The sequence below is a fragment of the Pseudanabaena sp. lw0831 genome (genome assembly GCF_016584665.1).
Classification (GTDB): domain Bacteria; phylum Cyanobacteriota; class Cyanobacteriia; order Pseudanabaenales; family Pseudanabaenaceae; genus Pseudanabaena.
In genome coordinates, this window is the sequence record NZ_BBJB01000029.1 from 1 (window position 1) to 57171 (window position 57171).

Here is a 57171-nt window from a genome sequence, read left to right on the forward strand (position 1 = left end):
CCATTCTTCCTCAATATTTTGCAGCACTCGCTTGAGTTGTTTCGATGATTGATTCACCCATTGTTTTATTTGTTCTTGCTGCTCAAGGGTAAACGTGGATTTACGACCTCGCCCTGCTCGGTCACATAATCCCACCAACTTGAGCCTTTCCCAAGCCACAAACCAGTTATGAATCGTTTTGCGACTCACCCCAAAAATTTGCATCAGTTGCGCTATCCTTATCCCTTGAGCGCTCAAAAGAATACAGTGTGCTCGTTGACGGATTGCAAAGCGGTGACTTTGACGATAGATTCTCCACAGTAGCTTTGTCGTTTCAGGGGAAAGTGGAGCAATTAATCTCACAGTAATTAGATCACAATTAAGTAATCCTTAGAATCTTCCCATTACTATGAATATGTGTAAATAATTCTGCATATCTACTTATAGTGTTTTTCAAGCAATCAAGCTGTATTAAAACATGATAGAAAACACTCGTGAATTTCTTGCGCAAATCAATAATGCACTGCCTCTTGAAAACAAGTTAAAAACTAGCGATCGCGCCCTATTTATTCTCTACGATCAACTAAATCTCGATGTATTTCCCAAGGAACTAATTGACCAAAAGCCATTATTAATCTTTGTTGAATCTTTAAAATATGCGACAGTAATTCCACACCATAAGCAAAAATTGGTCTATATCCTGAGTGCTCAGCGCCACTTTGCGATCGCCTGCCATAACCAAGGCTTTCCTGTATTGAATTTATTTACTCAAGGCTTTCACGCTGACGCGATCGCGGAGTTTTTGGAGCAATATCCCCAGATTAATCTTACCTACATGCAGCCATCGGAATGGGATACGCGATCGCAGATGGCGGCTTTAGCAGATAAATTGGGCGATCGCATTACTTTAATTCTCAACAATTTTTTTATTGCGGATGCGGAGAAATTCAAATCAAAAATTAAAAAAGGTTATCGCCTAGAAAATTTCTATCGGGAACTTCGTAAGCAAACTGGCTACTTGATGGCAGATGGGAAGCCCGTGGGAGGTACATGGAATTATGATAAAGAAAATCGTAAGTCTCTGCCAAAAAATGTCTCTATCCCTAAGATTCCAGTAATAGAACCAGATGTAATTACGCAAGAAGTAATCAAGTTAGTCAAAGACTACTTACCTAATAACTTTGGAAGACTAGCCCAATTTGGCTATGCTGTAACGCGCGATCGCGCCTTAGGACTGGCTCAAGCATTCATCGAAACTCGCCTACCAAATTTTGGAGCCTATGAAGATGCAATCAAAGTTGGTGAGCCATTTTTATTCCATTCTGTACTTTCGCCCTATCTTAATAATGGTTTATTATTGCCACAGGAGATTTGTGAAATGGCGATCGCAGCTTATGAACAGAAATTAGCGCCGCTAAATTCCGTTGAGGGTTTTGTTCGTCAGATTTTAGGATGGCGTGAATACATTCGTGTTTATTACGAAGTACAGATGCCACAAGTTAGAGAAAGCAACTATTTTGAGTTTACTAACGATTTACCGCAACTCTATTGGAATGCAGATACAGATTTACTCTGTCTCAAGGATGCTGTTACTCATGTCTTAAATCATGGCTATTCCCATCATATTCAAAGATTGATGGTTTTGAGTAATTTTAGCAATCTCACAAATACAGATCCTCGTCAGCTAAATCATTGGTTTTGGGTTGCATATGTTGATGCTTACGAATGGGTCGAACTTCCTAATGTTTTGGGCATGTCTACCTTTGCTGATGGTGGCATACTTGCATCGAAGCCCTATGTTTCTGGGGGTAGTTACATCAATAAAATGAGTAACTGCTGCTCACAATGCAAGTATGATGTGAAGCAAAAGACAGGTCGTTCTGCTTGTCCATTTAATTATTTATATTGGAATTTTGTTGATCGGCATCGTGATAGCTTTGCTGAGAATGGAAGGGTGTCACTAATGACTAATGTTTATGAAAAGAAAACTGAAGATGAAAAGCTAGCTATTCGCGAATCATCAATTCATTTCATAATGAATCTAAAACTCGGCTATTTTGAATAGTCATGATTTGAATTGGTGGTTATTCTCTACGTTTCAAAGACAATCCGTTTGAGGTTCTGGTCTATCCTTATATCTTATCTGCTTAATTTTGCTAATTCCTTCTTCGTAAATTCCTTTAGCTTTTCATCGCGATCGCTGTTAGAGATCGTCTTCAATAATTCCAATGTTTGAGGTTTGTCGCTGTAATATTTGAGAACTGCTTCCAGTGCAGTTTGGCGGGGATTAGTTTCCCATTCTTCCTTTCTTACAAAGGGATCGTGGATAGCGCGATCGCATAAAAAATCAAATGTTTGTGGGTCATCTTTCCAGTCTTGAGCGATTGCCTGTACTGCATCACTTCGCACATAACTATTTTCATCATAAACAGCACGATCTTTAAGAAAAGTAAGAGTGTTAGAGTCATCTTTCCAATATTGGGCAATCTCTGTTACCGCAGTCCTGCGGACAATCATACCCTCATCATAAACAGCACGATCTTTGAGAAGAGCAAGGGTGTCAGAGTCATCTCTCCAGTATTTTGCTATCTCATGTATCGCATTACTGCGAACACTATCAATTTCATCATTAAGAGCACGATATTTGACTAATGAAAATGTATCTGGATTACCTTTCCAGCCTTTAGCGATTGAGCTTAAAGCAGAACTTCGTACTCTATCACTTTCATCATTAATTGCATAGTTTATGAGGAGAGAATGAGTGTTAGGCTCATCTTTCCAGCCTTGGGCTAGTAATGTTACTGAAATTGCTCGTACACAATTATCCTCATCATTAATTGCACAGTTTTTTACCAACGTAAGAGTATCAGGGGCATCTCTCCAGCCAAGAGCTATCTCAACTAATGCAACGGTGCGTACTTGGGAAAGTTCATGAGTAATAACGTAGTCTCTAAGTAGAGGAAGAGTCTCAGGATCGTCTTTCCAACCATGAGCGATCTCTTGTATTGTAATCAATAGTATATCGTAATCATCATCATTAACAATGAAGTCTTTGAGTAGGGGAAGAGTTTCAGGATCGTCTTTCCAGCCTTGAGCAATCTTTTCTATTGCCACCATTCTTAATGCCCAACACCCATCATTGGCTGCGCGGTCTTTTAATAAAGAAATGGTTTCAGGCTCATCTTTCCAATTTTCTACAATTTCTATTAATGCATCTATTCGTGCATCATCGCTTTGATCATTGATAATTCGCTCTTTAAGCTGTAGAAATACGTCAGTCTGATCCTTCGAGGTTTGAATTGTCATATATGTTGCCCTGTCTGCTTCTGTAAATTCAATTTTATTTTGATGTTTGGAACTATCCTTAAGTTTGTCCATTCAATTTTGCTAATTTCTCCTTTGCAAATTCCTTTGATTTTTCATCGCGATCGCAGTTAGCGATCGCATTCAACAACTCCAATGTTTGGTGTTTATCATAGAATTGTAGGGGCATAGCATTCCCACAGAAATCTATAAATTTTCAGGTCGCCTTAATTTGGGAATGCTATGCCCAAATCCTCACAACGCGGGGACAAGCGATCGGTGAAGGCATAGAGGGCAAAGCATTTGCAGATCGAAATTGTTGCGAGTTTTAAAAATTGTGGCGCAAATGCTATGCCCCTACGGGATTCTCACTCAATTTTGCTAATTCCTTCTTCGCAAATTCCTTTAATCTTTCATCAGGATCGTTGTTAGAGACTGTCTTCAATAACTCCAATGTTTGAGGTTTATCGCTGTAATGTTTGAGGATTGCTTCTAGTGCTGTTTGACGGGGATTAACAAAAGCAAGAGCCACTAGACTTTCTCCCCGAACAAAAGAATCATTGATAGCGCGATCGCATAAAAAATCAAATGTTTGTAGGTCATCTTTCCAGCCTTTGGCAATCTCTTGTACCGCCGCCATTCGCACATATTCATTCTGATCATTAAGAGCGCGGTCTTTTAGCAAAGGAAGGGTATCAGGGTCATCTTTCCAGCTTTTAGCGATCATATATACTATTGCCCTTCGCACATATTCATTCTGATCATTAAGAGCGCGGTCTTTTAGCAAAGGAAGGGTATCAGGGTCGTCTTTCCAGCCTTTGTCTATCTCTTGTACCGCCGCACTTCGCACATATACATTCTGATCGTAAAGAGCGCGGTCTTTTAGCCAAGTAAGGGTATCAGTGTTATATTTCCAGCCTTTGGCAATCTCTTGTACCGCAGATTCAGAGATAAACGATCTTATCAAAAATCCGAAAATTCCTTGGGTAGAAGAGTCTGGGATGGACTTGAGACATTTTTTTAACCAAACTAACGTCTCAGAGCTATCTTGCCAAATGATTGCAATGTTATTTATGAGTCTTATTGCTAATTCAGAAGTGAATTTGTAAGGATGCTCTTGTTCAGCTTCATCTTGTAGTGTTTTTAGCAACTTACGAGAAGTCCTTGCAATCAAATTTTTATTCCTTACCTCAACAAAACAATCTACTGCTAATAAGAGATTAGATAACCCTTCTTTTTTTAGCCTTTTAAATAATGGAAACGATCCATCAAAAAATGTACTCTTATCAATTTCCTGCTCCAAAAGAAAATCAATAATTTCTGCAACAAATCTGGGTTCGATCATTCCCGAAATTAACCGTAAAACCTCATGCCATGACTCATCCTGCCAATGGTTCCCAAACACATCATGAATTAACTGTTCAATCGTAAGCGTTTGCGACTCCTTAAACTGCCAAACAAACTCCCACGCACAAAAATACTCCAAAAAAGTACGATGCACAAAACCATAGGAATCTCCACCCAGATCGCAGAGGATGAAATTGCGCGTATGAAGCTGCTTGATTATCAATCTTGCAACCAATCTAGGTTCTCCCTTTTCAAGAACCGTTCTTAAATGCTCAGTCAGAATATTTTCTAAATCAATAGCAGCAATTAAATTGCCAGATAAGCCCTTCTTACTTGATTGCATATAGTAAGCAACTTTTCACAACATTGCTTGTTTATCTTTAAGATCAATCGTAATCTTCCAATCTTTCAGCTTGGGATCTTCTAGCAATTTATTTTCTAAGTCCCATTGATGCAACAATACCCGTGAAGCTTGGTTATACAGTTCTGGACGATCCCTCGGTAACTCCTGATTACGATTTAGAATCGCCATCATCGTCAATAACAAAGGATTTCCCGCCAACTCCTTAATCGATCGCGACTCCCTGATCGCCTTCTGCAACCGCTCCCGCTTGCGATCCTTATCCGCACCCGACTCAAAATTCAGATCGTGCCAAAGCTGCACAAACTCCTGCATTTGCTCGTTATTCAACTCTTGCAGCATAAAGTGCTGAAACCCCGCATCCCTTAACCGTTGTGCCTTATAACCCAACCACCGCGAAGTCGCAACTGATCTCACTTTAGGATACTCATTCGTAAAGCGATGGATATCCGTCACCACCTCATCACGCAACGCAGGATCAAACACCTCATCAATCCCATCAAACAGGGCAATGACATCCCCATTCTTCAACTTTTCATGCAAATCCTGCTGATTCAGCCGACAAGTAATATTCCCACCATGAATAAACGAAACAATATCCTTACATTTCCCTGCTTGCTTATCACGGGCATAGGTTCGCAACTCCAACAAAAGCGGCAACGGATGCAAAGGCAAATCTCGCACAGGTCGCTCCGCCCAAATCAGCGCCAGATATTGCAACAGCGTCGATTTTCCCGATCCAGGGTCGCCCAAGATTACCGCATATTTCGCAACGACCTCCTTCGCCAACTCATTCGGATTACCCAAAACCTCAAACACCCCCCGAATCGGCTGCTCGACATAGCGCTTGCGATGATTCTCTAACTCCGCTTCGGCAAGTTCCAACACATCCAACTGTCCACTCTCCTGCAACAGCCGAGATCGATCCTTCGGCAACTCATACACCTGCGGAATAAACTCCTGACATTCCCGTAAATTCTGCGGAATAAAGATCTTCCAGAGCTTCAATTCGTTGTAATACACCCCAGTCGTATCCAGAGATTCCAACTTCAAGTTGCCATACCTTTCCTGCAACCCTTCTGCATACTTCCCCAAATCAAATACTGGCGCAATTCCCACTAATTCCTGTGCAGCATCCGCCATTTTATCTAAAGTCTGCACCTCAAAAATCGGACGCAACTTATCCGAATTCTGAACAATCTTCTTTACCGATTTGATGTAGGACTTACACACAAAATCCCAATCCATATCCTCTGGCAATAGTGGCGAATTCAATGCTGCCCAAGTCCTCACCAACAGCGCCGTATTGATCGCCTTACATTCCACATCAAACGCCATCCCCAAGGCTTCGGCAACATCCGCGCGGTCAATAAACTTTTTCAGATAAGGAATGTACTGTTTGATAATCGCTTCTTGATAATTCGCCTCTTTCAGCTCATCCTCAATCAACTCCAAAAACACCTTCAATGCTTTCCCATATGCTTCCTTCAGCACATCAGGTTCAGGCAAGCGGATCACCTTTTTTAAACAATCTTTAAAAAAGTCCTTACCATAATCCTTAGCTGCATCCTTCGCCAAATCCTGAAGGATGGGATAAACGACTACACCCGCCGCCTGTGTCACACCCCAAACCAGTAACCAATCAATGATCATTGCCCTAAACTCCAAGGATATGACTCAAGGATCTTGCCAGCTAGAGAAAATTCTTAGATCCTGCTTTATGTGGTTATTGTATCAAACTAGCTAAAGTTTAGCTGAGATTTTTTGTTTTGCACAAATTCTAATTTTTGAGGCGATCGCAAAATAAATGTAAGGGCAATTCATAAATTGCCTTTACATTTATTTCACTTGCGGAAATGCGATCGGCTTAGCAGATTTAGCTTCATCGATCAGTTTTAATAATTTTTCTGATGATGTGCATCTATTATGTGGGCTGTAGTATATTTTCTGTAGCATTCTCGCACGCTCGCGACGAGCATTTATATCTGTAGGATTTGCCTCTAGCCATTGGGTATAAGCATCAAAAGCATCATACCAGTAGTAATATTTTGTATATACTTGAGCTTGCTGTAGTTTCGTCGTTGCAGAGCGAATTTCTCGAAATAGACTTGGATCTGGAACCCGCTGAATGTATGTATTTGTATATTCTGAAAACATATCATCGGAACCCAATAAATACGCCTTCCAAGACTGGACTTCTCCATTTAAAACTGAAGGATAGGCGGTTGACAGATTAATCTTGTAAAGTCCGTCTTCTAAATCCAAATTACGTACTCTTCCACTAAAAATGGCTCGACCTCGACTGGGAATATCTTTGTTGCCATATAATTTAAAATTTAATCCTGTGATATTAGAAGGAACGAATGCATCCTTTCTTTTGAGTAGATAAACATAAAAAGTAGGATATTCAGAAATGGTGCGTCCACCATCCCTAGGTGCGATCGCAACAACGCAATAACTTGGAAGAGAGTGTAAACTTCCCATCTGTCTTGGCTCAATTCCCAAGCCATACTGCGAGTGTTTTGGCTGAGCGATCGCCGCCAAGTCATTACCATAAAGTACCGACAGACAAAGCAAGCTCAAAAATTTACCCGAAAACCTTGTTATCTGTCTTCGCCAAGCTAAATCCAAAATATCGATCAGTTGCCTCATGACTTTCACCTCTAGTCGAAATCCTGACAATCCTGCGCCAGAACTATAATCCCAAAACACAAAATGGTGAAGCCATTTTGTGTTTTTAAAACCCTTACTGGGTTTGTTTTTTAATTCACAAAAGTGTGAAGACATTTTTGTGAATTGGTATAACGATATTTTAGTAGCTCAACCATAACAAACAAATAAGCATATTGCTGTATGTCGCGCTCATTTATTGTTTGTTTTGTCATACTCAAGACTGGCGACCATTGATAGAGTTGCAGCGCAAAGAGCCGCAACTCTATCAATAGGGTTTGAAGCCTTAAACTAAGGTGAATGTATTTACTGGCACAGTTAGGGACTTTATTTAAGAGCGATCCCAAAGAAATTGCTAAAAGATTACAAACAATTGCGCCGCATTCTGTAAATGGATGCAAGTATAGATAATATGTCAATTTGTCCTTATTTAGAAAATGAGCTACCAGTAAGCTCCACTTGACCCAAATGCACTTTATAGGAGCAGCAAGATAGGGCAACCTAATCATGAGAAAAAACAACTTAATTTCAGTAGTCGTCATCATTGGGCTGATTTTTGCAGCTAGCATTTGGTACGGGCGCAATAATGGCTTACTTCCAGTTGCCGCAGGTGACGAAGCCGTCTTGTATGACGGACTTTTTAACACGATCTTAGGGATCGCCTTCGGGTTTTTCCTCGTAGTTGAGGGCGTATTGATTTACTCAATCATCAAATTTCGTCGCCGCAAAGGTGACGACAACGATGGTCCCGCCATTCATGAAAACTTAAGCCTTGAGATCGTATGGACAGCGATCCCCACAGTCATCGTCATGTGGGTAGCGATCTACAGCTTTGATGTCTATACCGCCATGCAAGGAACTCAAGACCTCGGCGGCATGGCTCACGGAGGGATGCATCAGACTGTAGCTAAGGCTGATAAGAGTGGTATGCCCATGTCAAAAGCGACCCTCGCCTCCTCAAACAGTGACGATGTGCTGATGGCAGGTACTCTTCCTGCTGGTAGTGATGATGTTTTGGCGATCAATGTTAGCGCCATGCAATTTGCTTGGATTTTTAACTATACAGACGAAATTGCCACTGCTGAACTGCATGTTCCTGTTGGCAAAAAAATTCGCCTAAACATGAATGCAGTTGATGTACTTCATGCCTTTTGGGTTCCCCAATTACGCATCAAACAAGACGTAATTCCTGGCCGCGAAACTTATCTCGAATTCACTCCTCGCGTTGTCGGTGAATATCCTGTAGTCTGCGCTGAGTTATGCGGTTCTTATCATGGCGGTATGCGGACGACGATGGTAATTGATACTCCTGAAGACTATGCAACATGGTTAAAAGAGCAGCAAGAAATTGCCAGTAACGATCCCGAAGCGATCGTAGCATCCCGTGCAGCCTCTGTAACCAAAATGTCTGAGCAAGAATACCTCGCAGGTAAAGTCGCTCAAGCTGGTGGAGATATGCACATGATGCATATGAGTCATTAAAAGCTGAGCACGAATTACGAATTACCAATTACGAATTACCAATTACCCTATGACCCAGACACTCACCCCAATCCAAGGCGCAGGCGCTATGGGAGCCGAACCCCAAAAGACTCTCTGGTGGGAATTTTTTACCTTTAGCGTCGATCATAAAATCATCGGGATTCAGTATCTCGTTACTTCGTTTGTATTTTATTTAGTAGGCGGACTGCTTGCCTCAATCGTTCGTGCTGAGCTAGCAACCCCAGACTCTGATTTAGTCGATCCCGCTTTTTACAACAGTCTCTTCACCATGCATGGCACGGTCATGATCTTTTTATGGATCGTACCTGCGGTGACGGGAGGCTTTGGCAACTACTTGATTCCCCTAATGATTGGGGCGCGAGACATGGCATTTCCGCGTTTAAATGCGATCGCCTTTTGGTTGACGATTCCTGCGGGGATGCTCTTGATGAGCAGCTTCTTCTTTGGTCCCGCCTCAACTGGCTGGACGGCTTATCCGCCTCTAAGCATTTTGACAAATGAGCATGTTGGTCAAGTGATTTGGATTGGCAGCATTCTTTTAGTAGGAACCTCATCGATCTTGGCGGCAGTAAATTTTATTGTGACGATCTGGTCGATGCGGATGCCAGAGATGGATCTGTTCAGTATGCCCCTGTTCTGCTGGGCAATGATGGCAACTTCAGTACTTGCTCTACTCGCAACGCCTGTATTAGCTGGTGCAATGGTGTTACTGGGCTTTGACTTACTAATTGGCACAAACTTTTTTAACCCCACTGGTGGCGGCGATCCAGTCGTGTATCAACACTTATTCTGGTTCTATTCACATCCCGCCGTATATGTGATGGTTTTGCCCGTATTTGGCATCATCTCTGAAGTTTTACCTCCCCATAGCCGCAAGCCGATTTTTGGGTATAAGGCGATCGCCTATTCCAGCATGATGATTTGCTTTTTGGGTTTGTTTGTCTGGGCGCACCATATGTTTACAAGTGGCACACCAGATTGGTTGCGCGTATTCTTTATGGTGGTGACATTGCTCGTGTCAGTACCGACGGGGATCAAGGTATTTAGTTGGGTAGCTACGCTTTGGGGTGGCAAGTTGCGCTTAGATAGTCCTTTGCTGTTTGCGATGGGCTTTATTTCCACCTTTTTGATTGGCGGTTTAAGTGGAGTGATGCTTGGTTCGACCCCAATCGATATCCATGTTCACGACACTTATTTTGTCGTGGCTCACTTCCACTATGTGTTGTTTGGAGGCAGTGTATTTGGTATTTACGCGGGGTTATATCATTGGTTCCCCAAAATGACTGGTCGCATGTTGAATGAGTTTTGGGGCAAGGTTCACTTTGTCTTGACATTCATTGGAATGCATTTAACCTTTGGCCCCATGCATATTCTTGGTTTGCAAGGAATGCCGCGCCGCGTCGCCCAGTACGATCCTCAATTTGCACCGATTAATGTGATCTGCACGATTGGAGCATTTATTCTAGCGATTTCCACAGTTCCTTTTGTAATAAACGCCGTTTACAGCTGGTTTAAGGGCGAACAAGCTCCTGATAATCCTTGGGATGCTCTGACTATGGAATGGACAACTTCTTCGCCCCCAATTCCCCATAACTGGGTTGGTGAACCTGTCTTATTAACTGGTCCCTATGACTACGGCGAAGAATATAAAGAAGCTCGCAAAGAAGCCGCGATCGCAGCTTCACAAGCTCTAACTTAAGAAACCATTTAAGAATTGTTTTCTGTGGTCAAAAGCTGTAAGAGATCCCCCTCAATCCCCCTTAAAAAGGGGAAAGAATTTAATTCTCCCCCCTTTTTAAGGGGGGCTGGGGGGATCGAGAAAGTTTCTAAGCCCAACAACCCTTGTCTGTATTTATCCATTTATCCAAACATTTACCTATGCAAGGATCGATCGCTCCAGTTACTGACCCGACGCAAGATGATGCAATCCATGCTCATGCCGCCGACGCAGGGCATTACGAACACCCAGATTTACGGGTTTTTGGTTTAATTGTCTTCCTTATTTCCGAAGGAATGTTATTTTTCGGTTTATTCGCTGCCTATCTAACCTTTCGCTCCGTCGCCCCCTCTTGGCCCCCAGAAGGTACGCCTGAACTCGAATTACTCCTACCAGGCATTAACACAATTATTCTGGTATCTAGTAGCTTCGTGATTCACCAAGCCGATCATGCGATCAAAGAGAATAAGGTCAAGGCGGCTCAGCTATGGTTTCTTGCCACTTTTATCATGGGTGCGATATTCATTGCTGGACAAATTTATGAATACCAACATCTAGAGTTTGGTCTGACCACGAATCTATTTGCTAGTACTTTTTATGTGTTAACAGGCTTTCATGGTTTGCACGTAATTATTGGCTTATCGTTGATTGCAACGGTGTTAGTGCGATCGCTCAAAGCTGGACATTACAGCAATACCAGCCACTTTGGCATTGAAGCTGCATCTGTATATTGGCACTTCGTCGATATTGTCTGGATTGTCTTATTTTTACTGCTCTATATTCTTTAGGCATAAAGTAAAAAATAGAGGCGACGCAATGCGTCGCCTCTATTTTGATCAAAAAGCGTTGCATCGCAACTCCTTTTTTTATTTCTCAATCTTGAAAGATTTAATAAAGCGATCGGCATCGGCAGCCGCGATTTTATCGGCAGCACCTAAAGCAAATACTTGATACAAACGATTGCCTGCAAGACAAAATCTACCCTTCATCGATACATCCGTAGTCTGAACTTTGCCACTAGCTTCAAAATCACGGCAAGGAACATCTCCAAGCAAGTATTCTTTCTCAGACTTAATTACTCCTTTAAGATTGCCAACCGATCCTTTAACAGAATCTCCTAGCCCTTTTTGGATATCAGCAGGATTGGCGATTTTGTTGGGAAAATCAGCATAGCCAACGAAATACCCTGATTCACTGGCTTCAGCAATCACCATATTTAGCTTGATTGTCCCCACATTAGTCTTTTGCTCTTGAGACTGCTCTTGTGGCTTGCTAGGCACTTGCACCGTAAATTTCCCAGCCGATGATTTGTAATCTTGCCAACTATTAATACCTGTGGTTTCAGGCTTTTCGTCCGCTTTGACTTCTGGCTTTGTGTCATCTTTCGGTTTTTCAGGAGGCTTCTCGGAAGCTGTAGCAGGAGGTGTTGCAGCTTTCGTAGATGTTGCATTATCAGCTACAGGAATAGATGTCGTGCAAGCACTGACTGTAAATAAGACTAAACCAGCAGCAAGGGAAATATACTTTTTCATGTGCGATTAAGAGATACGACCTTCGATTAGGGAATAAGCTTGAAGCTCGTTAGATACTATATCGTGCCTTGCAAGCGCATTAATAAAAATTAGAATTGTGGGTTTCCCTCCGATGATGGGAAACCCACAGTTCTAATCATCGTCGTCTGTTTCTAGATTTTGATGCTCGCTGCGGCGTGACTCGCGGCGATAGCGTTTTTTCAGTAGCCTTGGCTCCTGTTGTTGCTTCCCATCACTGGTATCTTTCACTTTGACCGAAGCATCAGCATTAGCAGTGTTTTTCAGCTTTTGTTGATAGGCGATCGCCTCTTCTAAATAGGCGATGTAATGATCATAGCGCTCCCAATCGCCGCGCACCAAGCAATCTGGCTCGTCGCGACGATGTAAACAATTATTAAAATGGCAACGTTTTCCTGAAGCCAATCTTTGCATTGCTTCAGGAAAACAATCTGTCAATTCTTGCGGTGTGACGGTCAGATTAGGTTGCATAAAACCTGGAGTATCAGCGAGATATCCCCCCGCAGGCAAGGCAAATAGCTCTACATGGCGAGTAGTATGTTTTCCATGTCCTAAGCGTTGAGAAACTTCCCCGACACGCACTCTTAAATTGGGAATTAATAAATTAATTAGGCTAGATTTACCGACCCCTGACTGCCCTGCCACGACGGTTACGCCAGTTTGTAGATGTTGAGCAAGTTCGTCAATACCTTCATGGGTGTAGGTACTAATTGCGATTGGTGGATATCCCCATGATTTCAGGCGATCGCGCCATGTCTGCCATATTTGATCGCTGACTAAATCGCGTTTATTTAAGCACAACAAAACATCAACCCCAGTACTTTCGGCTTTCACTAAAAAGCGGCTTAGTTGATGCGGATCGAGACTCGGTTCAGCTAGGGCAAAAACTAATAAAATGCGATCGACATTAGCCACAGTCGGGCGATCGAGCAAATTACGGCGCGGCTCCACTTCCGAGATCGCTCCACGTCCACCTTGCCAATCTGGTTCTTCGATGGTGATGCGATCGCCTACACAGATCTGTTGACCAATTTTTTTGAGTCGGGCGCGTCGGGTACAGAGTAACTCATAAACAAGCTGACTAAATTTTTGACCAGATTCATCTAACAACTCTAGGCTGAAAGCTTGATCTAAGATCACGCGATAATAGTTGGCTTGTACAGCCAAGACTGTACCTTTTATAGCCAGCATGGTGTTGATTGCATCATGCTTTTTGGACTGTCAGAGCAAAAAAGCGATCGCGCTTTTCAATGCCTTTTACCTGATGACCATCAGAAATCAGGCTATTCGGAACCTGCTCAATTGGCTCACCACCATCTAGTAGGACTTCTAGCAATTGCCCAGTTTCCAGTTTTTCGAGATGCAATTTTGCTCGCACAAAGCTAAGCGGACAGGGAACACCACGTAAATCGATTGATTTGATTGCCTGTATGCACATATATTCCTCTACTAAAAGTAGTTAATCAACGCACCAAAGGTGTGCAGAATAATTATCCAAACCCTTAGGATTGCACACCTGCGGGGCGCAATCCTAAGGGTTTGGGTTTGCAATTAATTATGTCCATCTACTTACGTTGATTAACTACTAATTCTTACTTTTGATTGCCAAATATACCGCCTAAGATGTCACCAATGCCACCTTTAGCGGCATTACCATGTTGCTTCTCTTTGAGCTTTTCAAGGACTTCCCGCTCTTCATTGCCGATTTTGGTCGGAATATCGATCTTGATTCTGATTAAATGATCGCCGCGAGCGACAGGATTGCCTAACTTAGGAACGCCCAAACCTTCTAGGGTCAAGACCGTATCAGATTGTGTACCTGCTGGAATCGTGAGAGGTTTCTTGCCATCAACAGTATTAATCGCAATTTTGTCACCCAGAATTGCTTGCAAATAGCTGATTTTGATTTCTGATAAAACGTTGATGCCTTCTCGTTCAAACTCATTGTCTGCTTGAACAAACAAGTAAACATAAAGATCGCCTGAGGGACCACCGCGCTGTCCAGCATCACCTTCACTAGATACCCGCAACCTTGTACCACTATCGACACCTGCGGGAATCGTGATTTTTAGCTTTTTGGTAACTTGGTTTAGTCCTAAGCCATTGCAGCTTTCGCACTTATCCTCAATGGTTTGACCAGTGCCATTACAAGTTGGACAGGTCGAAACTTGGGTAAAACTGCCAAATGGTGTACGAGTAGCGCGGCGAACTTGACCAGTACCGCTACAAGTGCCGCAAGTGCGAGGGCGAGTGCCTGGTTTCGCGCCACTACCTGCACAAGTTCCGCAAGTTTCGAGGTGAGAGATTTTGATTTGCTTCTCACCACCAAACACGGCTTCACGAAATTCTAGCTTTAAATCAAAGCGTAAATCTTCACCGCGAGTGGGTCCACTGCGACGGCGAGCTTGCTGCTGCTGTCCCGTGTTAGAAAAGCCACTAAAGAAGCTCTCAAAGATATCGGCAAATCCGCCCATATCGCCCATGTCAGGTGATCCACCGCCACCGCTTGAGACTCCAGCTTCTCCAAACCGATCGTACCGCGCACGAGTTTCAGGCTCTGAGAGAACCTCGTAAGCACGGTTAATTTCTTTAAATCGTTCATCTGCCCCCGCTTCTTTGTTGACATCGGGGTGATATTTTCGAGCTAAACGTCGATATGCTCGTTTGATTTCCTCTTTGTCAGTACTGCGATCGACTCCAAGGATTTCGTAATAATCACGCGCCATAGGGGGTTTCTCTGTCGCCTAAAGGATTCATAGACAATTATTCTAATTTAACTAACGTAGCACTGATCGTTTGGTTGTGGATACTCGCAAGGAGTACGTTTTACCGCACATATCCCAATTACAAGCTCAGCTTTGCTGAGCTTGTAATAAAAAACTACGGTCTAGTCTTTACACTTACATTTCCTTGATTTACCAAGGTTTGACAGGCGAGACGGTAATTATTTGGTTTGTTTTTAAGCTTTTTTTCTTCAAATTCTGTCTTGGGCGAGAGGTTCTCCAGCCCATCCACAATCTCTACTACACAGGTGGCGCATTGTCCATAACCATTACAGTTGGTGAGCTTCGCAACAAATTTATAGATATCAATGTTGTTTTCGAGAGCTTTTATGCGAAGGTTAACGCCATCCATAGCGATCGCTTCTTTTCCTTCATTCACAAACGTAATGTTCGCCATAGCTGAGTGTTAATTGTTTGTTAATTTTTATTACTTAATTATTATCCTATCAAATGGAGGAACATTAAATCTCAGATAGTGAAGAAGCTAGGATATGAAACCAATTTTGGATTTGAAGAAGGTCTGCCAACGTCAGATTTCCTTTAAAACTGATTTTTATAATGAGAATTGCTGTAATTAAGCGCAAAGCTTTCCTCTGTGTTATCCAAAGGCAATAGAATGCCGAGAGCAGCTTAAAATTAATTGATATGGCTACAATTCCTTCACGTTCAGATATTGAAGCTCTTTCTCATGATTTGCATAAACTGGTTGACAATCTTGAATCAACCGAGCATGGAGAGCTGATTTACAATGCATTAATGGCGATCGCCCAACTCAGTCAGACCGACGCAGAGCGCTTAGACTGGAAAATCTTAGCGGGTTCTTTGCGAGATATGCGCCAAGCGATCGCCATGTTTTATCCCTATCGCTTTAATCGTAAAGTGAGTATCTTTGGCTCAGCGCGTACTGACGCGAATGCGCCTGAATATCGTCAAGCCTTTGAATTTTCCGAAAAAATCACCAAACAAGGATTCATGGTGATTACTGGTGCTGGGGGAGGCATCATGGCGGCAGGAAATGAAGGCGCAGGTAATAATTCTTTTGGTTTAAATATCAGTCTGCCCTTTGAGCAATCGAGTAATGGATTTGTCTCTGAGGCTTCGCGTTTAGTTAGGTTTCGATATTTCTTTACGCGCAAACTTTATTTTATTAAGGAGAGTGATGCGATCGCGCTTTTTCCTGGAGGCTTCGGCACGCAGGATGAGTTTTTTGAATGCTTAACGCTCTGTCAGACAGGAAGAACAACCCCTCGCCCGATCGTCTTAATCGATAAGCTGGGTGGAGATTATTGGAATGACTGGGATGTATTTGTACAGAATAATTTGCTAGAAAGAGGCTTGATTACTAAAGAAGACCGCAGTCTATACAAAATTACCGATGATATTGATGAAGCTTGCCAATTTATTGCTTCTTTTTATAGTGTTTATCACTCTTGTCGATGGGTTGGTGATTTATTTTTAATTCGTTTGCACATAGAAATTACTGACGAGCATCTTGAGCGCTTAAATAATAATTTCAGCGATATTTTAATCAGTGGCAAAATCGAACGCAGTTCTGCTCTGCCCAAAGAAGCCAATGAGCCACATATTCTGGATTTACCTCGGCTAGCTATGCATTTTAATCAACATAGTTTTGGTCGCTTGTATGAGTTAATTTCGGCTATTAATGACACTTGTGATAGCAGTAATCCCCTAGTTTGTCATCCTGAACAACGCTAACTATTAAAAAAGCTAGCTTTGCTAGCTTTTTTAACGAAAAAAATGTATTTAAAAAATTTTGATCGCTTCTTTAGTCCTTTGCAATGGCAAATTATTTTAACGACAGCGCAGATTGCCCATGATTTAAATGTAAGGGCTTTTGCTGTGGGTGGTATTGTTCGCGATGCCATAGTTAGAGAAAAACAGCCATCGCCACCTTTACATAACGATCTAGACTTAGTTTTCGACGGAGGAGAACAGGCTGGGATGAAAGTAGCGATCGCTTTGCATGAACTTTTTCCTGCATCAAAATTACAACTCCATGAAAAATTTCAGACAGCAGCATTAATCTGGCAAGATGCGGATCAAGACTTTGAAATGGACATGGCGACAGCGCGGCGCGAGATTTATGCCTTTGCTGGGGCAAATCCACAGGTGAGTGCCACGACCCTCGAAGATGATCTGTGGCGGCGCGATTTCACAGTCAATGCTTTGGCTATAGAACTCGATCCACAATTGGGAATTAAAGGCGAAGTGATCGATCGCTTCAATGGTCTGGCAGATTTAGCCAATAAACAGGTACGCGCCATTCGTACAGGCAGCTTTGAGGAAGATCCACGTCGGTTGTTTCGAGCAGTGCGTTTTGCGGTGCGTCTAGATTTTGAGATCGCTCCTGAAACTTACTCAGAAATCATGGCAATTACTTCAAGCGGAATCCATGATGCGATCGGTGGAGCTAGACTGCGAGCAGAGTTGCTTTATACTCTTGCCGAGCCAAGAGCAGGTGCAATGTTTGACCTTTTGCAAAAATTAGGCGCATTGCGATGTATTCATCCAGATTTAAAACTACCCGCAGATTTAGCTAATTCGTTTAAGCATCAATGGCGGCGATCGCAATATTGGCTAAAGTTACTCAATCGATTAGAAAATAAAACTTATGCGCCATTGCAACTAGGCTTGGAATTGTTGCTATCCTATTTACCTCATCAAGTAGCAACGCAAATCGATCTGGGGCTAGCACCTGAACAAAAAACAAGGCAAATAAAATTAGCAGATTTACTAATAAATTTGCCAAATTTAGTAAGTATTAGCTTAAAGAATTCAGAGATCACCCAAAATCTGCAAAAATTTGATACTCAGACTTTAATATTGGCTGGAGCAAAATGTGAACCTGCTCAACGACGCATCCTTTGGAGTTATCTAACCCAATGGCAAATTGTCAAATCACCATTAACAGGTGCAGACCTCAAGCAAGTTGGCTATGCTACAGGTAAACAAATGGGCGAAATATTACAACGATTAAGATTTGCCACGATTGATCGTGAAATTCAAACTAAAGAAGAGGCGATCGCTTATCTAAGTACTTGTGCCAAATAAATTACCCAAACCCGTAAAGTTGCGCCCCTGCGGGGCGCAACTTTACGGGTTTGGATGTGTATCAGTTAAAATGTATCAAAAGCTTTCAGCGCCAATCAGTACAAAAAATTAGGACAGACATATCATGAGAGGCGGTATCCGCATCGGCAGCATTTCTGGCATTCCCCTATACATTGATTCATCATGGTTTCTCGTCATCGGCTTTCTTGCCGTTTGGCTGAGTGCTGCCTATACCAAGTTATCGCCATCTTTTTCTTTAGGCTATGGGGCAATCAACGCTATCCTGTTCTTTTTTTCGATCGCTTTCAATAAAATTGCCCATGCCATCATGTCCAAGGCACGCGGTGTTGAAGTTAACGCAATTAATATTCAGTTTATGGGTGGGGCAAGTACGGTTGAGCAGGAAGCTAAAGATCCTTTCTCTGTATTTAGTATTGCCATTTCAGGTCCCTTAGTGAGCTTAGTTTTGAGCGCGATCGGGTTTACTGCGGCTTGGCTAATTGCGGGGGATGTGATTTTTTCTGGCAATCCAAAAACTATTGAGGCATTACCCGAAAGTATTGGGAGTATGCGCACCATTTGGACAATGATTGCGCTGAATATTGCCCGAATCAATCTCATATTTGGGGTGTTTAGCCTCATCCCTGCGCTACCCTTTGAAGGCGGTCATATTCTCAAAGCAGCGGTTTGGAAACTGACAGGCGATCGCTTTACTGGTATCCGATGGGCAGCGAGATCGGGCCAGTTTTGCGGGATTTTGACGATGATTTTGGGAGGATTGGTAACTCTCAGCAGTCCTATTGGCGGCATTTTTCTAATTTTTATCGGATGGTTCCTATTTGGTAATGCAGGTGGCTATCTCTATCTCAACAATTTGCAACAAGCTCTACTTGATATTAATGCCGAAGCCGCGATGACAAGAGATTTTCGTCTAGTTGATGCCGAGATCTCATTGCGTGAATTTGCTGATAAATTTTTATTGATGGAAGAGAAAGACTCAAATCCCATTTATATTGCTTCCTCAAATGGGCGCGATCGCGGCATCATTTCGGCTGGAGCGATCCGTAATATTGACAGTAGCGAATGGCAATCAAAATCTTTGCAATCTCTAATTAAACCCTTTGATGAAATTGATACTGTCGATCTCAAAACGCAAATTTCAACTGTTGTGAATCTCCTCGAACAAAAACAATTACGTTATGTCATCGTGCGATCTCCCGTTGGCTCGGTAGCTGGAGTCATAGATCATGGAGATATCATCAAGGCTTTAGATGTCAAACTTCTTTGGCGCATTCCTTCTGAATATGTCAAGCAGATTAAAGCTGACGGGAAATTTCCTGCAAACTTCCGTTTAGTAGAAATTTGTGAACAGTTAAAGGCATCCAAACAATAAGATCAAAAACTGGGTCTAGGTCTTCGCCCCAGACCCAGTTTTTGGGCTTTTAAAAGCCAACAGAATTTAAGTCTTCTGCAAAGTCTTCCAATGTGACAAAATTAGATGAAGATTTTGAATCTAAGCCACTGAGAGTAATGGTTTCCATGTTTCCTAATATCCGCTCTATGGTTGTTGCGCCAAGATCTGGTTTTACTTGAACTGTATCTTTATCAATATCTTTTTTGTTGTTAATAGTTTCTGATTTCGCTTTAATCTGCTCTTCCTCATCCATTATCTGCAAAAATTTATCCAGATTCTGCTTGGGAATTCTTAATTTAATTGCCTCTATATCATCTTCTAAATCATCTATATCAGAGTTGTCATTTGACGAGAAATTACCAAACAAATCATCATCTACATTTGTTGGCTTTGTCTCCTCATTTACTTGCTGAATAGATAAATCCTCACTTTCACGATAACTATTCGCTGAATCTACATTCATAAAGTCATCAAATAGTGAATCCGAAAAATCAGAATTTTCAGTTATATCATTAACTATTTGAACTGATTGAGCACTTGGTAATGGCGGTTCTGGAAAATCGTCAAATAATGAATTTACAGTAAGCATTTGCGAATTAGATTCTGAGCCTAGATTAGCTATCACATCTTCAGAATTATCTTGCTCAATTTCTGGACTAGCATTGTCTAGCTCTATATCAGGTTCATCAGCTATAGACTCAGGGGTGCTTTCTGTCAAGTCCAAAGTAAGCCCTTGATGCGTGACTTCTGGCTCATTCTGATCTTGGCTAAGATCCGCAGGTTCTAAAAATATCTTAGTAACTAGACGGATTTTGGCTTTTTGCCATTGTTGGCCTGGCTGCAATATTGATAGGTTAGTAATTACTTGATCGCCGTGCTGATCGGTTTTACTCGATTCAGCGATCGTATCGAGCAAACTTCGCAAATTCGGATTAGATGCAACGGACGCAAATAAGAAGCTAGGCTGACTAATTACCTGAATTAATTCTGTAAGTGTAGTTAAGCATCGCACAGTACCAACATGTTCATCGGTGAAACGAACAATGATGTCTTGATACTCTTGCAAGTTTTGCTGGATTTGAGACAACTTCTGCACGAGTATGACTCCTTTGGGATTGCTTACAAGATTCATATTTTGACCTTGCTCGACATTAGTATCCTTGATAATCGTTGGAGTTGCCACGGACTGCTTAAGATCGTCGTTGTTGCCAAGATCGATTTCATCCTGCCAAGCTAGATAATGATTATCAGAGCGATAGGTCAGAATTTTGACACGCTTGATCTGACTGACCTGTAAAACGATCATGCCTCTATGAATAATTGTCACAACCGCTTTTTGGTTGGGGATCTGGGAAGCTTGTAAGGATATTCTCAGACATTCTGCTTCAAGTTCAGCCTCGGCATGGATGCCTTTAGATGCTAGAGATCGATTTATCAAAGATGCGATCGCATTGGGATCACCTTGCTTTGCCAAGTCCATAACGCTTAGTTGTGCCATACCCTATTCCCTATTATCTACAAATTTCTCTAGCAACTATAGATGTCCCTCACTATAGCGTTTGCCAAACTGATGAAATACAGAATTGTACCTCAAGTGATTGAAAAGCGCTGAATCCCCATAGTTGGGGAGTGTCAATTTAAATGTAACTGACAATCTGGCAAATTTGCGGATTTAGAGATAAATTTTAGCGTAATGACGATACATAAGAAAGGGGGCGCTTAGCGCCCCCTTTCTTATTGAAATTTACAGAATGCTGTTTAGTAACTACATCTGTCATCAACATTTTAAGCAATTAGTCTTCGTAAAGACGGCACTCAGCCGCATCAGGATTATCGTCACAATAAACTTCTAGGGAGTTTTTACCCTTTGACTGCTTTTGGTGTGACGACTCAGCTTGTAGCTCTTCAACTGCATCCCAAGCAGCAGCGCATTCCTTGGAGCCAGTACCGCTAACTTCGCAGGTTTCTCTGGCTTGTTTTAGTTCTTCTTGGATCTTCTCTGTAATATTGCTCATGTATTTCTTTAAACTATCTATAACTTAGATGTTAACAGACTGAGGCTAGCTAGACATCATACGTCAGGGGTATAGGAAAATAGTAAGGGTTTAGCTAAGTCCTAGAGTCGATGGGAGCATTCCTGCAAGAATAATAAAGCCGATCCAGACATTTTGACCAAAGGCTTTTTGGTATAACTCACTAGGAATTTCAGTTTGATTCAGTCTGTTACATTGCCATACCCATAATACTCCAGCCGTGAAGCAAGCAAAGTAGTGTGCGTAACCAAGTTGAATCTCCCAACCTAGCCAAATCAGGCATCCAAGCGCGATCGCTAAAAATACCGCGATCGCAGATGTCACATATCTTCCAAAAAAGAGGGCGCTAGAATTAACACCAACCTTAAGATCATCAATGCGATCGCTCATGGCATAAATTGTGTCAAAGCCCATTGTCCAAGCGATCACAGCTGTCCATAACTCCCAAGCATGGCGATCAAGTCCGCCAGTAACTGCACTCCAAGGGATCAGTACCGCAAATCCCCAAGCGATCGACAAGACTAGTTGGGGCACTGGAAAAAAGCGTTTGCAAGCAGGGTAAATGACAATTACAGGTACAGCCGCAAAGCACAGCCCAAAGCTCAGAGGACTGAGATAGGTCGATAGTAAAAATGCACATAGCCCTGCGACTAATAAAACGGCGACCCCCACTTGCATCGATAAAGTGCGATCGGCTAAAGGTCGGTTTTTGGTGCGATCAACTTGCGGATCAATATCTCGATCCCAAAGATCATTAATCACGCAACCTGCGGCGCTAGTTGCCAAGCTACCAAGGATCACCACACCCAATAAATCAAGAGGTGGTAATTGATGTTGAGTTTTGGCGGCGGCAACTGTTGCCCACAGTGCAGGCAACATCAAAATTAGTCTTCCTGCGGGTTTGTGCCAGCGTAGGAGACGCACGATCTTTTGAAATGTTGATTCGTTGTTGGTGAGGCTCGTGGTCATAGTGAATGCGCGTCAAGTCTATTGGAGTAACTATATCAAATACGACCCACGAGTCGGCGATGCTCTGCATAGCCGACTCGTGAATTTATAAGCAAAGTTGCTGATTACAAAAGTTTTCATGGTTGTTACATTAGTCTTTGGGCGACGAGCATTTCTGTATCTGCAAATTGCAAAAGCATGAGGTTTTGAGATGCGTTTAATTAAATCTATTTTCCAAAAATCTGTGGCGACTTTGTTAGTAGGGCTGTCCCTGTCAGTATGTGCTGAAATACACGGGAATAAGGCGATCGCAGAAAATTTAACGACTGGCTTAACCGATGAACTAGCCAATGACAAAACCTGCGAGGGCACTGGGGGGATTCTTGCCTATGCAGAAACTAAGGACTATGCTCTATACGTTTGTGCTGATACTAAAGATATGTCTCAACCTCGTTACTATCGGAGTGTAAACAAAAATGGCACTACGGGCGTAAAGCTCACAGCGAGAACCTACAACCCTAACCAAGGAAATTATTTCGAGTTTCATAATGGTGATTATGTATATATGCTGCAAATCCCATCTGAAAACATTAAAAATCCTGTGCTAGTAGTTGAGTTCCCCGATGGTTCAGGATACGAGCAGAAGATCACGCGCTTTTTAATGAACGGTGAAGCGCGATCTCCTATATCCAATAAATAATAAAAAGCAGCGCGAAGCGCTGCTTTTTATTTTATGTTAGTATCTATAACCTGTCGGGGAATTAGCTCAGTTGGTAGAGTGCTGCGATCGCACCGCAGAGGTCAGGGGTTCGAGCCTCCTATTCTCCATTTTTTAGTAGCAAGGGTAATCCTATGACTAGGCATTGGTCAGCTAAGCGGGGATAGGTGCTGAAACGTCCATTTCATGCCGACAAAAAAGACGCAAATACGTCGATCACGCTTTAACTGTCCAGTGCCTATGACTATTACTCCAATATCTTCTACAAAAGAAATTGCTCCATTATTTGCCAATAATGCTGCGATATTGCCAAATATTAGTTGGCAAACCTATTCCCAATTATTTCTAGCGCGATTTTAGATGTTTTTTTGCAACAGGCAGAGTCAACTGATGACAATGGTTTGGTTCGTGATTTTAGGGCTTGGCTGCGACAACAGATAAAAAATTAATCAAAGCTTGATTTTGTTCGTCAGTACCAACAGTAATCCGTAGCTTATCAGCCAGACCTTCTTGATTGAAATAGCGAACTAAAATTCCTACTTCTTTTAGCTTTAAATAAATCTCTTCAGCATTACCTTTGGGCGGTGTAGCCAATACAAAATTACCGTGAGACTCGAACACCACATATCCAAGATTTTTTAGATCGAGAGTAAGTTTAGTGCGTGAGGTTTTGACTTTTTCAGCGGAGATGTTTTTATATTCTTGGTCGCGCATAGCGGCAGTCCCCATGGCGATCGCAACGGCATCAATGTTGTAGCTATCTTTAACTTTAAATAGTCCTGACAAAAGCCGAGGATTAGCAACCCCAAAACCTAAGCGCAAACCTGCAAGAGAATAACCTTTCGACAAAGTGCGTAACACAATCACATTGTCAAATTCCTGTACCAATGGCAACGCCGAATATTCGGCAAAATCGACATAAGCCTCATCGATCGCCAAAACACCTGAAACTTGCTGCGCCAATTTACGCAAATCATCCAAAGGCACTGAATGACCTGATGGGCTATTTGGAGAAGCAATGAAGGTTACTGCCCCATTTGCTGCTACAAGTTCAGCGATCGGCAACTGGAAAGTTTCACCATATGGGACTTCGACTATTTCCGCAGGTTGCATCGCTGATAAAGTCCGATAAAGCACATAAGTTGGCATGGGATAGACAACTTTGCGATCGCGTCCTTCCGCACAAGCCCGAATCAAAATATTTAAAATATCATCACTGCCATTGCCAACAATTACCCAATCAGCTGGCACATCTAATACGTCACTTACAGCTTGACAAAATTCATGGGCAAAAGGGTCAGGATAGCGCCGCAGAGAATCGCTATCAATATTTTGTAAAGCAGCGATCGCTTTTGGTGAAGGTGGATAGGGATTTTCGTTAGTATTTAGCTTGATGACTTTGATACCAGACTTTGGCTGCTCACCTGGAACGTAGCCAGTCATAGCATCAACTGTGGGGCGAAAATAACTCATGGGGGCAAGTAAAAAAGTAAAAAGTAAAAAGTAAAAAATTTCGGACTGGCTACTTATTGTATCGCGATCGCCATAGTGCTTATACTGCTTCGCGACTAATAATAGGAACGCTTCGCGTCCCTATTATTAGGTTTTATCTCGAAATACTGGCAAAACTTCGTTACAAAAAGCCTCAGTTGCCTTAGACCGATAACGATTAGGATTACGAATTTGCAATAACATCCGCTTGATCACCACTCCGTCAATACGGACTTGTTGCAAAGCCCCCATTTGCAACTCTTTTTCGATTGCTGTTATCGATAAAAATGCTGCCCCCAAGCCAGCTTGCACCGCATTTTTGATTGCCTCAATCGAATTTAATTCCATCGCGATCGCCAACTGACGTGGATCAACTCCACTATCGAGCAGCACGCGATCGATCGCTTTGCGGATCGTCGATTGTGAATCAAGCGTAATAAATTGCAATTTATACAACTCCTCAATCGGTAAAGCTCCCACCTGAGCAAGCGGATGAGAAGTTGGTAGAATTAGCGCTAGTTCATCTTCGGCATAGGGTGTAATCTCTAAAGAGTCCAGTAAATCCGCAGGGATTTCTCCACCAATAATCGCCAAGTCCACCTGTCCATTAGCAACACTCCATGCAGTTCGCCTTGTAGAATGAACATGGAGTTGAACCGAGACTTCTGGATATTTCTTGCGAAATAAGCCGATCATTTGTGGCATGAGATAGGTTCCTGTCGTTTGACTAGCACCTATAATTAGAGTCCCACCATTTAAATTTTGTAAATCATCAATGGCACGACAAGTTTCTTGGCAAAGGCTTAAAATGCGATCGCCATAGGAAAGTAATAATTGTCCAGCCTCCGTCAACTGTGCTCTTCTGCCCCCGCGATCAAACAAAGGCACATCTAGCTGTCGCTCTAGATGTTGGACTTGCAAACTAACGGCGGGTTGGGATACATATAGACTATCGGCGGCGCGTTTGAAGCTACCCTCAGCAGCGATCGCCTTGAGAATGCGTAATTGGTCTAGGGTAAACGGTATGTCGATCATAGAAGCAGCGTGAGAAAATATGAGTCGGGAGGTTATTCAAGATTTTTTGAATTCAGCAGGAGTTGTGGGGATCTCCCTCACAAATCGCCGTATGCGTCCTTATTTCTACGGATTGGATGCCGTATTAGATCGGACAAAGCAAGCATTAGGTCAGGGAGTACTGCAAGTTATTGAGAATCTACCAGAAGGGTTTGAATCTTTTGAGTTTCACTTTGCAGGTCATATTGTTTTTATTTACAAGTTGACACATGGATTAGTACTACTAGTACTTACAGATAGCCACCTGAAGCTGGCTGACTACAGTCGGGACATTACCAAAATCAAGCATCTGATCGAGACAGATACATACAACACAGTCTCATACTTTAAGCTCTTATTAGGTTCGGTAACTCATCCTTCCTTGCCAGGTTCAAATTGGAAGGCAAACACCCCAAGCGTAAATGCTCAAGAGCCATCAACGATACAGAGATTTGTTAGTCCTGTCACTCCTCCCCATCCAGAGGCGATCGCCGAGACGACATCTCTTAGATCAGTTAACGCAAGAGTCCAAATTGACAAACAACCAAATGCCATCTCTAGCATAAGAGCAAGCACAACTGCAAGTAATGTAAATGTGCAGACCCAATCAAACACAAATAAGCCTCAAACACCTCCTACATCTGCTGCTACATCTTCCGCAAACAAGCCTATAGCTACCAATAACCCTACACAAATTACCGATAGTCCTACTAAGCTAGTATCAGCGAAAACTGCCCCGCAAGAGTATAAGTTAGATGAACTTTTAGCCGCTTTAAACAAACTAAGCCACTTTACAACCCAATATCTGGGGAAGGTCGTAGTCACAAATTATTGGAAATCTTGTCGCCCCACTTCATCTTGGTTAGCTGAGTTTGAAATAGATCGCAGTGGGCAAATATCACACCCAAAACAAACGGCGATCTCCTGCAATCCAGAGCAAACTCAGCAAATTCAATCATGGGTAGTTGCTTATATAAAACGTTGCAAACAAGTAATTCGTAATTTCGATCAAATGCTAGAACAAGACTGTCTTGATAGTCGCCAAAGGCAAATATTACTCTAAGGTTCGAGCATTAATAAATAACATGTGCAATTCAAAACCCAAAACTGATGTATCGGTCTTCGCCGACGCATCAGTTTTGGATTTTATTTAATTTGAGATCCTAATCAAGATCCGATTTTAAGCATTGCATCTAGATTAGATTAGGCAATTTGGCGGGAACTACTCTATGCGTATACCTTAAATGAGCTAAACTAATCTTTAATATTAAGGGGAACAATTGTAGAGGCAAGTTAATAATGGCTAAGCGTGTAAGAATTGAGCCTATTGCCCAAGTAGCAGATATTGCAACGAATGGTGCATTACTGTCTGGCTTAATGGGAGACGAGCTGAGTATTTTAAAAGAATGTGGTGGTCGCGGCATGTGTGCGACCTGTCACGTTTATATTCAAGACGGTATGTCTTCGCTTAGCCCAATGGGTAAACGAGAGCAGCGCACTTTAGAAGTCATTACTACCTGTAAACCCAACTCTAGACTTGCTTGTCAAGCCAAAGTGATGGGCGAGGGCATTGTGGTTGAACTACCTGTCGGTATGTATGTTCAATCAATTCAAGACATCGAAGCTTTAATTGGACGACGTTGTGAAAAACCATTACTTAGCCCGATTACTGGACAGACATTGGTCGAAGTTGGTCAATTAATTACGAGATCGGTTGTTCGTCAGCTAGAAAACACCAATTTCAGTGTCGGTGAACAATTGGCAAATACGAAAAGAGCTGATATTTTTGAGTAAAAAGAATCAGATTAATAGCTGAGCCAAAGCCAGTTTTTCATCTGCTTATTTTTTTATTTTTATTTGCTTATTCTCAAGACGAGCTTTACGTTAAATAATTTTTGGATAGGAGTATTTATTTATGACTGTTGCTGCAGATCGTCCAAATAGCGCAACTAGAGCGAAAAGAAAAAATAATCACTATAGTCTGCAAGATTTTTTGCAGCCTGATCTTGAGAAAGGTATCATCGAAGACTGGAACGGCTCAAGAAATATTCTGACCAGTGAAGATTTCATTATTGGGCTTCAGGAAGGATTAGAAGATGAAGTTGGTGAAGCTTCGGCAGCTGTCATGTATTCGATTGGATGTGAATGGGGGCTACAAGATGCATTATTTTTTACAAAATGGTTTGAGCGCGATTTTGGGCGCAGTATTCGTCAGACTAATTTGCCTTTCTTGCTAGAAACTTGGTGGTGGCCTTTTACATCACAGGGTTGGGGGCGTTGGCAAGTAGATATGAGCGATCGCAAACAAGGATTTATGTTTATTAGCGTTTTCGACTCGGCTGTAGCTCGTAGCCTTGGCGATGTTGGTAAACCCGTTTGCCACTTATATGCAGGTTTATTCTCAGGATTTTTTACTCATCTAGTGAATAAAGAGCTGGAATGCATTGAGATTCAGTGCTATTCGATGGGTGAGAACTATTGTAAATTCTTGCTTGGAGGCAAAAATCGGATTGATGCTGCTTCGTTCTGGCTCAATGAAGGCGCAACTACTCGTGACATCGAAGGGCGTTTACGCGATGGAGAATTTCTAAAATGAGTAGCTCAGACTGGCGTTTACAGCCATTACGTAACTTTTGGCAGGGTGTAAATTGGGAAAATCGGGTGATCGCCCCAATCACAAGCAACAACGGCAAAGGCTCGCCGACATTAAGCTTGTTGATGTCGGTAAGGCAATACTTTCGGGCAATTTCATGGACAGGGATTCCCGAAATTGCCGCCTCCGCATCTGAGCCGAAGCAGAGTAGTAACTCTATTGACGCAAGTAATGAAACTCTTGAAGACTTCCTTGACGATATTTCCCAATTCTTCTAAGCATTGTAAGAGAAGCACTTTGATGTCCCTCTTACTACAACCATTAACTCTCGTGAAATAAGAACTATGATGCCGAAGATTCAAGAACTAATTAACCAAGCGCAAGATCGATATCTTGCATCTGACGAACTAGGACTAATGGAAAGTTACATTAGTTCATTGCCTGATCGACTAAAGCTGTATAAACTAATTCGCGATCGCGAAATTGATATTTTGCAGACAGTAGCAGACCAAGTCCCAACAGAATTGCCCAATGTAACCGACGAAGAGTTAGAATCTGGGATTAAAAATTTAATCCTGGTTTTACGCTATAGCTCGATGGCAATGCTACTCAATGATGAAAACTTTTTAAAGCAAAGACTGCTTAATTGGTTGGAAGGGATCATGTCCATGCGCGATATGCGCCGCCTCAATGAAACCCTTTACAAATTGCTTAATCAAGGACTAAAAACTCAGTTTAGTCCCACCCAGATTTCGCTAATCCAGCCTTTGATTACCGCCGCCCAAGTCACGCTAATCTACTAGAGACAAACCGTTATGATTTCTGTCGCTGATCTCATCAAGGAAAATCGCGTCCCTTCTAATTTCTTTGACTATAACGCTTATGTCAAAGGCGATCTAGAAATTGGGCTACTAGAAAATCGGCGAGGCGATCGCCTTATTGCAGTTCCTGACACATTAATATCGTCACTTTATGCAGGTTTAGCCAAGGAAACAGGGCAAGCTTCGAGACTAGTTTTGTTTAACTGCGGCAAGTGGTGGGGAAAAAATTTTTATACTCGCTTTACTGAATCTCTCGAAGAATATTATTCGCAGTCACTTGCTGAGATGGATATGATTACATTCATTCAAAGTTTGAAAGAATGTTGGCTGACCCACGGCTGGGGAAAGTTTGAATTCGATCCTCAATACCAAGCTCAAGGATTCATTTTGGTTAAAACTTATAACTCTCCCTATGTTCGGGCGATCGCTGGCAATACTTTGCCAACTGGCTATTTAGAGTCAGGTATTCTTACGTCTTTTTTTACGAGACTAACTGGTCGTGAGTTGTTGGCAGTACAGACAACCTGTGAGTCTCTAGGGGCTAGTTGCAATACCTATATCATCGGCTTATCTGAAAGGCTTCAAATAGTTGATTCATTTCTTGCTGAAGGCTTAACTCACGAGACAATTTTGCAACGAGTGCTTAAATAAAAAAGAGACTCGCTTTGCGAGTCTCTTTTTTATTTCTTGGTATTTGTTTTTGTGGGATCTTGATTAGCTTTGACTAGTTGCTGCTGTGATTTCCAAGCGCCCCTTAAATGTCCAAAGTTGGTTTTGAACTCTTCGCCTCCCCACCAGCTACCCACACGACCTTCATCCCAAGATGCAGAGATAGCTCCGTAGCTGAGTCCCACGACTCCTATGCCTAGAAACAACATACTCAATAAAACAACTGCTGAAGTTGGTAGATCGACTATGTGTTTGCTTACAAGAAAATAGCTGACAATAAATGTTGTTAGCCCCAGCCCTGTAGGAATACCACAGAACAAAGCAGCACGTCGAGTGATACGACGATTAACCTCTTCAGGAATGCCTAGAGAATCATTACGCTTCTTGACATTTGAGTTGGTATTGACAGTACTTTTCTGAGCACTTGTTGTCGCAGTAACAGGAGTAGAAGGCGGTTTCTTAGACTCCTTTATTTTCTTACTGCGATTATTTGGCTCAAAAGGAATCCGTTCTGTGGTTGGTTTACTCACTTTTGCTCCTTGCTTTGGCTATAAAAAACCAAAATCTATACCGCCCGCTACGCGGGCGGTATAGATTTTGGTTCTGCTTTTTTTAATTATGCCGAGGTACTTATGATATGAAGCTATCGCAACTAAACTTTTAAGCCTAGCCTCTTACACCGAGACTTTGGATCAGTTGTTTGTAATGAGCGCGATCTTGATTACGAACGTAAGCAAGTAAGCGCTTACGTTGACCAATGATCTTCAGCAAACTACGACGAGATGAAAAATCTTTAGGATGTAACTTCAGATGAGTAGTCAACTGTGTGACACGCTCGGTTAATAATGCAACTTGAACATCTGAAGAGCCAGTGTCTGTGGGGTGCTTTTGATATTCGGAAAAGATTTCGAGCTTGCGTTCTTGCAACAGTGCCATGATAAAAACTTTAAACGTGTTTTGAGGTGTACGTGACATAAACTCGACACTAAATGCCAAATTCGTTGAATTTAGGCGTTACGATGCGAGCTTCCCAACCTCACGATTGGGCATTCCTAGTTGTTCCCAATGTTGGGTTTTTGCCACTTATCCAGAGAAATAGATTTACTTACTCTTGGACAGTTCGACTGCATAGGCGGTTTCCGTTTCTCAGTAGTCTCTGAGTACATTAGTATGGCGATCACCATATTTTCTGAAGGCGTTAGCTTTTAGACAAACTAGCATAACATGCTGAGCGCATGTTTTTGTACACAAACAAAAAATAACCAGCAATTCTCATTATGAAACCGATTTTGGTATTTCCAGCGCCAAAGGCGCTGGAAATACCAAAATCGGTTTTTTGAAAGCCCGCCTTAGGCGGGCTTTCAAAAAACCGATTTTTATAATGAGAATTGCTGAAAAATTACACCAATGCTTCTTACATTAATCCTCAAAATGGCAACGCCATTTTGAGGATTAAAACATAAAAAGAAGATTGGCTGTGCTTCGCGCCTCCAATCTTCTTTTTTAAGAAATAAGGTAACGCAAAGTGTCGCCTTATTTCTCAATGGGCTGAGCCATTACCATGATATTTATCGGTGTCGTAGAAACCATTACGAGTGCCGAAAAATAAGCAGCTAACGGTAAACAAAATGGTTAAGATCGGTAGAATTACTTTGAGATCGAGCATATTTTGAAATGTTTGGATAAAGTGACGCTGATTTATATATTTTAAGCCCAAAAAAATATTAAGAAGGTAACCTGCATTGGCTTTCTTAATGTTTACAGCAATTTACCCCAATCAGCTAAAAGTATCGCCTCTAAATTAAAAGCAAAAAAAGAGAGTTGAGCCGCGACTCTCTTTTTTGCTTTTAATTATTACTACCATCTGTGTTATCTACGCTATCACTGGTGGTAGGGCGATAACTTTGCTCAAAGGCATAACGTACAATCTGTGAGCGATTTTCCAGATTCAGCTTAGTCATAATACTACTGAGGTGAGTTTGGACAGTCCTCGGACTGATCTGCAACCGTTTGCCAATTTCTTTATTGGTAAAGCCTTGGACAACTTGCCAGAAAACTCGCTCTTCAGAAGGGGTAAGCGTAGTGCGAGAAACAGGAGCCGTAGGCTGCTGAAATAGACGCATATGCTCAGTAGTAGGGCGATGTGGTTCGCGTTTATGTGGAGAGAAGAAATCTATATCAGTTTTGCCAATGGTCATGCGATCGCCACTTTTCAACAAAATGGGGAAAGTAATCCTCTGTCCTCGCATAAAAGACCCATTGCGGCTACCAAAATCGACTAGGTAGAAGCTGCCAGACTCATTGTTATTGTTGCGACTCTTTGCATCTCCTTTCATGGAAGACTCAAAGCCGTCGTTTTTAGACGCTCCAACGATTTGCAATGTGGCGTGGTAGCGTGAAACCCATTTGTCTGTCAACACAATTGAATTGTCATAGCCCCGACCAATTGTCCAGAAATCTGCGTTTATAAGCGGAATCATTTGTTGCCCCTCATCTGCATGAACGATCAGATAGGGGTGTGGGTGTAGAAGTGTCACTGAACTATTAGACAACTTTGTTGTGTGCATCTCAATCAATTGCCAATATAACTTATTTATATATTGTGAGACGAGTTTAATAAATTTTGAGTTCCTTTTTTGGATTCATGGCTTTTGCTGACATATTCTGTCACGATTTCTTTTGACATTAATTTTCTGGCATTAAACTATGTTGGTGGTTGCTATACTCACTACAAGTAAATATTAACCCAAAAAAAACTGTACCGCCTACGCAGCGGGCGGTACAGTTTTTTACTCTATTTTTTAGCTATGCTATGGTACTTAAGAATATTAATGAAATGAAGCATATGCTACTTTTCTCTTATCATTACAAATCTTAAAAATTCTATGAGTTCTTGTTAAAAAACAATGATTTGGATCGCGATCGCCATACAGTTAATACTTAGCGTAGGATTGCTATGGGCTTCATGGCAGGTCTGGATACTACGGAGTGCACTCCAATCAACAGTCAAAACTGTAGATGGCTGGACTGAAGCTTGCGAAAATGGCTTACAGGGATCTACTCCTAGCCTTGAAGTTGCTCTTGGCGGAGTTGGCACGGCGCGAAAGCAATACCAAATATTGCAAAGTCAGTTAGAAAAAATCCGCAAATTATTGTCTGTACTTGTGCGTGGTGTATCCTTTTTAGGGAGTCGGTGGCAACAGTCGCGGAAAGGTGCATCGAAGGGTGCGTCAAACTCTCTAAATAATAAACCAAACGGCAAAAACAAAGGGTCGTCAGCGAGCAAGTCGTCAGGGAGCAAGCATAATGTCAAACGGCGCAGGTAAATTTTTCGGTGGATTGATCGTAGGTACTGCGATCGGTGCAGCAGCTGGTGTATTATTTGCGCCGAGATCAGGCAAAGAAACTCGTCAAGTTTTAAAGCGATCGGCTCAAGATCTACCGCAGCTAGCCGAAGAGTTAGGTTCTAATGTGCAGTACCAAGCAGATCGCTTTACTGAGCAAGCGCAACGGACTATCGATGAGGCGCTAGTCCGTCTACAAGAGGCGATCGCTACAGGACAAGAAGCTAGCCGCAAGCTACAGGAGGAATTAGCGCTATCAATGGGTGGTTCGCCAAGTAGTGCGCTCAGTGAAGGTGATCAAGCTATTGAAGATGAAGAATAAGCCCTTAAAACAGTCTTGAAAGAGTAAACACCTATAGGAAATTATGTCAGAAGCGATCTTTCTGCTAGGTTTGTCATTTTTATTGGTGGTCGTTTGTCTGACGATTCTTTTGCTAACGGCAATCCCTGCTTTTCAGGAATTGGCAAAAGCTGCTAATAGTATCATCCGCCTAGCTGACACCTTAACGCGGGAGTTACCAGCGACACTGGAAGCAATTCGGATGACGGGGCTAGAGCTAAGTGAATTAAGCGATGAACTAAATCAAGGCGCAAAAAGTGCTGGTGAGGCTGTTAAGCAAGTCAATGATGGAATCAAGGGTGTACGCCAAGGCGCATCTAATGCGACCATCGCTACCAAAAGCGCGTTTGCTGGCTTAAAAGCTGGCTTAAAGTCCCTAGGTCGTCCTCGCCGTCAAAAGCGATCGCCTTCAGATTTATATCCAGAGAACTTACGATCCAGTAATCTACCTTCTGAGGACTTAGATGACAGTGAAGATGATATATCTAAACAAGATCGGCTAGTTACCCCTGATGAAATGCGTTCCGAGGGCTTTATGGGAGATTTGACACCAGATGAAGATTAAAAATATTTGGTGCATTGCACCAAATATTTTTAAGGTTGACAGCGATCGCAGACACCATTAACAGTTACCTCGTAGCTATCAACTTTTAAACATGCACGAAGTTTCCGAAAACTTAAACCTTCAAAAGCATCCCACTCAATATCCTCAATCTTGCCGCAACATCTGCATCGAAAATGATGATGTGGCTCTACATTGGCATCATAACGACATACCCCCTGTTCCAATAAAACTTCTCGCACTAGTCCTGCATCACACAAAGTCTGAAGCGAAAGATAAACCGTTGCTTGAGATGAGGTGGGTGCATCTTGATTTAAATCGTTTAAGATCTGGTCAGCAGTTGGATGATCTAGACGCTCAAGTAAATTTGCGTATACGGCAAAACGTTGTGGCGTGACACGCAACCCCTTAGATTTCAAGATTTGCACAACCCGAGCTGATTGCTTTTGCATATAAACATCCTCCTGATTCTCGCCGCAGTTCCTGATCAAGTCCTTACAGACTAGATTTGCAGTTTTAAAATTTAGCGATCATCTTTTAAAAAATTCTCTAAGTAACTAGCCTGTTTAATCACTTGAGTTCTAACTATATCACCTCTATCTAGGAATCACAAATTTATTGAACTTCTTAAAATAACTAAGTAGTTATGGGTATTGACTAATTTTTAAATCAGAATTATTCTTAGGTTTGTTCAGATAAGCACTAAATCCAGAGAAAAATATGGCAGTTATTGAAACCGTACCAAACGTTGTTTTTAAAACTCGTGTACGTGATGAATCTGTTGAAGGCCCTAACCCATATCGTTGGGAAGACAAAACTACTCAAGATCTTTTTGCTGGCAAAAAAGTAGTAGTTTTCTCTCTACCTGGTGCATTTACTCCTACCTGCTCATCCAATCACTTACCTCGTTACGAAGAGCTTTATGCAGAATTTCAAGCTCAAGGCGTTGATGCAGTGATCTGTATTTCTGTTAACGATGCTTTCGTGATGTTTAAATGGGGCAAGGAAGTCGGCGCTAAAAATGTATTCTTGCTTCCTGATGGCGCAGGTGAATTTACTCGCAAGATGGGAATGCTCGTTGACAAATCAAATATTGGCTTCGGTCTTCGCTCTTGGCGCTACTCGATGTTAGTCAATGACTCTAAGATCGAAAAGATTTTCGTAGAACCTGGCTTCGCTGATAATGCTGGTAGCGATCCTTTTGAAGTTTCTGATGCTGACACAATGTTGGCTTATCTCAAGGGTTCTGAGGCTACAGGTGTATCTGCTCCTCGCCTTGCCTTTGTTGGTTAAAGCGCCATGCTAAAAGATAAATAACTTTTTAAAAGGCTTGCAAAGCAAGTCTTTTAAAAAGTTATTTACACCTAAGACTTACGCAAGCCTAACGAAATTTATTGAATCTTAGACAGATGTGGGTGCGAGCTTTGCCCGCACCCACATCTGTCCACAGCAATACCTTGTTGTAGAGAAAGAAATGGCTACACTAAATCGCTTGGAACATGTCAACTTAGCCTGTCATGATATTGAAGCTAGTCAGGCTTTTTATCAAATTGTGTTCCCTGAATGGCACGTCAGAGCCGAGGATCGGAATGATCAAAGACCTTGGGTTCATTTGGGTGACGACCAGTTTTATGTTTGTTTAAACCACACACCAAATTTAAAAAGGGTTCATGCAATCTATGAAAATATCGGTGTGAACCATGTCGGATTTGTGATTAACAACGGTGAAGCGATCAAAGTCCGACTGGAAGAAAATAAGATTGACTATTACACTCTTGCTGCTCCAGAAACCAAGCATCGCATTTACGTCAGCGATCCAGTTGGCAATGAGATTGAATTAGTTGAATACAATCCTGACTACAGATTACGTTAATCATATCGCTTTTAAAAATATCGTCTTGTAAATTTGCACTGCCATGAAACTCTCTAGCAAAAATCTTAATGAACGCATTGATACTCTCTACGATGCGGTCATCGTTGGTGGTGGTATGGGTGGTCTATCGGCAGCGATCTATCTAGCTCGTTATGGATTGAAGTGTCTAGTGATCGAAAAAGGGAAAGGGCGATCGCTATGGATGCAAGATTTGCGTAACTACGTCGGTCTTGATCCTCATACTCCTGGGCGCGATATTTTAAATCATGGAACCAAAACATCTTTAGATTGGGGAGCCGATCATCTGCGTGGTTATGTCGAAGAAGTAATCGAAGAAGGTGAAACTTTTGCCGTAAAAGTGAAAGTTGGTAAGCAAAATAGTATTTATCCCGTATTTCACAGTAAGTATGTGATTGCCGCTTCTGGCATCATGGACAATTTGCCGCAGCTTGAAAACATGCAAAATGTCTATGACTATGCTGGTTATACGCTACATGTCTGCATGATTTGCGATGGTTATGACATGTGGGATCAGAAAGCAGTTTTGATTGCGAATACAGAATCTCAGATCGGTGCTGCTTTTGTTCTGAACTGGTTTACGCCCTATATTTCGGTTCTGACACATGGCTTATGTACAGTTAGCGACACAATGAAACAGAAACTTGCTGAACACGGTTATCCATTGTATGAAGCTCCAATCGCTAAGTTCTTAGGTGAAAATCATCAGCTTAGTGGTGTGGAACTTGCCGATGGCAGGGTTGTCGAGGCAACAACTGGTTTAGTAGGCATGGGTTCCGTTTATCACAATCATTACCTTAAAGGTATTGAAGGTCTAGAATGGGATGGGCAGAACTTGGTCACAAATGAGATGGCGAAAACTAGCCACGATCGCATTTTTGCCCTTGGCGATTTAAAGAAGGGCTTGAATCAAGTTTCGATCGCAGTTGCCGATGGTACTGTTGCCGCAACTCAAATCTGGCGAAATATTCGTCGTGCTAGTCCACCCCGTAAATGGGAAGAGAACATCAAAGTTCCAGCTACGGTTTAAACAAAGAACCTCGCATAGCGAGGTTCTTTGTTTAGGTTCCAAACGAGCGATCGCCTGCATCACCTAACCCAGGAACAATCCATCCTTTCTCGTTCACAACTTCATCGATACAACCTGAATAGATCTGTACCGATGGAAATTGTTGATTGATTAGTTGTAGGGCTGGCGGAGCACATAGGGCATTAATAATCCGTATTAAGGAAGCATCTGCTCCTCGCTCTGTCAGCATTTTTAGGGTTGTAATAATCGAGCCACCTGTTGCCATCATTGGCTCGACAATGAAAATGTGTGTTTGCGGTTCAAATCTTTCTGGCAACCGATTGAGATAACAACTAGCTTCAAGGGTTTCTTCATTACGTACTAAGCCAAGATGATAAACATTTGCTGTTGGTAATAGATTTTGGCAACCTTCAAGCATTGACAAACCTGCTCTCAAAATCGGCACAAAAGCCAAGGGAATAGAACCATCGATCAACTGACCTGTCGCAGTTCCCAATGGAGTTTCCACATTTACTTCTTGCACAGGTAGAAATTCTCGGACTGCCTCATAGGTAAGCCATTTACCCATTTCGCTCATCGCGGTTCGGAATAGGGGAACTGGTGTATGCTTCTCCCGTGCGATCGTGAGCCAGTGACGAATAACAGGATGGGGAGGAACATATACACGCAATTGAGAAGCCATTGATTTGCTTTGGTATTCTGAATTTAGATTTAATTAATACAGTCTATAGAGCTGTACAAATTAACATCCTACAGCGCTTTTGGTTTCAGTTTTATGAATTTTATAGCCATGACCACAAAACCGATTCATAGAGATTCGGCGCTTCGCGCCGAATCTCTATGAATACGTAAGTACTATAAATAGCTAATTGCAAAAAGTCAGCTTTAATCTATAATTCCGATTTATCATCTAAGTCAGACATTTAAGGAAATTTTTATGAAAAAATATTTTTTGTGTAATCTAGCGATCGCAGTTAGTCTTTCGGGTGCTGGTGTTTCTTGTACATCCAGCACCCCAACTTCAACTACTTCTAGCGCGACCGTATCTGCAACTCCTACTGCAACACCTACTGTTGCCTCAAAACCTTCTGCTTCACCAACTCCATCAGCAACTGCAACCGCTAAACCTTCTGAACCTACTGCATCCGCATCCCCTAAAATCGAAAAGCCTTCTGATACAGTAAGGATTGCAGTTGTGAACAACAGTGGAAAAGTCTTGAAATCCATCTACATGTCTGCACCCAAAAAAGAAGATTGGGGCGATAATGAGCTTGATGCCCCGCTTAAAGATCGCGAAAAAGCTGATTTTGAGTGGAAACGTTCAGATTATAAAGGTGATGATGCTGGATGCATTTTCGATATTAGAGCTGAGTATGATGACGGAAAATTTGCCGAGCTAGATCCGATTGATGTTTGTAAAACCCCTGCAATTAACTTGAAATAGACAAAAGTTAGAGCACTTTACGCTCTAACTTTTTTACTTGTTTGAGCACATAGGAGAACTGGCTCAGAAGCTTCTCTCCATGAGAGAGGCACAAGATTTAAGATTTTGTACATCGCACAGTAGATAGAAGTCCATACTCTAAACCTTCGGCAAGAGCTTTACAAGAAGCATCGATAATATTTTTCGATACACCAGCCGTTGACCAACGCCTCTTGCCATTACTGAATTCGATTAATACTCTAGTAGTTGCTTTAGTTCCAGAATCACTATTGAGAATTCGTACTTTATAATCGGTGAGATAGAAATTAGCGATTTCAGGATAGAAGCTAATCAGAGCTTTACGAAGCGCGATATCAAGAGCAGCCACTGGCCCATTACCTTCAGCGGCAGTAAGATGCTCTTCATCTTTGACCATCACCTTAACCGTAGCTTGAGAATTAACCAATCCATTGCTGTGGGTCGAGTCCGTAGTGCAATAAACATGAAAACTGCTAATTGTAAAAAATTTAGGGCGATCGCCTAATGCTTCGCGAACTAATAGATCAAAACTTGCTTCCGCAGACTCAAACTGATAGCCGAGTTGCTCTAGCTCTTTAGTCATCTGCAAGATTTGCCGACAGGCGGGATCTTCTTTGCGTAGACAAATGCCGAAGGTTTCGACTTTGGAGATCACATTGCTGATTCCGGCCTGTTCAGAGATAACGATGCGCCGATTGTTGCCGATGCTTTCGGGTGAAATATGCTCGTAGGTCAGGGGATTGCGCTGTACGGCGCTGACATGGATGCCACCCTTATGGGCAAAGGCAGAAGCCCCCACAAAGGGCGCATGGTCATCGGGAGCAAGATTAACAATTTCGCTGACTTGGCGAGAGACTTCGGTGAGCTGGGACAGCTTCTCGGCAGCGAGACAGTCATAGCCCATTTTTAGTTGCAGATTAGGAATCACCGTGCAGAGATTAGCATTGCCGCAGCGTTCACCATAGCCATTAATCGTGCCTTGTACCATAGTTGCGCCATGCTGGACAGCAGCGATCGCATTAGCGACAGCCAAGCCAGCATCATTATGGGTATGAATGCCAATTTGCGGGTTACTTCCCCATTGACGCAACGAATCATTCACGACTTCCGTAATTTTGGCAACTTCATCTGGCATAGTACCGCCATTGGTGTCGCAAAGGACAAACCATTCGGCTCCAGCATCAAGAGCTACTTTTAAGGTTTGCAGGGCATATTCAGGATTATTTTTGTAGCCATCAAACCAATGCTCAGCATCATAGATCAGACGGCGATCGCAACTTTTTAGATAAGCGATCGTGTCGCTGATCATGGCAAGATTTTCGACCAACGTTGTCCGTAATCCTTCGATGACATGGAGATCCCATGATTTACCAAAAATAGTGATCCATTTAGTCTCCGCAGCGATAATTGGCACAAGCATGGGATCGTCCTTGGCTTTGATTCCTGCACGTCTAGTCGAACAGAAGACTACTAGCTCGGCACTACTAAGGCGATATTCTTGCATTCGTCGAAAAAATTCACCATCCTTAGGATTTGCACCTGCCCAACCACCTTCAATAAAGGCAACTCCCATCTGATCGAGTCGAACTGCTATGCGCACCTTATCTTCCACTGACAGCGACAACCTTTCGCGCTGTGTGCCATCGCGAAGGGTTGTGTCGTAGATCAAAATATTTTGATTTTCCATTTTTTTATAAAATCCCAAAACTTGTGCTGCCTGATGCTCAGGAAGCACAGGTTATTGTTTATTTACCCATAGCCTTGACTAAGAAAATGCCACCAAAGTACAAAATGGCAACTGCACCAGCGAGCAGACTTTGGGTCATTGGGTCGGTGGATGGAGTTAAAACTGCGCCAAGGATAACTGCGCCAAGTACCACGTAGCGCCAACCCGCAAGCATTCGGGTGGAATTGACAATACCTGTCATTGCTAATAAGGCTTGAATCACAGGGATTTGAAATGCTAAGCCAGTGCTAAATAATAGCAGTAGTACAAATTCAAAATAGCGATCGATTGACCAAAACTGCTCAACCACATCGCCGCCATAGCTAATAAAGAAATTTAGGGCAGCAGGGATCAGTAACTCGTAAGCAAAGACAATGCCGAGGACAAATAAAATACTAGAGCCAAACACAATTGGCGCGATCGCACGTTTTTCTTTGCGTGTTAGACCTGGCAGAATAAATCGCACAATTTGATACAGGATGGCAGGGCTTGCCACCAATAAGCCACTATAGCCAGCAACTTTGATCGATACAAAGAAGTATTCGCCAGGCGCAAGTTGCAAAAATTTTACACCTTGGGCAGGAATTTCCAATAAAGCCACAATTTTGTTAACAAACGCAAAGCATCCAACTATCCCAACAAAAATGGCAATTAAGGCATAGAAAATCCGCGATCGCAACTCTTCAAGGTGATCAAATAAAGACATCTCGACATCTTCAATTACTTCTATATCTTCATTAACAATTGGAGGATCGACAACAGCGATCGCAGCCTCATTTACGTCCTCAATGGCTTGTGTATTAGACAAATCCTTTGGTTGATCTGCTTCAGTTACCGTCTCTAGCATGGTGTCGTTACTAAAATCTACTTGTCGATTGCTTAACCCGATTGCTTAACAAACTATCAAATAATCGAAGTATATCGATACTATAGCAACCAAACCCAACTTTAGAGTCGTCATCATGCTGCATATGGCATCTCAAAACCCAAAAGATGAGAGGTAGTGCTTAGCAACAACTCTCATCTTTTGAAGTCTAAAAAAAGAGAATTGCGTCGCAATTCTCTTTTGGGCTTTGGCGGCTATAGCCATATATGTTAACTTTCTGACATTTGGCTAGATCGAAACGATAAAAATGTTAGGTTTAATAGGGGCAAGGAAATATTACATGTTGCAGTTCACCATGTTAAATTTCAGGGGCAGTTAATGGCTTCATTCAAAATTTTAGGATTATTGGCGATCGCGAGCACTGTATTTTCCTTAAACACAGACTCTCTGACAGCCCAAGTGACAATTGGCAATGGTTCCCCCAATGCCTTATCTCCAGCGCATCAGATGCTACTGGAAATGCAACAGAGCAATGCCCCTGCCGTTGGTGGTGGCAGTATGCAGTTGTTGCGATTTACAGATAGAGCCGTCTCATTTGCCCCTTTAGAAGGGTTAGATCGACTTTTTAACTGGCAAGTTTCAGAGGAAGAGGGCATTGCGACCGAGAAAACTATGGGCGATCGCGTTGAAAAATTCAAGTTAAACCAGCGACAGCAAATAGTTTCCGATAGTCAGATGTTTCAAGCTATTAATCGCATTAATAAATAGTTAGGCAAAATGAAATATAAAATCCCAAAATCTGTACCGCCCGTTGCTCTAGCGGTACAGATTTTGGGAGTGGTTTATTAATTATGCTGATGTATTTACCAAGAATAAAAAACAAAAAATATTGAGTGGGTTGCAAAGCAGCCCACTCAATATTTTAATGAGAATTGCTGATTTTTGTGACTCTAGTACTACATTAAATCTTTGCAACCATTATTGAATGATGAACATGAAGTATTGCGAGTATTAGCAAAATTAGCGATCGCCCAAATCAATCGTCAGGCTCAAGAATAAATAAAACAAAAAAGGGCGCTAAGCGCCCTTTTTTGTTTTTGATTACAAAGCTTCACCACGTCGATAGAGTTCACGAGCATAGTCTGTCCATGTTCCTTGCCCCCAATAGCGGAAGCAACTAGTTTGGACTAAGAGATTGTAGAGCAGAGCTTGCTGGTAATCCGATCGCATAGTAATTGAGGGATCTTGCGCTACTAGTGGATCGTATTTTTTATGGAACTTGGCACTAAGTTTATTCATTGGCTCCAATACATTTTCGTAGCCATGCACCCAACTCATACTATTTGTCCATGATGCACCGTCCATATGGAATTGATGGTCACTTGCTTTTAGCTCGGTAATTGCTTGTTCAACTGTTGCAGTATTGCGATCGCCAATTTGATCAACCTTGCTCCAGACCTTATGCTGTTGTACTGACTGAACTACAGGGTAATCAAGCGGACTAACACCAGCCGCTTCGATCATTTCGAGATATTCAGTTCCATTTAGTCCCATAACACCTGAACTACCACGACCATTATTTTTAAGTTGATCCCAGACCAATGGATAATCACGAGGGAATTCATTCATCATTACGCCGCCATTCTCGCCATCAGCAATTTGCGAAACGAGAGAAGGAATCAAAACATTGCCAAGCATTTTTCTGCTACGACCTTTCGCTTCATGGTAAGGCTGCATTTGGGCAACCAACTTAGTATCTGAGCCTTGGGTCTTAATCAGAGCAGTAATACTTATTGATTCGCCTTGAGAATTCATGGCGACGAGACGATTTGGCAAATATTTCTGATCTTGAGTCAGTCCTGAACCATCAAGACATTCCACTGAATGCTCTTGAACCATAAGCCAACGATAGCCACATTCCTTGAGGGCTTTGATGTATTCATAGAGAGTGTCAGGATGATTAGGAAGATGCATCTCAGGTGGTGAGAAACCTTTAACACGCTTTAGAGCATCAATGCCAAAAATAGAAGCAAAATGACTTTGCCATGATTGAATATGGAGCTTCACATCGGGAATTGGCGTGGATGGAATCACCGCATGACTCCACATCGTACCGAGCCATTCTACATAGGGCTGATATTGGCGATCGCAGGTAATGCACCTGAGATTATCCAAAATGTCATGGCGCTGCATTTGCTGCAAGCCCCAGAGCAGATTTCCTGAATAGTCCAGCATAATCCGAGGATTGCTGCCCTGTGCGACTAATTGGGGGATGAAATCTCCCATACGGCTGTAGCACCATGCAAACACAGAAGCATTGTGATTATCGCCTTCGCCCTGATGTTCAAACATGTTTTGAAGGTTACAAATTAGCGCTCCATTTGCTCCTGCGGGAATGGTCGGCTGATGCATATGCAATGCACAGGCAAAGGCTGAGGTAATCTCTTCAAGGCGAAGATTATTATAAGGTAGAAATACTGGTGCATCATCTTGCACAGCGCGTTGAATTACGTCTTCATTTCCGCAAATGGCTGGGAAATCAGAGGCGACAAAGCTTGATGGTATAGCTGTAATCAAAACTTGTAAAACCTCAATAAATTACCTAAGAAGTATAGAAGGTGTTTTGTACTATACTTCTTAGATGTAATATTCTAGCGGTTTAGTGATTCTTTTACTGTTAAATAAGCAGAAAGAAAGCAGTGCAAATACACAAATAATTTTCTCAATTAAATCATTTGTGTCCTGAGATTGAGATACTACTTGGCAATGGACATTTAAGTCGTGATCGACGTATTTGCGTCTTTTTTACCTTGTAAAATGGTCATTCCAGATCGCATCCATTAATTAACAGTCCAGTGCCTACTACTTTATCTTTACAGTTACCTTTTAACATGAATATCGAATTTGTATACACATCTCAATAACAATTGACTCTGCCGCTACTACATCATTCATGTCAAGGTCATTTGGGTCAATATCATTGACAATTGAATCAATTATTTCGTCAGAAAATAGATCGTCAAGACCATCAAACTGCTCAAAAATCTCGTTGACTGAGTCTATTAACTCAGGATCGTATAGATCCATGTAGTCAAGTTCGTCGCTAATATCTAATTCATCTGTTTCATCTACTTCTTCTGCTTCAGCAGGTTCAACAAGTGGACTAATTAACCCCACAACAAAAGGAGCTATCCACAAGCCAGCTCTGATTACTCTTCCCGCAGTCTTAATATATTGTCTTGCTTTTTTCTTCTTCACGGCTTCTTGTTGAAGCTTTTTCATTTCGGCTAAGCCTTTAACAATATTTTTGATTTTTTTCTGCTTTTCTGCTGTAGAAGTAGAAGCCATTACCTTGTAACCTCAGCCTTATTATTGTTTTGTGAATTATACTCATTAATCAATTCAACAGCTTCTGCATATGCTAGCTGCCGCACTTCACGTTCTATAAATTTTTTCCCAATTTTTCTAAGTTCTGAAACAGTTTCAGAAAAAATAACATTGGCTAAACTTTGCGTTGAAATTGGTTTTCGATTACTAACTTGTTGTCCAATATACGATGAACCTTTAGATTTACCAGCCTGCTTGATAAAATTTGATATCGATACTGATGCCGAGTTTGTGTTTGGCAAAACTTTAGGTAGGGGAGGTGGATCTACTTTAGTTACAATCCTTGCTGCATCATCTGTAACACTACCAACGCCCTTAGCAATAGAAGAACATCCGCTAACAAGAAACACTACTAAAGTAAGAATCCATAATTTATTTTTCATGTTTTTGATATTGCTAAGCTTTATCTTACTTATTTTATATAGCAATATTTTTCAATTATGTCTATTAACAAATATTAAGAAATACTAATATACTGTTTGTATCTTAAACAATAAATTTTTTGGCAGCAAAAGAAATTATAGGAATCTTTTTTTGTAAATTAGATTTAAAGAAAAAGCCAGCAAAGGCATTATCATTATGATGATGCACTTTTGCTGGCTTTTTTTTCAGTTCTAATTTGAAATTATTCCAAAAATGAGGTTAATTAGGAAGCAGCAGGTAGCTCGCCAGTGACGTTGACTTTAAAAGCTTTGACTTCATTAGCTTTGGGCAAGGTCAATGTGAGGATACCATTGGTATATTCAGCTTTCACTTGTTCATGTTCGATCGCTACAGGTAAAGCAAATACACGGTGGAATTTACCATAGCTCATTTCGCTCCAGTAGTATCCTTTTTCAGATTCTTCCTTACGTTCAACATGGCGTTCACCAGCAACTGAGATCGAATCCTTGGTCACTTGAATATCAAGATCCTTAGCTTCGATTTCAGGAAGTGTGAGTCTCAGAGTTAAATAGTCGCCATCATCACGAAGCTCACTAGCAGGAATCCATCCGCCTTTTGCAGTTTCCTGATCTAGTGGTGCAAACTCACGGAATAAGCGATCAAATTGACGACGAACTTCTTCCATTTCTTGGAAAGGTTGCCAACGTACTAACATAAATATCACCTTTAACTATTTCAAAACAACGATGGAACGTTCAGAAGTAGATTAAGAATTAAGTTAATGTTTCGTACTTCGATTTCGTTCACAGGTTCATTATGAAATAACTGCAAAGCCATGAGCAGTAGGAGAAACACACTTTTAAAGTGTGTTTCTCCGCACAAGTTTTTTAAGTTTTGTAACGAGTCGCGTAGATTGTGCGGTGACCGATGACAGGTGAATAAATGAGTCAAAAACTGAGTCGATAAATGAGCCTTTTGAACTCAATTTTTTTGGCAATCTATTAAATATCAGTTGAGGAAAAGGTATGAGACTATTTTTAAGCAATGGCATTATCGTTATTATCGCGATCGCATCAGTTTTTAGTAATTCTTTGGACGCGATCGCGATCAAGAACCATGAGCGTAACGATCTGTCTCAGGTTTCTTTAGGTTATCCTGTTAATATTTCGATTATTCATCAAAGCAACCCGCGTCTGCCTCGTCCCAAGGGAAGTCGCTAAATTGATTTGAGAACTCTAAATAATTTTGAGAACCTTTATGCTCTCAGCGTTTGCTTCTTGAATGAGATTTTCCTGAGATAGCCGCCAGCGATCGCGACAGGAATTGTCAGATAGAGTGCAGTTGTAAAGAACCAAGAAGGCGTGGATGACGGGTTTGTATAATGCATTAAGATCCCTAGACTAGTAGATATAGTGCCAGTTAGAGCCGCATTAAAGATTTCATTTTGTTTTGCCCAGTGAGCCGAGAAAAAACCTCCTGCACAAGAAAATGTTAGTCCAATACAGAGATAAATAATCAAAAATAGATTGCTTGAGAATTCTGATTGCATCTGATATGGGCTTTTCCCTTGAATGGTAAGCAATACAGTGGCGATCGAGGTAAAGAAAAAAACTGTAGCTTCTGAACTAATTATATCTAGCAAAAATCCATAGATTGCAGCTCTAAGATTTAAGCGACCACTTAATTGTGTGATTAATCGGATTCGTAAATTAGATTTTTTATTCCAGTCAGATTTATTCGCAGATTCCTTGATTAGTGGTTTTGAATCTGTACTCAGAACCTCTTGAGAATCTTTTGTTTCAGTAATCAAGTTTTGTTGATCTGCTGGAAGGATCTCAGGTACAATTTCTTGCGTGTCTATCGTTAAATCTATTTTATGGCTCCATCTAGGAATTTCAGAGCTTGTTTGCTTGCCATAAATTTCTAGCACATTGATATTGGCGATCGCTAAATTTTGGAGCCCTGTCAGAACCATGGACACATATACTGCTTGATTTGGTACTTTCACTGATTCCAGTAAAATCTGAAGACAATCTTCGTGGAGTCTAACTGAAGCATTTACTCCCCGACGTTGGAAGGAGCGATTCATCAAGATGGATATAGCTTCTGGGTTTCCTTTTTGAGCTTGCTCTTTAAGACTGGATACTTTTTTTGGATCTTTTGCTTGGTCTTCCATGTTAGCGAACTCCTTTCTTATCTAATTTACGCATGATTTTCTGTTTGGATTGTTTGACTTCTTCCCAATCAGGATAGAGAACTAGAGCGCGATTATATGATTGTAGAGCTTCGCGATCGCGCCCTAGTTCTTCTAAAACTAAGCCTTGACTATACATAGCACGGGCATATTGAGGATCGATTTGTACAGCCTTTTCGTAAGCAACGATCGCTTCTGGATAACGTTTTAGGTCGTATAATATATCACCGCGTTGATGCCAGATATAGGCATAGTTGGCAATCTCGATCGCCTTGTCGATCGCTTTTAAAGCTTCTTGATTTTGCTTAGTATAGCTATGCGCTAAGCTACGGATATACCAAGCGAATACATGCCGTGGATTGATCTCAAGTGCGCGATCGGCTGAAGCAAGAGCTTCTGAAAATCGACCTAACCGACCTAACGCATCACCTCGATCGGCATAGATATCCGCAAGGCGACTTTTCCCTTTGCTACCTAAATCACCCTTAGCTTGAATTGCTAAATTATAATCTGCTAAGGCTAAGGTGTAATTCCCTTGATAAAGGTAAGCTTCAGCACGATTAGAATAAGCCAAAGCATATTCCGAATTAATTTCGATCGCTTGGCTATAGCTGTCGATCGCTAAGTCAAGATTGCGAAGATAGAAGTATGCAATCCCTTTATAGTTATATGCTACAGAATTTCGTGGATTTTTTCTTAGTATGCGATCGCAGTCGCGAATCACGCCTACATAGTCTCTGCGGTCATATTTGGCTTTGACTTGAGAGATGTCGCCATCATCATTGCTAGCAACGGCGCTAGATTCCACCCCACTATTAACAGAACGTCCAGCTAACTTACTCATGCTCTGAGGTATCCAATAACTAGCCGCGATCGCAGTGGCAACTCCTACTGACCACAAAACTGGAGAATACCAATGCCAAGCCCACCATTTACGAATATTTTTATTAGTAATTTGCTTGCTTGATAGATTCTCATCTGTTTTTGGAACTATATCAAGTTTTTGGAAATATCGCACTGTAAAAAAGACACTGCCGAACAAACCAATAAACGCTGCTAGAGAACTGAGCCAAGTATGGAGAAATAGCAAAGAGTTAAAAGTACCATGTAGAAGAATCGCGGCAAATAATGCTTTAAGAGCAATCCATGGGCGATGTTGAGATGAATTCTTTGCTTCTGCGAGAATGCTGCCCATGATTACACCTGCGATCGCGTGCATCGGTAAACTCACAAAGGCTCTGGCTTGAGCTATGTAATGCCCCATTTTGCTATGTAGCATGAACACATACATAATGTTCTCAATGCAAGCAAATCCTAAGCCAATGCAGACCGTTAGCATCACGATGTTGGTTTTAGTCTTAAAGGATTCGCTTTTCTTGAATGCTGAAAGCAAAATCAATAGCTTTAAGGCTTCTTCGATGAGTGCTGATAGGATGAATCCTCCTAATAAAGCATCTGGCAAAGAGAACGAAGGAGTATCTATTGAGGTATTCATCTGTTGGAAGTAGTTAGCGACTTTATTCCCAGATAAAATATAAGCGCCAACTCCTTCAATAAATCCCGCAGGAATGATGCAAGCCATTCCCATCAGAAGCGCTTTGAACTTGTCTTGATAGGGTTCACCAATTTGGCGATCGCATTCATAGAAGTAACAAAGAATGGCGATCGCGGGTGCGATCGCAATAAAGAAGCTCCAGAATAAAGACATAACTTGCACCTCTAACTGCACCTTGATAATTTGTTGCAAATTTTGCAAATTGCGCGACTCGGTGGCTATCTAGACATAATGTATTACTAGAGTATTACAAGGTATGCAGATTAAAGCAATGCTTTAAAATTGGTAAGGGTGTTAATATATTTGTAAGACACTGACGACATTTTGTACAAAGATCTTCTTGGGAGTAACCGACAATGCAGATTGCCTTAAGACCAGAACAAGAAATATTTGTTTTAGAAAAAATCAATCAAGGCGTTTATGGGAGTACGGAAGAACTCTTTGCTCTGGCATTTCAACTTTTGGAAGAGCATGAGATTAAAAAAAGAGAGTATGAAAAAAAACAACAAAAAATAATAGAGGTTCGTCAAAAAATCCTTGAAGGGATGGAAGATGTTCGGCAAGGAAGAGTGGTTGATGGGGAAGTTGTGTTTCAACAACTAGAAGAAAGATTAGAAGCGATGAGACAGAAGTAAGTATGAAAACTTTCTCTTTCTCAGAAGCAGCAGTTCGAGATATTAATGAAATCTGTGAATTTTATGGTCAAGAAAATGTTGATGTAGCTAGTAGGTTATTTGATAACATCCGCAAAAAATGCAAGTTATATGCTGAATTCCCTAATATGGGTAAAAAATATAGCCATTTCATCCCAAATAGGGAAGAGTATTATCAATCTTTTATCTCTAATCTTCGCGGGTTTATCGTTGATGATTATGTCGTGTTTTATTGTCCCAAAGCGCTAGTAAAAACTATGCACTTTCAGTGCAAGGCTTTAGCTGAAACCTTTAAAGCAGTTACTATGATTTCTTTGCAGAACTTTAGCGTGAGTAAAACCTGCATTATCATCATAGTCACATTACTAAAATAGGAAAACTAATAGAGTTTGGCTGAAGCTACAAATTTAGGACTTTCAGTCCTAGTCGAACCTATGCACTTCCAGTGCATAGTGGTTCAGTATCCAAGACAAGATGGAATTGATGTTTTCCGTATCATGTCGGGCAAGCAAGACTTGATAAGTATTTTGGAGGATTTAGACTATGAGCTATAAAAAAACAAGATTTATTGTGCGCGAATGAATGAGTTTTGGCACAAAGAACATTAAATAATATTGAAATTTCAGTTTTGTTTTACTGCATAGCTCATTAACATTCAGATATAAGTACTTAAAGCGTGCAGTAATCAGTCTCTAACCCATCGTTATGACTACTCCAAATGAGTACCAATTAGCAAAACAAGGCGATCCTAATGCGATCGCTACATATTTAAATGAAATGCTAAAGGGGCAAGGCATCTCGGCTTCTGCTAAACGTTTGGAGGAATGCCTATTATTGGCGATCGCATCCGATCCAATTGCCGATCGCGAGACTTTAGTAGATGCAGTAAGACTAGAACTCATCGATCTTGAGTCGAGAAGTATTACTAAGGTGCGAATGGGGGCTAGACAAATTGGACAGAAAGATTTTGCTTGGCAAGCTGAGTTTGACTTAGATTATCCAAAGCCATTCCCCAGTCTCGATCTATCTTTGGCTATGGATGATGAAGAGGCAAAAGATGGGTTACATGGAATTGGTTATGTAATTCGCGATCGCTATCAGATCTTAGAGATTTTGGGGCAAGGTGGCAATGGCATCACCTATGCTGCGACTGATTTACAGCAAAACAAAAAAGTGGCGGTTAAGGCTTTATCGTTGCGTCATATGAATGATTGGAAGCAAATCGAGCTTTTTGAGAGAGAGGCTAAGGTGTTGTCTCAACTCGATCATGTTGCCATTCCTAAGTATTTTGATTTCTTTACTATTGATACAGAGGAAGATCGTGCTTTTTATATTGTGCAGGAGTTGGCTCTAGGGCAAAATCTGGCGAAATTGATTGAGGCGGGATGGCGCACTAATGAGAAGGGTGTTAAGAAAATTGCAGAACAGGTTTTAAATATCTTAATTTATTTGCATGGACTAAGTCCATCTGTAATTCATCGCGATATTAAGCCGCATAACCTGATTTACGGTGATGATGGCAAGGTGTCTTTAGTTGACTTTGGCGCTGTACAGGATACCTATCGCAGCGCGATGGCGAGAGGTAGTACGGTGATTGGCACGTTTGGCTATATGGCTCCTGAGCAGTTTCGCGGTCAGGCGGTATCGGCAACGGATTTGTTTTCTTTAGGCGCAACGATTTTATTTATCTTGACTCATCGCTCTCCTTCGGAGTTGCCACAAGAAAGATTGCGCTATGATTTCCGTTCTAAAATTAAGGTTTCAGAGCAATTTGCCGACTGGTTGCAGAAGATGGTGGAGCCAGATTTAGGCGATCGCTTTGCTTCTGCGAGTGAGTCTCTAGCAGCTTTACAGAAGAAACAAATTGTCTGGTTTCCAAGAAGAAGACTTTCTTGGAAATCTTGGATTGCGATCGCTGGTATCGGCAGTATTTCGGCTGTTTTGATTAGTATTAATAAATGGATGATTTTAAGCTTTTACGATATATATCCCAAAATCTGTTCATTTGATGTGAAACAAAATCTTAACTCTAATACAATAACTAAGTTTATATCTGAACAATCAAACAAAAAACTTGAAGACATTCAGAGTTTTACAGAATATGTCAAACAAAGTAAAAGAAAACCTGAAGATATACAGGAGCTTATAGATTATGTAAAGCAAAGCAAAAAGTTGTCGAATAAGTTCCCAAGTCAAGATACTGATATTGATCGTTGCATCACAGAAAATCTTAATGTAGAAATGCTTGATTTCCTTAGTCAGAATGGAACTAAATTAGATTATCAGGGAATTTTATTGTCTACAAAATCAGAGGAAGTTATTGATTGGTTAATATCCAAAAAAGTTGATATTAATGCTAAAGATAAAAACAATAAAACAGCACTGTCAAATGCAGTACTAAATTACTTTAATGATGATGGCAATATCAATATTGTGAAACACCTGATCAAAAATGGTGCAGATATTAATCATCAAGATAATCTTGGACAGACACCTCTTCACTATGCGGTAGTCAAAAAGGATGATTATGTGGAATATACTACTGGAACTAGCCCTGATGGTTCTAAACATTACACTGTAGTAAAAACAGATAGTGTTATAGGAAGATATCCTATTAAAAAAATAGAAGAAAAGGACATGCCGAAGAGACCGATGGATCAACTTAAATTAGTTCCAAAAAGTTCAGATATTATACTCTTTCTACTTCAATCTGGTGCAAATATTAATGTAAAAGATATTTATGGGGCTACACCCTTACATTTCTCAATTGCTGACATGATTGGGACTAGACAATTTCAATGTTTACTCCAAAAGCTAAGCGATGAATGTATTGAAGCAGGCTTTCTCCCATTTGTCGAACTTCAATTGTCCTATATGTATAGCAAAAGTAGTAAGACAAAACTTTTAATTGAAAATGGAGCAGACATTAATACTAAAGACAATAATGGAAATACGCCTTTAGACTATGCATTTCGATATGTCTACGTAGTCGCAAAAGATAGCAAGCATTTTCGTGATTATGAGAGATACATCAAAGATTCTTGGCAATTGCAAATACTATATTACCTTTCTAGCAAAGGGGCAAATATTAATAACTTTAGGAAAGAATATTTGCAGATTTGCTTGATATACGCAATTGATAATGAAGATTTTGATTTTGCAAAGCTTTTAATTGATAAAGGCGCAAACGTTAACGTCAAGAGTAGCTATGATTTTACATATTTATATCATGCCTTTAGCGTTGGATATATGCCAATAGTTAAATTGCTAATTGAGAATAATGCAAATGTCAATATGATAAATAGTGATGGTAAAACAGCTTTATCAGTATCAAGAAATAATGAAATAGCAAAATTCTTAATTGAGAAAGGTGCAAAGTAGTAGACATACGGAGGCTCAATGAAATCAATTCATAATATTGGGGACATAGTTAAAGACTATCGAATTACGGGATTTCTTGGACAAGGTGGTATTGCTACTACCTATATTGCAGAACATCCTCGTGTTGGTGAAGTAGCTATTAAAGTTATTGCTTTGAAGCATTTTGAAAATTTTAAAATATTAGAACTTTTTGAAAGAGAGGCTAAAATATTAGCTCAACTCGATCACTTTGCTATTCCTCACTACCTAGGTTACTTTCAAATTGATAGACCAAGGCAAAGACTTTTTTATATAGTTCAACAGTTAGCCGATGGTGAAAATTTAGCTAATCTCATTGAAAATGGATGGAATCCTAACGAATTAGAAATAAAGCAAATTGCTGAAAGAATTTTAGAGATTCTCATCTATCTTCAACAGCTTATTCCTCCTGTAATTCATAGAGATATTAAACCTCAAAATATTATTTATAATCAATCTGCCAAATCGCAAGACAAAGACAAACTTTTTCTGGTGGATTTTGGTGCAGTACAAGATACCTATCACAACTCTCTTACGGGCGGCAGCACAATTGTCGGTACTTATGGCTATATGGCTCCTGAACAGTTTCGCGGTCAAGCAAAACTCAGTACAGATCTTTACGGATTGGGCGCAACCTTAATTTTTCTGTTAACCCACAAGCATCCATCTGAGCTACCACAAAGAAAACTTAAAATTGATTGGCGATCGCAAATTAATCAAAACAAACTAGACAAACATTTTGAAACTTGGCTAGATAGAATGATCGAACCTGCGATCGAGGAGAGATTTAGATCGGCTGAGGAAGCATTAGCCGTTTTACAAGAAAAAAGAACCTATACAAGCTCCAAGAATTCTCGTCCAATAGCTAGCAAGATTGCTATAACGGAAAGCGAGAATAAGCAAATTATTTCTATCCCACCAGTTTTGCTACGCAGTAATTACAGTCGCTTTTTTCTTGCTATTCCTATAATCTGGAATATTTTCTTGTTATTCTACTTATGGGTAGTTGTTCAGACAATCCCACAAACACTTGATTTTAATCGTATTCTGACTAGCATCTCTTTTAATGCTTTAGTCTTTCTCGTAATTGTTGTACTAGTAAGTGTATGGATACTTTTTGCGTTTCTGATCGCATGTGCATCTAAAGTAGATATCGAGATTGATGCGAACTCAATCTTAATAAGGCGGAGTATTTTTGGTTGGAGAATCCAAAACACTAGAAAAATAGGACAAGTTGGGCGTATATTACAGGCAAACCTCAAAAGCATATTACTATCAATAAAACGAGGCTCTCCAATCACAGTCTGTAATTTAACTATTAAACGCCGCAATATCCGCTTTGCAGCGTTTCTCTCTGAAGAAGAAAAACAATGGTTGATTGGAGAAATTCAAGACTTTGTGGAAAAGCAAAAACTAAAATTAGAAGAAGGTTAGGATTTATTGCATAGTTATTTGCTTGGTAGAGATACGTATAGTTATCTAGAGCTTCGAGTAAATAGATCTAAAATCCAAAGTATAATCATGAAAATTATTGGTTTTTATCTAAATCAACTGGCTAACATCTAAAACATACATCTATATAAAATCTGCTAGAAAGTTTATTTATCTTTATCAAGAAACTTATGAGATTTTTAAAAAAGCATAATTCAGCGATCGCTTGCCTACTCACCTTATTTACATTGACAAATGTAATAGGATGCAGTCAGGAATCTCCCCAAGCAAAGACTGCCCCAAATACAACAACTCCAGCAATAACAGCTTCACCCGTAGCAGCGAATGCCACAGCCCAAAAGCGAACCTTTACACCTGAGATTGTTAAGGCTTACGTCGAAGGCTGTCAAACATCGGGTGGAACAAAAACATATTGCAACTGTTTTATCGGGAAAATCAAAGTGTCATTCAGTCCAGATGAATTTGACCAAGCTGGTGAGACCTTCAAATTAAAAGGCAAGATTCCCGATGCTATAGCCAAATCTATGAAAGCATGTGAACCTGCTCCAGTTCCCACAGCAAAACCAACAGTTTCTTCAACAAATCAACCACAAAATATTCCTGCATCTGTACCTGCGCCTGCAAACGATAATGCAGAACAACAACTTGCACAACACCTTAAGAAAATTGGAGCAGTTATGTATGGCACTTATTGGTGTCCATATTGTACTAAACAGAAAAAGCTTTTTGGAGAGGCAATTAGTGAAGTTCAATATGTTGAGTGCGATCCAACAGGGAATAATGCAAGCCCAGAGCTTTGTGAGAGCTTTGGTGTGAGGAGCTATCCTACTTGGCAAATTAATGGTCAGTCTTATCGTGGAAGTCGCGATCTTAAAGATATTGCCACAATTTCTGGTTATACAGGCTCGCGCAACTTTAAATATTAAAGTCTATGTCACGCATTAATAAGCTTATCCAAACGTTTTCTAAGACTGCCTTTGGGAGATTATTTATTCCGATTACGCTTGGTATTGCTACGATAATTACAATCTTAGGAATGAGCCAAGTTAATTGGATATTACTGTTCCAACCAGTTCAAGATTTTGTGCTTCAGGTGGATTCTAGCTATCACAATTGGTTTAGCCAACAGACAACTACAAATCCATTTATATTAGTTCCGTTAGCATATACTGGTGGTCTGATTGCTAGTATCTCTCCATGCATATTAGCTTTACTCCCAGTTAATCTTAGCTATATTGGAACCCGTGAGATTACATCACGATGGGATGCCTTTATCAAAGCTGGCGGCTTTGTGTTGGGAGTTGTAACTGTTCTTTGTATACTTGGACTTTTTTCTTCCCTTGCTGGGTTTGTAATGATTAAATATCGAGGATACATTCACACTCTTGTGGGAATTATTATCCTTTTAATGGGATTAAGCCTCTGGGGTGTTTTTCGCTTACCCTTACCTCAAACAAACTTTAGGTTGCCTGCTCTTGGTTCTTATGGAATTGGTTTAACCTTTGCTCTATTAAGTTCTCCTTGTTCTAGTCCAATTCTATTTGCTGTTCTGGCTGCCGCCGCTACTTCAGGCTCTCAATTTTACAGTGTTTTGGCTATGATTAGTTATGCCTTGGGTTACACTACCATTATTTTCTTAGCCAGCTTATTTACAGGTTTGGCGAAGCAGGCGCGATCGCTAATGAAGCATTCTGAAATGATTACCCGCATTGGCAGCATTGGCTTAATCCTAATGGGAGGATTTTATCTGATGACAGGTATGCAATGGATTATAGCAACATTAAAGATTTAATCTAGACAATTCAGTTGTGAAATTATCGCAGATAGATATTTTTCCATTTATAGCGATCGCAATCTACCCCAAACACCTTCACCAAAGCCAGAAAATTACTCCCAGCATAACCAACTATCAAATCTGATTTGCCTTGTAACTGAGGAATGAAAAAATCAAAAATTAATTGGATTTTCTTCTCACTGCGATAAGCTCTCCAGATGCCATTTCGTAACCGTAAAAGTATTCGCGCTTCGTTAGGGGCTTCCAAATTTTGACATTTAAGTTTAACCAACGCACAAGTACGAAATAACCTTAGACACTCAATATCCTGAGTCGCGATCGCCTCAAAAAACTCCTCTAGAATTTGCTCCACAAGCTCTTCCAGCAAATACTTCATCAAAAAAGGCTGAAGCGTAAAACATATCTCCACTTCATCGACCACTTTCTCGATCAGCGATCGCCTTTCGAGTGCCGCGAGAACCTCAAAGATTTGAGAAAAGGGTGGAGGCATCAAAAGATTTTCTCGCAATCTTGCTAAAGTCAGTGGTTCGCGTTCGATTGTCAACCAATAAAGAATCTCTTTCTCTAGTTCGGATAGGCGATCGACCTGTTGCTTGAGTAGTGACCTCATGCGATCGCCAATCACGATGGTATTTTCTTGCAAAAATGCTCGCACATCATTCCCAAACACCTCGCAAATTATCGTGGCAATCATTTTTAGAGCCAATGGATTACCACCGTAAAGAGTTGTAATTTCTTGCAGTTCTCGCTCATTGCCATGACAACCCTTGGCGTTAAATAGTTCGATTACTTCAGCAATTTCTAAACCTCGCAACCCCAAAGCTCGAACTGGTGAAGATGCTCCCTCATGCATAGCAACTTCTGTGGGCTTCTCGCGACTGGTCAGCAGCAAACAACTTTGATGGCGATCGCTTGCTAATCTGTTTAAGATTTCTCCATATCCTTCATAGCCTGTCTGATAGAACCCCGTCTGTGGTTTGACCTTTCCTTCACTACTCAAAAATATGGCTTCCAATCCATCAACGATCAACAAACAACGATATTGCTGGCAATAGTCGATTAGTTGATTGATACCCTGTTGCAAGTTGTCAATACTTTCTGGCTCCTGAGCATTAGCAAAAAATCGCAGTAAATCTTGCAAAAATT

62 protein-coding genes and 1 tRNA gene (1 of these 63 only partly in view) are annotated in these 57171 nt (G+C 41.2%); 31 read left to right on the top strand and 32 right to left on the bottom strand.

Annotation, left to right across the window (positions count from 1 at the left end; genetic code table 11):
* A partial coding sequence (locus APA_RS25420) for a helix-turn-helix domain-containing protein (RefSeq protein WP_201321330.1) occupies positions 1–342 on the bottom strand: 342 nt, incomplete at its 3' end.
* A gap of 115 nt (positions 343–457) precedes the next feature.
* Between APA_RS25420 and APA_RS05630 the strand changes: the two genes are divergently transcribed.
* Complete coding sequence (locus tag APA_RS05630; RefSeq protein WP_201321331.1) at positions 458–2044, top strand: cryptochrome/photolyase family protein; 1587 nt, start codon at positions 458–460, stop codon at positions 2042–2044.
* A 74-nt stretch (positions 2045–2118) separates the two neighbouring features.
* On the opposite strand, the gene APA_RS05635 is transcribed toward APA_RS05630, so the two are convergent.
* From APA_RS05635 to APA_RS05650, 5 genes are all read right to left on the bottom strand, one after another.
* Positions 2119–3357, bottom strand: coding sequence for a HEAT repeat domain-containing protein (locus APA_RS05635; protein WP_236579419.1), 1239 nt, complete (start codon positions 3355–3357; stop codon positions 2119–2121).
* Complete coding sequence (locus APA_RS25425) at positions 3344–3472, bottom strand: hypothetical protein (protein ID WP_268961894.1); 129 nt, start codon at positions 3470–3472, stop codon at positions 3344–3346. Before APA_RS25425 ends, APA_RS05635 begins: the two co-directional genes overlap by 14 nt.
* 159 nt (positions 3473–3631) lie before the next feature.
* Positions 3632–4972, bottom strand: coding sequence for an NACHT domain-containing NTPase (locus APA_RS05640; protein WP_201321333.1), 1341 nt, complete (start codon positions 4970–4972; stop codon positions 3632–3634).
* 15 nt (positions 4973–4987) lie between these two features.
* On the bottom strand, positions 4988–6643 hold the full coding sequence (locus tag APA_RS05645) for an NACHT domain-containing NTPase (RefSeq protein ID WP_201321334.1): 1656 nt from the start codon (positions 6641–6643) through the stop codon (positions 4988–4990).
* A 186-nt stretch (positions 6644–6829) separates the two neighbouring features.
* Positions 6830–7777, bottom strand: coding sequence for a DUF928 domain-containing protein (locus APA_RS05650; RefSeq protein ID WP_236579420.1), 948 nt, complete (start codon positions 7775–7777; stop codon positions 6830–6832).
* Positions 7778–8167: 390 nt separating this feature from the next.
* Here APA_RS05650 and APA_RS05655 point away from each other — a divergent pair, with 390 nt between their 5' ends.
* The 3 genes from APA_RS05655 (at position 8168) to APA_RS05665 (ending at position 11668) form a co-directional block, all read left to right on the top strand.
* Positions 8168–9142, top strand: a complete 975-nt coding sequence (locus tag APA_RS05655; protein ID WP_201321336.1) for a cytochrome c oxidase subunit II — start codon at positions 8168–8170, stop codon at positions 9140–9142.
* Between the two features lie 49 nt (positions 9143–9191).
* On the top strand, positions 9192–10862 hold the full coding sequence (gene ctaD / locus APA_RS05660; protein ID WP_201321337.1) for a cytochrome c oxidase subunit I: 1671 nt from the start codon (positions 9192–9194) through the stop codon (positions 10860–10862).
* A gap of 179 nt (positions 10863–11041) precedes the next feature.
* Entirely contained in the window at positions 11042–11668 is a 627-nt protein-coding gene (locus APA_RS05665) for a heme-copper oxidase subunit III (RefSeq protein WP_201321338.1), read from the top strand.
* A 78-nt stretch (positions 11669–11746) separates the two neighbouring features.
* Here APA_RS05665 and APA_RS05670 read toward each other — a convergent pair whose 3' ends face one another.
* The 5 genes from APA_RS05670 to APA_RS05690 all read right to left on the bottom strand — a co-directional run bounded on the left by APA_RS05670 (position 11747) and on the right by APA_RS05690 (position 15610).
* A complete protein-coding gene (locus APA_RS05670) occupies positions 11747–12412 on the bottom strand; it encodes a hypothetical protein (protein ID WP_201321339.1) in 666 nt (221 codons plus the stop codon).
* A 132-nt stretch (positions 12413–12544) separates the two neighbouring features.
* Positions 12545–13621: a small ribosomal subunit biogenesis GTPase RsgA gene (gene rsgA / locus APA_RS05675; RefSeq protein ID WP_201321340.1), complete on the bottom strand. Its 1077-nt coding sequence runs from the start codon at positions 13619–13621 to the stop codon at positions 12545–12547.
* A 13-nt stretch (positions 13622–13634) separates the two neighbouring features.
* Complete coding sequence (locus APA_RS05680; RefSeq protein WP_201321341.1) at positions 13635–13868, bottom strand: sulfurtransferase TusA family protein; 234 nt, start codon at positions 13866–13868, stop codon at positions 13635–13637.
* A gap of 154 nt (positions 13869–14022) precedes the next feature.
* Positions 14023–15156, bottom strand: coding sequence for a molecular chaperone DnaJ (gene dnaJ, locus APA_RS05685; RefSeq protein ID WP_201321342.1), 1134 nt, complete (start codon positions 15154–15156; stop codon positions 14023–14025).
* A gap of 154 nt (positions 15157–15310) precedes the next feature.
* Entirely contained in the window at positions 15311–15610 is a 300-nt protein-coding gene (locus APA_RS05690; RefSeq protein ID WP_201321343.1) for a 2Fe-2S iron-sulfur cluster-binding protein, read from the bottom strand.
* Between the two features lie 248 nt (positions 15611–15858).
* Between APA_RS05690 and APA_RS05695 the strand changes: the two genes are divergently transcribed.
* The 3 genes from APA_RS05695 to APA_RS05705 all read left to right on the top strand — a co-directional run bounded on the left by APA_RS05695 (position 15859) and on the right by APA_RS05705 (position 19678).
* Positions 15859–16929 (top strand): LOG family protein, encoded by a 1071-nt coding sequence (locus APA_RS05695; protein ID WP_201321344.1) that lies wholly within the window; start codon positions 15859–15861, stop codon positions 16927–16929.
* Between the two features lie 42 nt (positions 16930–16971).
* Positions 16972–18285, top strand: a complete 1314-nt coding sequence (locus APA_RS05700; RefSeq protein WP_201321345.1) for a CCA tRNA nucleotidyltransferase — start codon at positions 16972–16974, stop codon at positions 18283–18285.
* A 124-nt stretch (positions 18286–18409) separates the two neighbouring features.
* Positions 18410–19678 carry a site-2 protease family protein gene (locus tag APA_RS05705; protein ID WP_201321346.1) on the top strand — a complete coding sequence of 423 codons (1269 nt, stop codon included), beginning with the start codon at positions 18410–18412 and terminating at the stop codon, positions 19676–19678.
* Positions 19679–19727: 49 nt separating this feature from the next.
* Here APA_RS05705 and APA_RS05710 read toward each other — a convergent pair whose 3' ends face one another.
* The 3 genes from APA_RS05710 to APA_RS05720 form a co-directional block, all read right to left on the bottom strand.
* Positions 19728–21197, bottom strand: coding sequence for a hypothetical protein (locus APA_RS05710; protein WP_201321347.1), 1470 nt, complete (start codon positions 21195–21197; stop codon positions 19728–19730).
* Positions 21198–21492: 295 nt separating this feature from the next.
* The gene (locus APA_RS05715) at positions 21493–21714 is read right to left on the bottom strand and encodes a Calvin cycle protein CP12 (RefSeq protein ID WP_201321348.1); all 222 of its coding nucleotides are present in this window, start codon (positions 21712–21714) and stop codon (positions 21493–21495) included.
* A 90-nt stretch (positions 21715–21804) separates the two neighbouring features.
* Positions 21805–22701: a 4-hydroxybenzoate solanesyltransferase gene (locus APA_RS05720; protein ID WP_201321349.1), complete on the bottom strand. Its 897-nt coding sequence runs from the start codon at positions 22699–22701 to the stop codon at positions 21805–21807.
* A gap of 190 nt (positions 22702–22891) precedes the next feature.
* Between APA_RS05720 and APA_RS05725 the strand changes: the two genes are divergently transcribed.
* Entirely contained in the window at positions 22892–23380 is a 489-nt protein-coding gene (locus APA_RS05725; RefSeq protein ID WP_201321350.1) for a hypothetical protein, read from the top strand.
* 55 nt (positions 23381–23435) lie between these two features.
* A tRNA-Ala gene (locus APA_RS05730) sits at positions 23436–23508 on the top strand.
* A 304-nt stretch (positions 23509–23812) separates the two neighbouring features.
* Here APA_RS05730 and hisC read toward each other — a convergent pair.
* Both hisC and APA_RS05740 read right to left on the bottom strand, forming a co-directional pair.
* Positions 23813–24871 carry a histidinol-phosphate transaminase gene (gene hisC, locus APA_RS05735; protein ID WP_201321351.1) on the bottom strand — a complete coding sequence of 353 codons (1059 nt, stop codon included), beginning with the start codon at positions 24869–24871 and terminating at the stop codon, positions 23813–23815.
* 126 nt (positions 24872–24997) lie between these two features.
* Complete coding sequence (locus APA_RS05740; protein ID WP_201321352.1) at positions 24998–25924, bottom strand: LysR family transcriptional regulator; 927 nt, start codon at positions 25922–25924, stop codon at positions 24998–25000.
* A gap of 19 nt (positions 25925–25943) precedes the next feature.
* Here APA_RS05740 and APA_RS05745 point away from each other — a divergent pair, with 19 nt between their 5' ends.
* The 6 genes from APA_RS05745 (at position 25944) to APA_RS05770 (ending at position 30007) form a co-directional block, all read left to right on the top strand.
* Positions 25944–27005 carry a hypothetical protein gene (locus tag APA_RS05745; protein ID WP_201321353.1) on the top strand — a complete coding sequence of 354 codons (1062 nt, stop codon included), beginning with the start codon at positions 25944–25946 and terminating at the stop codon, positions 27003–27005.
* 236 nt (positions 27006–27241) lie between these two features.
* The gene (locus tag APA_RS05750) at positions 27242–27736 is read left to right on the top strand and encodes a 2Fe-2S iron-sulfur cluster-binding protein (protein ID WP_201321354.1); all 495 of its coding nucleotides are present in this window, start codon (positions 27242–27244) and stop codon (positions 27734–27736) included.
* Positions 27737–27857: 121 nt separating this feature from the next.
* A complete protein-coding gene (locus tag APA_RS05755; protein WP_201321355.1) occupies positions 27858–28538 on the top strand; it encodes a V4R domain-containing protein in 681 nt (226 codons plus the stop codon).
* A complete protein-coding gene (locus APA_RS05760) occupies positions 28535–28813 on the top strand; it encodes a hypothetical protein (protein ID WP_201321356.1) in 279 nt (92 codons plus the stop codon). The genes APA_RS05755 and APA_RS05760 overlap by 4 nt, the downstream gene beginning before the upstream one ends.
* 66 nt (positions 28814–28879) lie before the next feature.
* Positions 28880–29338: a hypothetical protein gene (locus APA_RS05765; protein ID WP_201321357.1), complete on the top strand. Its 459-nt coding sequence runs from the start codon at positions 28880–28882 to the stop codon at positions 29336–29338.
* A 12-nt stretch (positions 29339–29350) separates the two neighbouring features.
* Positions 29351–30007 (top strand): 4-vinyl reductase, encoded by a 657-nt coding sequence (locus APA_RS05770; protein WP_201321358.1) that lies wholly within the window; start codon positions 29351–29353, stop codon positions 30005–30007.
* 29 nt (positions 30008–30036) lie between these two features.
* Here the strand turns inward: APA_RS05770 and APA_RS05775 are convergent, their stop codons facing one another.
* The 4 genes from APA_RS05775 to APA_RS05785 all read right to left on the bottom strand — a co-directional run bounded on the left by APA_RS05775 (position 30037) and on the right by APA_RS05785 (position 32592).
* Positions 30037–30555 (bottom strand): PAM68 family protein, encoded by a 519-nt coding sequence (locus tag APA_RS05775; protein ID WP_201321359.1) that lies wholly within the window; start codon positions 30553–30555, stop codon positions 30037–30039.
* A gap of 136 nt (positions 30556–30691) precedes the next feature.
* The gene (gene rpsO / locus APA_RS05780; RefSeq protein ID WP_103666967.1) at positions 30692–30961 is read right to left on the bottom strand and encodes a 30S ribosomal protein S15; all 270 of its coding nucleotides are present in this window, start codon (positions 30959–30961) and stop codon (positions 30692–30694) included.
* 604 nt (positions 30962–31565) lie between these two features.
* Positions 31566–31691, bottom strand: a complete 126-nt coding sequence (locus tag APA_RS25430; protein ID WP_094532164.1) for a hypothetical protein — start codon at positions 31689–31691, stop codon at positions 31566–31568.
* Between the two features lie 181 nt (positions 31692–31872).
* Complete coding sequence (locus tag APA_RS05785; protein WP_201321360.1) at positions 31873–32592, bottom strand: LuxR C-terminal-related transcriptional regulator; 720 nt, start codon at positions 32590–32592, stop codon at positions 31873–31875.
* A gap of 339 nt (positions 32593–32931) precedes the next feature.
* Between APA_RS05785 and APA_RS05790 the strand changes: the two genes are divergently transcribed.
* From APA_RS05790 to APA_RS05800, 3 genes are read left to right on the top strand one after another with little or no spacing between them, the layout of a single operon-like run.
* Positions 32932–33351 (top strand): hypothetical protein, encoded by a 420-nt coding sequence (locus APA_RS05790; RefSeq protein ID WP_201321361.1) that lies wholly within the window; start codon positions 32932–32934, stop codon positions 33349–33351.
* Positions 33332–33691, top strand: a complete 360-nt coding sequence (locus APA_RS05795) for a YtxH domain-containing protein (RefSeq protein ID WP_201321362.1) — start codon at positions 33332–33334, stop codon at positions 33689–33691. The genes APA_RS05790 and APA_RS05795 overlap by 20 nt, the downstream gene beginning before the upstream one ends.
* Before the next feature lie 43 nt (positions 33692–33734).
* The gene (locus tag APA_RS05800) at positions 33735–34274 is read left to right on the top strand and encodes a DUF948 domain-containing protein (protein WP_201321363.1); all 540 of its coding nucleotides are present in this window, start codon (positions 33735–33737) and stop codon (positions 34272–34274) included.
* A 29-nt stretch (positions 34275–34303) separates the two neighbouring features.
* Here the strand turns inward: APA_RS05800 and APA_RS05805 are convergent, their stop codons facing one another.
* Positions 34304–34723 (bottom strand): Fur family transcriptional regulator, encoded by a 420-nt coding sequence (locus tag APA_RS05805; RefSeq protein ID WP_201321364.1) that lies wholly within the window; start codon positions 34721–34723, stop codon positions 34304–34306.
* A gap of 268 nt (positions 34724–34991) precedes the next feature.
* Here APA_RS05805 and APA_RS05810 point away from each other — a divergent pair, with 268 nt between their 5' ends.
* The 3 genes from APA_RS05810 to APA_RS05820 all read left to right on the top strand — a co-directional run bounded on the left by APA_RS05810 (position 34992) and on the right by APA_RS05820 (position 37192).
* On the top strand, positions 34992–35564 hold the full coding sequence (locus tag APA_RS05810) for a peroxiredoxin (RefSeq protein ID WP_201321365.1): 573 nt from the start codon (positions 34992–34994) through the stop codon (positions 35562–35564).
* A 181-nt stretch (positions 35565–35745) separates the two neighbouring features.
* On the top strand, positions 35746–36144 hold the full coding sequence (locus APA_RS05815) for a VOC family protein (RefSeq protein WP_201321366.1): 399 nt from the start codon (positions 35746–35748) through the stop codon (positions 36142–36144).
* A 43-nt stretch (positions 36145–36187) separates the two neighbouring features.
* Positions 36188–37192 (top strand): NAD(P)/FAD-dependent oxidoreductase, encoded by a 1005-nt coding sequence (locus APA_RS05820; protein ID WP_201321367.1) that lies wholly within the window; start codon positions 36188–36190, stop codon positions 37190–37192.
* A 31-nt stretch (positions 37193–37223) separates the two neighbouring features.
* Here APA_RS05820 and upp read toward each other — a convergent pair whose 3' ends face one another.
* Entirely contained in the window at positions 37224–37874 is a 651-nt protein-coding gene (gene upp, locus APA_RS05825; protein ID WP_201321368.1) for a uracil phosphoribosyltransferase, read from the bottom strand.
* A 233-nt stretch (positions 37875–38107) separates the two neighbouring features.
* On the bottom strand, positions 38108–38419 hold the full coding sequence (locus APA_RS05830; RefSeq protein WP_201321369.1) for a hypothetical protein: 312 nt from the start codon (positions 38417–38419) through the stop codon (positions 38108–38110).
* Between the two features lie 4 nt (positions 38420–38423).
* Here APA_RS05830 and APA_RS05835 point away from each other — a divergent pair, with 4 nt between their 5' ends.
* On the top strand, positions 38424–38636 hold the full coding sequence (locus APA_RS05835) for a hypothetical protein (protein ID WP_201321370.1): 213 nt from the start codon (positions 38424–38426) through the stop codon (positions 38634–38636).
* 97 nt (positions 38637–38733) lie between these two features.
* Here the strand turns inward: APA_RS05835 and cimA are convergent, their stop codons facing one another.
* Positions 38734–40341, bottom strand: coding sequence for a citramalate synthase (gene cimA / locus APA_RS05840; protein WP_201321371.1), 1608 nt, complete (start codon positions 40339–40341; stop codon positions 38734–38736).
* 58 nt (positions 40342–40399) lie between these two features.
* The gene (gene tatC, locus APA_RS05845) at positions 40400–41227 is read right to left on the bottom strand and encodes a twin-arginine translocase subunit TatC (RefSeq protein ID WP_201321372.1); all 828 of its coding nucleotides are present in this window, start codon (positions 41225–41227) and stop codon (positions 40400–40402) included.
* A gap of 357 nt (positions 41228–41584) precedes the next feature.
* Between tatC and APA_RS05850 the strand changes: the two genes are divergently transcribed.
* On the top strand, positions 41585–41974 hold the full coding sequence (locus tag APA_RS05850; RefSeq protein WP_201321373.1) for a hypothetical protein: 390 nt from the start codon (positions 41585–41587) through the stop codon (positions 41972–41974).
* 333 nt (positions 41975–42307) lie between these two features.
* On the opposite strand, the gene APA_RS05855 is transcribed toward APA_RS05850, so the two are convergent.
* The 4 genes from APA_RS05855 to APA_RS05870 form a co-directional block, all read right to left on the bottom strand.
* On the bottom strand, positions 42308–43783 hold the full coding sequence (locus APA_RS05855) for a glycosyl hydrolase family 57 (RefSeq protein ID WP_201321374.1): 1476 nt from the start codon (positions 43781–43783) through the stop codon (positions 42308–42310).
* 309 nt (positions 43784–44092) lie between these two features.
* Entirely contained in the window at positions 44093–44554 is a 462-nt protein-coding gene (locus tag APA_RS05860) for a hypothetical protein (RefSeq protein ID WP_201321375.1), read from the bottom strand.
* On the bottom strand, positions 44554–44976 hold the full coding sequence (locus APA_RS05865; protein WP_201321376.1) for a hypothetical protein: 423 nt from the start codon (positions 44974–44976) through the stop codon (positions 44554–44556). Before APA_RS05865 ends, APA_RS05860 begins: the two co-directional genes overlap by 1 nt.
* A 263-nt stretch (positions 44977–45239) precedes the next feature.
* Positions 45240–45692, bottom strand: a complete 453-nt coding sequence (locus APA_RS05870) for an Hsp20/alpha crystallin family protein (protein WP_201321377.1) — start codon at positions 45690–45692, stop codon at positions 45240–45242.
* A gap of 310 nt (positions 45693–46002) precedes the next feature.
* Between APA_RS05870 and APA_RS05875 the strand changes: the two genes are divergently transcribed.
* The gene (locus APA_RS05875) at positions 46003–46197 is read left to right on the top strand and encodes a hypothetical protein (protein ID WP_201321378.1); all 195 of its coding nucleotides are present in this window, start codon (positions 46003–46005) and stop codon (positions 46195–46197) included.
* A 35-nt stretch (positions 46198–46232) separates the two neighbouring features.
* On the opposite strand, the gene APA_RS05880 is transcribed toward APA_RS05875, so the two are convergent.
* Positions 46233–47153, bottom strand: a complete 921-nt coding sequence (locus tag APA_RS05880) for a hypothetical protein (protein ID WP_201321379.1) — start codon at positions 47151–47153, stop codon at positions 46233–46235.
* A 1-nt stretch (position 47154) separates the two neighbouring features.
* Positions 47155–48879, bottom strand: coding sequence for a tetratricopeptide repeat protein (locus tag APA_RS05885; RefSeq protein ID WP_201321380.1), 1725 nt, complete (start codon positions 48877–48879; stop codon positions 47155–47157).
* A gap of 203 nt (positions 48880–49082) precedes the next feature.
* On the opposite strand from APA_RS05885, the gene APA_RS05890 reads away from it, so the two are divergent.
* From APA_RS05890 to APA_RS05920, 7 genes are all read left to right on the top strand, one after another.
* Positions 49083–49361, top strand: coding sequence for a hypothetical protein (locus tag APA_RS05890; protein WP_201321381.1), 279 nt, complete (start codon positions 49083–49085; stop codon positions 49359–49361).
* Between the two features lie 2 nt (positions 49362–49363).
* The gene (locus tag APA_RS05895) at positions 49364–49753 is read left to right on the top strand and encodes a type II toxin-antitoxin system RelE/ParE family toxin (RefSeq protein ID WP_201321382.1); all 390 of its coding nucleotides are present in this window, start codon (positions 49364–49366) and stop codon (positions 49751–49753) included.
* Positions 49754–49768: 15 nt separating this feature from the next.
* Positions 49769–49933, top strand: coding sequence for a hypothetical protein (locus APA_RS05900; protein WP_201321383.1), 165 nt, complete (start codon positions 49769–49771; stop codon positions 49931–49933).
* Positions 49934–50084: 151 nt separating this feature from the next.
* Positions 50085–52760, top strand: a complete 2676-nt coding sequence (locus APA_RS05905) for an ankyrin repeat domain-containing protein (protein WP_201321384.1) — start codon at positions 50085–50087, stop codon at positions 52758–52760.
* An 18-nt stretch (positions 52761–52778) separates the two neighbouring features.
* Positions 52779–54212 (top strand): serine/threonine-protein kinase, encoded by a 1434-nt coding sequence (locus tag APA_RS05910; protein ID WP_201321385.1) that lies wholly within the window; start codon positions 52779–52781, stop codon positions 54210–54212.
* 188 nt (positions 54213–54400) lie between these two features.
* Positions 54401–55156 (top strand): hypothetical protein, encoded by a 756-nt coding sequence (locus APA_RS05915; RefSeq protein WP_201321386.1) that lies wholly within the window; start codon positions 54401–54403, stop codon positions 55154–55156.
* Between the two features lie 5 nt (positions 55157–55161).
* Positions 55162–56022: a cytochrome c biogenesis CcdA family protein gene (locus APA_RS05920; protein WP_201321387.1), complete on the top strand. Its 861-nt coding sequence runs from the start codon at positions 55162–55164 to the stop codon at positions 56020–56022.
* 22 nt (positions 56023–56044) lie between these two features.
* On the opposite strand, the gene APA_RS05925 is transcribed toward APA_RS05920, so the two are convergent.
* A protein-coding gene (locus tag APA_RS05925) for an NB-ARC domain-containing protein (protein ID WP_201321388.1) crosses the window boundary here: on the bottom strand, positions 56045–57171 show its 3' portion. It continues 1126 nt past the right edge of the window; the window shows 1127 of its 2253 coding nt (coding positions 1127–2253); its start codon lies off the right edge, out of view — the gene reads right to left on this strand; the stop codon is at positions 56045–56047.

Bases quoted from the DNA above. Each gene is read 5' to 3' on its own strand.
- APA_RS05630 (WP_201321331.1), top strand. From the start codon at position 458: ATGATAGAAAACACTCGTGAATTTCTTGCGCAAATCAATAATGCACTG.
- APA_RS05635 (WP_236579419.1), bottom strand. From the start codon at position 3,357: ATGGACAAACTTAAGGATAGTTCCAAACATCAAAATAAAATTGAATTT.
- APA_RS25425 (WP_268961894.1), bottom strand. From the start codon at position 3,472: ATGCCCCTACAATTCTATGATAAACACCAAACATTGGAGTTGTTGAAT.
- APA_RS05640 (WP_201321333.1), bottom strand. From the start codon at position 4,972: ATGCAATCAAGTAAGAAGGGCTTATCTGGCAATTTAATTGCTGCTATT.
- APA_RS05645 (WP_201321334.1), bottom strand. From the start codon at position 6,643: ATGATCATTGATTGGTTACTGGTTTGGGGTGTGACACAGGCGGCGGGT.
- APA_RS05650 (WP_236579420.1), bottom strand. From the start codon at position 7,777: ATGTCTTCACACTTTTGTGAATTAAAAAACAAACCCAGTAAGGGTTTT.
- APA_RS05655 (WP_201321336.1), top strand. From the start codon at position 8,168: ATGAGAAAAAACAACTTAATTTCAGTAGTCGTCATCATTGGGCTGATT.
- ctaD (WP_201321337.1), top strand. From the start codon at position 9,192: ATGACCCAGACACTCACCCCAATCCAAGGCGCAGGCGCTATGGGAGCC.
- APA_RS05665 (WP_201321338.1), top strand. From the start codon at position 11,042: ATGCAAGGATCGATCGCTCCAGTTACTGACCCGACGCAAGATGATGCA.
- APA_RS05670 (WP_201321339.1), bottom strand. From the start codon at position 12,412: ATGAAAAAGTATATTTCCCTTGCTGCTGGTTTAGTCTTATTTACAGTC.
- rsgA (WP_201321340.1), bottom strand. From the start codon at position 13,621: ATGCTGGCTATAAAAGGTACAGTCTTGGCTGTACAAGCCAACTATTAT.
- APA_RS05680 (WP_201321341.1), bottom strand. From the start codon at position 13,868: ATGTGCATACAGGCAATCAAATCAATCGATTTACGTGGTGTTCCCTGT.
- dnaJ (WP_201321342.1), bottom strand. From the start codon at position 15,156: ATGGCGCGTGATTATTACGAAATCCTTGGAGTCGATCGCAGTACTGAC.
- APA_RS05690 (WP_201321343.1), bottom strand. From the start codon at position 15,610: ATGGCGAACATTACGTTTGTGAATGAAGGAAAAGAAGCGATCGCTATG.
- APA_RS05695 (WP_201321344.1), top strand. From the start codon at position 15,859: ATGGCTACAATTCCTTCACGTTCAGATATTGAAGCTCTTTCTCATGAT.
- APA_RS05700 (WP_201321345.1), top strand. From the start codon at position 16,972: ATGTATTTAAAAAATTTTGATCGCTTCTTTAGTCCTTTGCAATGGCAA.
- APA_RS05705 (WP_201321346.1), top strand. From the start codon at position 18,410: ATGAGAGGCGGTATCCGCATCGGCAGCATTTCTGGCATTCCCCTATAC.
- APA_RS05710 (WP_201321347.1), bottom strand. From the start codon at position 21,197: ATGGCACAACTAAGCGTTATGGACTTGGCAAAGCAAGGTGATCCCAAT.
- APA_RS05715 (WP_201321348.1), bottom strand. From the start codon at position 21,714: ATGAGCAATATTACAGAGAAGATCCAAGAAGAACTAAAACAAGCCAGA.
- APA_RS05720 (WP_201321349.1), bottom strand. From the start codon at position 22,701: ATGACCACGAGCCTCACCAACAACGAATCAACATTTCAAAAGATCGTG.
- APA_RS05725 (WP_201321350.1), top strand. From the start codon at position 22,892: ATGCGTTTAATTAAATCTATTTTCCAAAAATCTGTGGCGACTTTGTTA.
- hisC (WP_201321351.1), bottom strand. From the start codon at position 24,871: ATGAGTTATTTTCGCCCCACAGTTGATGCTATGACTGGCTACGTTCCA.
- APA_RS05740 (WP_201321352.1), bottom strand. From the start codon at position 25,924: ATGATCGACATACCGTTTACCCTAGACCAATTACGCATTCTCAAGGCG.
- APA_RS05745 (WP_201321353.1), top strand. From the start codon at position 25,944: ATGAGTCGGGAGGTTATTCAAGATTTTTTGAATTCAGCAGGAGTTGTG.
- APA_RS05750 (WP_201321354.1), top strand. From the start codon at position 27,242: ATGGCTAAGCGTGTAAGAATTGAGCCTATTGCCCAAGTAGCAGATATT.
- APA_RS05755 (WP_201321355.1), top strand. From the start codon at position 27,858: ATGACTGTTGCTGCAGATCGTCCAAATAGCGCAACTAGAGCGAAAAGA.
- APA_RS05760 (WP_201321356.1), top strand. From the start codon at position 28,535: ATGAGTAGCTCAGACTGGCGTTTACAGCCATTACGTAACTTTTGGCAG.
- APA_RS05765 (WP_201321357.1), top strand. From the start codon at position 28,880: ATGATGCCGAAGATTCAAGAACTAATTAACCAAGCGCAAGATCGATAT.
- APA_RS05770 (WP_201321358.1), top strand. From the start codon at position 29,351: ATGATTTCTGTCGCTGATCTCATCAAGGAAAATCGCGTCCCTTCTAAT.
- rpsO (WP_103666967.1), bottom strand. From the start codon at position 30,961: ATGGCACTGTTGCAAGAACGCAAGCTCGAAATCTTTTCCGAATATCAA.
- APA_RS25430 (WP_094532164.1), bottom strand. From the start codon at position 31,691: ATGCTCGATCTCAAAGTAATTCTACCGATCTTAACCATTTTGTTTACC.
- APA_RS05785 (WP_201321360.1), bottom strand. From the start codon at position 32,592: ATGCACACAACAAAGTTGTCTAATAGTTCAGTGACACTTCTACACCCA.
- APA_RS05790 (WP_201321361.1), top strand. From the start codon at position 32,932: ATGATTTGGATCGCGATCGCCATACAGTTAATACTTAGCGTAGGATTG.
- APA_RS05795 (WP_201321362.1), top strand. From the start codon at position 33,332: ATGTCAAACGGCGCAGGTAAATTTTTCGGTGGATTGATCGTAGGTACT.
- APA_RS05800 (WP_201321363.1), top strand. From the start codon at position 33,735: ATGTCAGAAGCGATCTTTCTGCTAGGTTTGTCATTTTTATTGGTGGTC.
- APA_RS05805 (WP_201321364.1), bottom strand. From the start codon at position 34,723: ATGCAAAAGCAATCAGCTCGGGTTGTGCAAATCTTGAAATCTAAGGGG.
- APA_RS05810 (WP_201321365.1), top strand. From the start codon at position 34,992: ATGGCAGTTATTGAAACCGTACCAAACGTTGTTTTTAAAACTCGTGTA.
- APA_RS05815 (WP_201321366.1), top strand. From the start codon at position 35,746: ATGGCTACACTAAATCGCTTGGAACATGTCAACTTAGCCTGTCATGAT.
- APA_RS05820 (WP_201321367.1), top strand. From the start codon at position 36,188: ATGAAACTCTCTAGCAAAAATCTTAATGAACGCATTGATACTCTCTAC.
- upp (WP_201321368.1), bottom strand. From the start codon at position 37,874: ATGGCTTCTCAATTGCGTGTATATGTTCCTCCCCATCCTGTTATTCGT.
- APA_RS05830 (WP_201321369.1), bottom strand. From the start codon at position 38,419: ATGGATTTCAAGACTTTTCCACTGTTGTTCACAACTGCAATCCTTACT.
- APA_RS05835 (WP_201321370.1), top strand. From the start codon at position 38,424: ATGTCTGCACCCAAAAAAGAAGATTGGGGCGATAATGAGCTTGATGCC.
- cimA (WP_201321371.1), bottom strand. From the start codon at position 40,341: ATGGAAAATCAAAATATTTTGATCTACGACACAACCCTTCGCGATGGC.
- tatC (WP_201321372.1), bottom strand. From the start codon at position 41,227: ATGCTAGAGACGGTAACTGAAGCAGATCAACCAAAGGATTTGTCTAAT.
- APA_RS05850 (WP_201321373.1), top strand. From the start codon at position 41,585: ATGGCTTCATTCAAAATTTTAGGATTATTGGCGATCGCGAGCACTGTA.
- APA_RS05860 (WP_201321375.1), bottom strand. From the start codon at position 44,554: ATGGCTTCTACTTCTACAGCAGAAAAGCAGAAAAAAATCAAAAATATT.
- APA_RS05865 (WP_201321376.1), bottom strand. From the start codon at position 44,976: ATGAAAAATAAATTATGGATTCTTACTTTAGTAGTGTTTCTTGTTAGC.
- APA_RS05870 (WP_201321377.1), bottom strand. From the start codon at position 45,692: ATGTTAGTACGTTGGCAACCTTTCCAAGAAATGGAAGAAGTTCGTCGT.
- APA_RS05875 (WP_201321378.1), top strand. From the start codon at position 46,003: ATGAGACTATTTTTAAGCAATGGCATTATCGTTATTATCGCGATCGCA.
- APA_RS05880 (WP_201321379.1), bottom strand. From the start codon at position 47,153: ATGGAAGACCAAGCAAAAGATCCAAAAAAAGTATCCAGTCTTAAAGAG.
- APA_RS05885 (WP_201321380.1), bottom strand. From the start codon at position 48,879: ATGTCTTTATTCTGGAGCTTCTTTATTGCGATCGCACCCGCGATCGCC.
- APA_RS05890 (WP_201321381.1), top strand. From the start codon at position 49,083: ATGCAGATTGCCTTAAGACCAGAACAAGAAATATTTGTTTTAGAAAAA.
- APA_RS05895 (WP_201321382.1), top strand. From the start codon at position 49,364: ATGAAAACTTTCTCTTTCTCAGAAGCAGCAGTTCGAGATATTAATGAA.
- APA_RS05905 (WP_201321384.1), top strand. From the start codon at position 50,085: ATGACTACTCCAAATGAGTACCAATTAGCAAAACAAGGCGATCCTAAT.
- APA_RS05910 (WP_201321385.1), top strand. From the start codon at position 52,779: ATGAAATCAATTCATAATATTGGGGACATAGTTAAAGACTATCGAATT.
- APA_RS05915 (WP_201321386.1), top strand. From the start codon at position 54,401: ATGAGATTTTTAAAAAAGCATAATTCAGCGATCGCTTGCCTACTCACC.
- APA_RS05920 (WP_201321387.1), top strand. From the start codon at position 55,162: ATGTCACGCATTAATAAGCTTATCCAAACGTTTTCTAAGACTGCCTTT.